The organism is Pelotalea chapellei, from assembly GCF_018531195.1.
In the GTDB taxonomy this organism is placed as follows: Bacteria; Desulfobacterota; Desulfuromonadia; order Geobacterales; family Pseudopelobacteraceae; genus Pelotalea; species Pelotalea chapellei.
Genome location: NZ_JAHDYS010000001.1, coordinates 172,469 through 230,139, shown reverse-complemented (window position 1 = coordinate 230,139; position 57,671 = coordinate 172,469). Strand labels below are relative to the sequence as shown.

The window sequence follows — 57,671 nt, the reverse complement described above, 5'->3', positions numbered from 1 at the left end:
TTAGAACTTTTGGCTATTCGTGGTCAACTGTAAGATGTGATGAGTGTATTGCAGTCGGATTACATCCTCAACAAAAATAATAAAGGGTTACGGTAAAACGTAGCCTTTTTTTGTGCTTAATTTTCTTTTTGCTCAATCTTATTTTGTTACACATATCCTTTGAATGCTAACTTCCATCAGAGAGCTGGAACCAGCTATTGGTTTGCGCTCTCACTTGTTACTGCGCCGATAATCTGTTGCCAAAGTATGCGCATAATGACCTTAAGCAAGCTGTCTAATCATTTAGAAGAAGACTCAGGAAAAGCCGGTAAGGGCAGCTTGTAGATGCAACCGCTCCGCAACTGGGAAGGGCAGCGCCAGAGTGTTCAGTTCCTAAAATGGGGCCGGAGGAAACAGATCAAATAATCATAGAATGTGGTCATGTGATGCATATGAGGCTTTAGAGGAAAGTAGGTATGTCACGTAATACAACTCTGCCTAGAGGAGTCATTGCACTCGGCCTGGTAAGTTTTTGCATGGATCTTTCCTCTGAGATGATCCACAGTCTGCTGCCACTGTTCATGGTAACAGTCCTGGGCGCAAATGCATTTTCTGTAGGAGTTATTGAAGGGATTGCTGAGGCGACAGCATCAATTATCAAAATTTTTTCCGGTGTGATTTCAGACTGGATTGGACGGAGAAAATTCCTCGTGCTGCTTGGATATGGCCTTGCGGCCATGACCAAGCCACTCTTCCCACTGGCTGGCGGTATCGGTGCTGTTCTTATTGCCCGTTTTTTAGATCGCGTCGGCAAAGGAATTCGCGGGGCGCCACGCGATGCGCTGATTGCCGATATCACACCGCCCGAGAGTCGCGGAGCAGCCTATGGTTTGCGCCAGTCTATGGATACTGTCGGTGCCTTTGCTGGGCCACTGCTGGCCATGGGGCTGATGTCGATCACCCACGATAATTTCCGAGTGGTATTTTGGGTTGCGGTATTACCTGCTATATTCTGTGTGCTACTGATCGTTTTTGGCGTGAAAGAACCGGGGACAGCTAGTCAAGCCACTTCTCCAGGGAAGTTTCCAATCAGCAAAACAAATCTTCAGCGACTGCCTGATCGATTCTGGTGGGTTGTAGCTTTTTCTGCAATATTGACCTTGGCACGCTTTTCAGAAGCTTTCCTGTTGCTGCGCGCCAAAGATATGGGACTTTCAGTAGCATTAGTACCTTCAGTTCTGATTTTGATGAATGTCGTATATGCTGTCAGTGCCTATCCTTTTGGCAAACTTTCAGACAATTGCAATCGGCGCAGCCTGCTTGTCTGGGGAATTGGTTTTCTTATAGTGGCCGACATTCTGCTTGCTGTTGCCGGTAGTATATGGATGGTATTTGTGGGAGTGGCAGCTTGGGGACTTCACATGGGAGCGACCCAGGGCTTACTATCTGCTCTGGTCTCTGATTCTGCTCCGTCGGAAATGCGTGGGACAGCTTTCGGTGTTTTTAATCTAGTAGGTGGCCTTGCTTTGTTTGGTGCAAGTATTATGGCCGGCGGCATTTGGACAGCTGCAGGCCCTGCAATGACATTTTGTGTCGGCGCCTGCTTTTCATGTGTTGCATTGGCAGTTCTTATTAGGCTTGGTGCGGAAAATTAAAATTTGGGGATTTATGCAACAAGATAGTCGATTACAGTTGCAGTAACGGTGAAGAATTACAAGGCCTGTTTAGGGTTCGCTTTGGCTTAATGGAGTCTTAATCTTAAATTCAGCGCCCCCCTCCACATTATGTGCTGTTATTGTTCCTTCCATGTTTTGTTCAATAATCATTTTTGACATGTAGAGCCCAATGCCGGTACCCATTGATTTTGTGGAAAAATAAGGTTCGAAAATTCGGTCCAGAAGGTCAGTGCGAATACCTCCACCATTGTCACGTAGTGTTACCACCCCTTGTCCTTCCTCGGCGCTAATATTGATGACAACCTCGCCCCTGGCAACGCCGTGTGCCAGAATAGCTTCTTTAGCATTGGAAAGCAGGTTGAGCAGCACTTGTGAAAATTCATTAGGAAATCCGTAAAGTACTACTTTTGGGTCTGAATCTACGCGAATGCTGATATTGGAATTGTTGAAGCTTGAACTCATTAAGTCAATGGCACTGGTAACCTGTTTGATGGCTGGAAATGAGACACGTTCTTTATCCGGACGGAAAAAATTGCGAAAATCGGTGATTGTTGCAGACATCTTCTGCACTAGACGATTGCCGTCGGCTGTGGCCTGCTCCATATAAGCAGCGTCCAATTCGTTGTACGTATATGCATCTTTAATGTTTGCCAATAGTAATGACAGCGCATTGAGGGGTTGTCGCCATTGGTGAGCGATATTGCCGATCATTTCACCCATGGCAGCTTGTCTTCCTTGTGTGATCATCATCTGATCCTTTTGGCGTAACTCTTCAATAGTCTTTTTGACTCGCTCTTCCAGAGATTGATTTATTTCTTCCAGTTCGAGCTGTTTTAAAGCCAGATTTTTCTGAGCCGCCTGGCGTTCAGCCACTTCTTTCTCCAGCTGTAGAGTTTTTTGCAGTACAAGTTTTTCAGCAATTTTAAGGTCTGTTATGTCACGGTTGCTGGCACGCTGTCCCATAAACGTCCCGTCGGGTCCATAGATGGCTCGGCAGACCTGCGAAATCCAACGTTCTTGTCCTTCATGGGTAATGATGCGAAAGACGAGTGGCTCAGTGCTTTCATTATGAAATATACGCTGCATGTGTTCTTTGAACAGAGTCAGGTCTTCCGGATGAATTATTCTCGCTAACAGATCTGAATCATTATAAAATTGATCTCTGGTGTAACCGCTCACCTCCTCGCAGGAGGGAGAGACATAGCGAAATGAGCCGTCAGTCGATAACCAATATTCCCAATCCATAGTAAAGTCAGCAACAGTGCGATAAAGCTCCTCGCTTTCCGGTAACCAATGTAAAGAATTTTTCAATTCATTCCTCCTGGTCCGATGCACACGTCAGACCATGTATCCCGCTGTTGTATTACAGTGTTTTAAAAGCGAGAAATTCTACCATAATTTACGCGACAATACATTCGGAATCTGGCAGTGACCACTTTTTTCGCTATCCAGTGCTGTGGTTTAAATATTTTTTTATTAAAACATAAGAGGCAACCTGGAAGAGTGGAACAAAAAACAAACCTTTCCATTGACAAAAAAAATCTCCCCGTTAAACTCACCTTCCTCTGTTGATATCTAAATTTCTAATGGGAACCCCATACTCATTAATCGTAAAAAGAGGAAAGAATGATTACAAAAAACGCCGCCGCTGTTCCCAATACTTCATTAGTCGGTATCCTCACCGGGAGCCCTAATGATCTACCGATTGTCGGAAAAGTTCGTGATACATTGGCCGAACTTGGCATTCCATGTGAAATAGTAATAGCTTCGGCCCACCGTACTCCGGATAAAGTGCTGGCCTACCTGGAGCGCGCTCACAGAGAGGGGGTGCAGGTCTTTATTGGCTGTGCCGGATTGGCGGCTCATCTGGCGGGAGTTGTTGCTGGTCACACGCGCCTGCCAGTAATCGGCCTTCCACTTGGAAATGGTCCTCTCACTGGTCTTGACAGTTTGCTATCAACAGTTCAAATGCCCCCTGGCGTGCCGGTCGCTACCGTCGCTATTGACGGAGCTCGTAATGCTGCCATGTTGGCCGCGAGGATTCTTGCCCTCAAATATCCTGCCATAGATAAGGCCCTGGAGATGGCTGCTCAACAAGAACGTGCACGTTATGATCAAACTGCCGATGAAGCTCTGGTAGCCCTGCAGTAGGCACATTATCACACATTTAGAGGCACCTACGGCACATGGCTCTACCATCAACAATTTACAAAGCCTCTATCCAGCTTTCTGATATTGATCGAGAAATATACCAAACCCTGCAGATAACAGTTGCCCGGCATCCCTCGGAAACTGAAGAAAGGCTGATCCTACGTATACTTGCCTATCTTATCTTTCATGAAGAAGGTTTGGTTTTTACAAAAGGAATCAGCGCTGCTGACGAACCTGATTTGTGGGTTAAAGGACCTGATGGAAGAGTACAATTATGGGTAGAGGTAGGACTTCCAGAATCGGATCGTATTATCAAGGCCAGCAGGCATTCTGAAAAAACTGCAATTTTATGCAGCGGCAAAACCCTTGCGAAATGGGATCAGCAGCACCTCTTAAAGCTGAACAGGTTGCCAAACCTACTTATTAAAGGTCTTGACTATTATTTCATAACTAAATTGGTATCTCGCCTTGAGCGTTTTATATCCTGGTCCGTTACGATAACTGAAGGAATTCTTTATTTGACTGTCGCCGATGAAACCATTCAGACACCGATTGCTGATCCAGTTGACAGCCTGAATTAATGGCCTATACAGTATATTCGTGCCAATCCGCGAGGAGTAAAAGAGAAGAGAAATTTTTTGAGGGTCAGGTGGTTGTAGATGAATGATGTTTTATTTCTTCTTGACAGTGAAAAAATATTATCATAGATTGTTTGTCTATTTTGTGACTCGCAGCGCTTTCCCCAATGTGGATTAGGCGCAAAAAAATAGGTAATAGCAACAATTGTATTAAAACGGTGCGTAGCGCAGCCTGGTAGCGCACTAGACTGGGGGTCTAGTGGTCGCTGGTTCGAATCCAGTCGCACCGACCATTAAATAGTCCGGAATGGTCCGGACGAGTTCAAAAGCCCTTGAGAAATCAAGGGCTTTTTCTTTTTTATTGTACTGAGCTGTTCAGCATGGTATGCACAGGTCCAATTGTTTTAGGGGCATTTTTGAGAGTTAAATGCCCCCATGAATATTTGGATGCCCCCAAGAGGAGGTAAGTCATGCCTAAACGGATTGCTCCGCTTACCGAGATGAAGGTCAGGAACGCAAAACCTGCATTGAAAGAATATAAACTCTACGATGGCGGAGGATTGCATTTGCTCGTCACTCCATCCGGAGGCAAGCTATGGCGTTTCAAATATCGTTTCGATGAAAAAGAAAAACGTCTTTCATTCGGTGCGTACCCTGCTCTGTCGCTAATGGATGCACGACAACGTCGTGATGATGCAAAAAAGTTGTTAGTTAAGGGTGTTGACCCTGATGCCGTTAAAAAGGCTCAAAAAGCTTCAAAAATACTCACTGATGAAAATAGTTTTGAAGTTATTGCACGTGAATGGCATAGAAAGTTTCTAACTGATAAATCTGATAGTTACCGTATAAAGATGCTGGCAAATTTTGAGCGAGATGTTTTTCCTTGGATAGGAGCTAGGCCGATAAATGTCTTGACTGCTCCTGAACTCCTTATGATGTTGCGCAGGATTGAATCTCGTGGTTCTCTCGAGACAGCTCATCGTACAAGATCGGCGTGTAGCCAAGTCTTTCGTTACGCAATCGCTACTGGGAGGGTGGAACGTGATTGTGCTGCTGATCTCAAAGGGGCTTTGCCTCCATATAAAAAAGGTCATCATGCCGCTATTACAGAACCAAAGCAGGTTGCAACTCTACTGAGGGCAATAGATGATTATGAGGGATCTTTTGTCGTCAAATGTGCTCTTAAAGTCGCTCCATATGTTTTTGTCAGACCGGGTGAATTGCGAGCAGCAGAATGGACCGAGATCGACCTTGCCACAGGGGAATGGAATATCCCATCAAAAAAAATGAAAATGAAACACCCTCACCTTGTACCCCTCGCCATACCAGTAATTGAAATCCTGAAAGAACTTCAACCATTGACCGGTCATAGTAAATATGTATTCCCCTGCAATCGTTCACCATTACGGTGCATGAGTGAAAACTCTCTCAGAGTGGCACTTCGACGTATGGGCTATAGTAATGATGAAATGACCCCACACGGCTTTCGAGCTATGGCTCGCACAATTCTTGATGAAGTATTGCAGATTCGGCCCGATTACATTGAGCACCAGCTTGCCCACGCTGTAAGAGATCCTAATGGTAGGGCTTACAATCGTACCGCTCATCTTGCTGAACGCAGAAAGATGATGCAGCTGTGGGCTGACTACCTCGATGGATTAAAACGTGGGACACAGGTTATACCGTTGAGACGTGTGGTTGAGTAGGCGAGGGGACCGCGAGCCGCGTGAGCTGTTATGTTGTCAATACCATTGGGTGGCTATTTCATGTTCAATATTTAGATATTGAAATATGCCCCCCGCAAGAAGCAGCACAAGCAAGCACTAAGCCATGAATTGCTGTGGCCTTGGTCATTAAGGTGTTCTCTGCTACGGATGCTATGAATTCTGCCGCCGGTCCACTCTCATTAAGCTGCGGGTGTCAACGTTCAGCAATCAAAAATGGACTCTTAATAAGCTCACAATGGTTGCAATGGGAGCGCATTTTCCATGATACAGCACCAGTGCGAGTAATCTTCCATGGTGGAGTCAGGATATTGCCTTTTCCCTCGAGAAGTGAACGAACATTTTCAAGCCCTCTTCCCTTATATGGACCGGTCATTGTACCTCCCAACCACAACTCCTCAGGAGCAGCGGTTGTAGACCATGAAAACGGATCAGCGAACAGGAATGATGAACTTTTAAGATTGGCAATGCGATTCATCTCAAATAGGTGGGCAAGTGGATAGCTGACCCGGTCTAGAAGATTTAATGAAGCAATTTGCTGAAAGGTGTTACGAGCAAAAGGCATTTTAAGGGCATCAGCCACCACAAATTCCAGTTTATCTGTGGGCCAGGCATCAGGTAATTGAATACGAAAAGATTCCCGCAGGTTCCCTTCCAAAGGAAGTGAAAAAATCAAGTGACGGTCCCGAGCCAAGCGACGGGCCATCTTGATAAAGTTGAATGAAAGATCACATCCCACCGCCCAACCGCCTCTGGCAGCCATTTCGAAAGTAACCCTTCCAACAGAGCAACCCGCATCGACTGCAGAAATGGTTTGAGTTGCCAGACAGCTTGCCCATGCTTTATTGGCCTCGGCGTTTTCCTGATCACCAGCCAAATCTGCAAAATGACTCCACAGGTAACGGTCAATAGTGTCTGATTCCTCGTAACGCCATTGACCACCGGAAGGGCCGCCGTCAGGGTGTTGAAGCAGGTATGCAATTCCGTCACGAATTGGAAAATTACATTTACATCTAGTGCAGGTTAAGTTCCCTGTAATGATGTCACCATCTTTTTCAGCCTTAATAGAATGAACAAGCTGGCATTCTTTAGGAAGGCAGGCAGGGCAGATGAGGTGCGGCAATAGGAAGGTTTTCATGATGGCAAAAATCATACTGTCTGTTCTTGACTTAGTCATCTTTTTTCTGTTTGAAAATATCTGTCAGACACCTTTGGAAGCTTCTACTTAATCCCACCAACTGCTCGTTGAGCCGGGTACGCCGTGCCGGGTAGCCCCGAATCAAGCTCAAACCCTATTCGTTGTTTTTTGTAAAAGTCTATTTCGGCCGGCGCCATGCCTCAGCTTCTATAAAAACTTTCTTTACCTCTGGTACCCGATTTCTGATAGCGGTTTCAAGCTCGACGACGGTACGCTCCACTTCCCCGGCAGGCACATGATCGGCAAAATCAAGACTCACAGTAGTCACGACGAAATCCGGCCCCATATGCAGGGTAAGTACTTCGTTGACGTGGTCCACATATTTGCCATCGATGAGAATCTTCCTGATCGCCCGCACCGTCTCGACGTCGGCTGCTTCTCCTATAAGCAGTCCCTTGGTCTCACGCGCCAGAAGCATGGCCGTCACGCCAAGAATGAGACCTATCACCACCGAAGCAGTGCCATCGAAGAGGGGACTTCCGGTAAGCTGGGTCAGGGAGATTCCCGCCAGCGCCACCAGGAGGCCTAGCATCGCAGCCGAGTCTTCCATTACAACCAGAAACAGGGAAGGGTCCTTCCCTTTGCGGATCGCCTGCAGAAAGCCCATTCTCGATTTTTCTTGCCGCCTGAATTCTCGTATCGAGATGACCCAGGAAACACCTTCGAAAACAAGTGCAGCGGTGATTATGATGTAAATGATAAATGGATTTTCAAGCGGGCTTGGATGCAGCAGGTGCAGGATCCCTTCGTAAAGCGAAATGCCAGCGCCCAGTGCAAAGATGAGGATAGCGACGACGAAACTCCAGAAGTATATTTCCTTGCCGTGGCCGAACGGAAACTGCTCGTCCGGGGGACGCTCCGCCCGGTGCAGTCCATAAAGGAGGAGTACCTGGTTACCGGTGTCAACGAGGGAATGGACGCCCTCGGAGAGGATGGCCGAACTACCGGTCGACCAGGCGGCACAAAACTTTGTACCGGCTATGAGTAAATTCGCCGTCATTGCGGCAAAAATCACCTTTTTTGTACTTGGTTTCATGGCAGCCTTTGAAGGGATTTACAGCAGAGGCAGCAGGATCTTGACCTCTATTGGAATGTCATCGGGGCTCTGCTGCTGATCAAAAATTTTAACTCTGAATACTCTTTTATCAATCCAACTCCTCCAAGGGCAAGGGGGCGCTTGACACAACTCCGGAAGGGGTGAGAATTGAAACTAAAGGTTTTTTGACTCCAACAGCCGTTGTTTACAGATTTGCCTCTTCTAGATACCGAGACTCTCTCCGAAAGTGGAGGAATTATGGCGGAATCAAAGGGAAAAATGGGAGGCAGAGGTGTTGCTCGGCCGGAGATGAAGAAGCCGGGGAATAATAACGAGATGCAGGACATGATGTCCCCGGAGCACCGCATGGAGATGCTCCGCATGCATCACCAGAAGACCCTTTGGATCTACTGGATGATCGTCATGCTCGGCATCTGGATGGCAGTGGCACCCGTAACCTTCGGCTTCGGCACGGCCATTACCACTCCGCACGATCGAACGGTGTGGCTTGATGTTATGCAGCGGGTGAATATCCTGCAGTGGAGCGACTTTTTATGCGGAGTCCTGCTCGTTATTTTTGGTTGGCGTTCCCTTTCCCCCGACCGTCCCTTCAGCCTTTGGGGGGCCTGCTTTGTCGGCGTATGGCTCAATTTTGCTCCGCTTCTCTTCTGGGCGCCCAACCCGCTTACCTATCTGAACGACAGCCTCGTCGGCGTATTGGTAATAGCCCTTACTATCCTTATCCCAGGCATGCCGAACATGATCAAGTTCATGCAGATGGGGCCGGACACTCCCCCCGGATGGTCGTTCAATCCCTCGTCCTGGCCGCAGCGCTGGATCATGATCGTCCTTGGCTTCGCCGGATGGCTCGTGTCCCGCTATCTTGCAGCATTTCAGCTGGGATACATTCCGGACGTCGCCGATCCCTTTTTCGGTAATGCGACCCGTCAGGTGCTGACCTCGAATATGTCCAAATCACTGCCGATCTCCGACGCCGGGCTCGGTGCCTTTGCCTACACGTTCGAGTTTCTGATGGGATTCATGGGGAGCCAGGCGCGCTGGCGCACCATGCCCTGGATGGTTACCTTTTTTGGAATTCTCGTGATCCCACTTGGGCTTGTCCATATCTTCCTTGTTGCATCGCAGCCGATCGTGGTCGGCCAGTGGTGCACCTTTTGCCTGCTAGCGGCTGGGATTATGCTGCCGATGATTCCCCTCGAAGCGGACGAGGTGGTAGCGATGTGTCAGTTCGTGGCGGCGAAGAAGCGACAGGGGGAATCTTTCTGGAAAGTATTCTGGCTGGGGGGGACGGTAGAGGGAGGGGGCAAGGACGAGCGGACCCCACCGTTGCACGAGCTTTCGTCGCAGCCGCTAGCTTTGGGAAAGGCAATGTTTTGGGGAATGACTTTTCCCTGGACGCTGGCTATTGCCGCCGTTGTCGGAGTGTGGCTGATGGCGGCGCCCGCCGTACTGCAGCAGACAAAAACCGGCGCCAATCTCTGCCATATCACTGGGGCTTTGATTGTCACTGTTTCGGTGATCGCCATGGGGGAACCGGTCCGGCTTCTCAGGTATCTTAACTTGATTACGGGTGCAGTGCTTGTAGTCGGTAGCTTCGTCATTGGAGGCGGGACCGTTGCAATTGTAAATGGTATCCTTTCCGGGGTTGTGATAGCTGGATTGAGTATACCCAGGGGGAAAATCATGGAGTCATTTGGCACCTGGGACCGGTTTGTTCGCTAAGACTGCGGCAATAGGGAAAAAGAAGGCATGATGGCATGTGCGGCTCGATTGTTTGCTGTGGCGTTTCGGTTGCAGTAGTTCCTGTGTGGTGTTGCAATTGAGAGGCGTTGCCGGCACATCTGCTCTCAGCCCTGGCAAAAACTGTCAGCTTTGCCGGGTGGATACCCCACTAAACCGATTCATAATGGCACACGATCCAGAAAGTAGAGGAGGTTAGCCCTTCTTCATCAGGGGTAAAAACGTAGTGTGCCTAACCTTGTTTTTTGATCAGGATCAGTGTATTTAATAGCGAATGACTGATAGCAGCGTGCATCAAAGACATGTTTCTATTTTCGTTACGGCCATTATTGCATTTTGTTTGGTGCTTGGTGGAATGCGTGTGCCTGATCTTTCGCGTCCTCATCGGCCCAAGCCGAGTCGAAAGGCCGTCATTGAGATTCAGGTCAAAACATCGCAGCAGACTGTTAATAAATTCATCGATTTTCTTGCCGTCATGGCAGCCCCCACCCAACTTCGGACTGTACTTCCCTACCGAACGAAGTCATTGCTTGCTGCTCACTTTACTGAATTTACTCTTCTGTTTTTTAACTCATCTCGCGCCCCTCCGTTAATCATCTCCTGATAATAATTAAATACTATCTTGTTACGCACTTATCTATTTCCTTGTACTTTTGTACTTGGGTGAATATTTGCGCCTTTATCTAACGTTTCTAATAATAGGAGAAATACAATGGAGAGATCTATCAATCGGCTTCTGCCGGTTGTTTTTGCGGGGATGTTCATGTTTGCAGGTTGTGCTACACAGGACGTCGTTAAAAAAGAAGAACCAATTGTACCGGTAGCAATATCCACGAAGCCTGATGATGGTGCGTTAAAATCAAAAACACCGGATAAGCCAACTATTGCAACAACGGCGGTGAATTCATCCGATGTTAAAGCCGTCGATCAAAAGAAGTCTCAGCAAGATTCCAAAGAGGCGTCAACCGCTGATCTGCAGCAATCGCTTGAGAATATTTATTTTGATTTTGATGCTTCAACGTTGAGTGATACAGCCCGTCAAACGCTTTCCAAGAACTTTGAATTATTGATGAAAAATCCTCGCGCAACAATTCGAATAGAAGGGAACTGTGATGAGCGTGGTTCTAGCGAATACAATCTTGCACTTGGGGAGCGGAGAGCGAAAGCAGCTGTTAGTTATCTGACAACTATGGGCATTCCATCTGGCCGATTGTCAACTATCAGTTATGGTGAGGAAAAACCGGCTGATCCCGGCCATAATGAAGCTGCCCTGGCCAAAAACCGTCGAGACGAGTTTGTTGTTATCAAATAAATCATCATACCAAAGGCCGCTACAGCGGCCTTTGGTATATAGAGGGACCCATGCACAGATGCATATATGGCTTAATACTAATCTTATTCACTTTTTTATTGTGTGGTTTTACTTGGGGATTCGGTAAAGGAGATCGCTGTAGTGAGGCAACTAAGGCCGTTGAGGGTGTTACCAATGAAACACCACCTGCAGAAAGAACCAAGATCGAAAAACAGATTTCTGCTCTTTGCCCCAATGGGGGAGCGGCTCATTACCTGAAAGGATTGGCTTTGGGGGCGAGTAATAAGTCAGAACAGGCCATAAGTGAGTATCGTAACGCTATTTCTAAAGAACCGTTGCTCGCTGATGCCTACGGCCAACTCGGGCTGCTAATGTTAAAGAAAGGAGTCCCGGATGAAGCATCCGTTAACCTTTACAGTTCTCTGAAGCTAAAAAACTCTCCAATTTACGCCAAGGCATTGGCTGACCTTTATCTTGAAGGCGAGTTCTATGGTCTTGCCTTGCTTAATTACGAACAGACCATGCCTACATTCGCTAATGATGTGTCTGTGCAAATCGGTATGGGTCAATGTTATTTGGGACAGGGGAATTTTGTAAAGGCTCGGGAAAAGTTCCAGGCAGTGTTGAATTTACAGCCTGCTAACGAAATCTCCCATTTGAAGCTTGCCGAAATATATCAAAAAGAAAAACAGTATGATCAGGCTATCGCCGAAATAAGGCTATCCCTTGCAGCCAATCCAGAGAACAGAGACAGTCACTACCGGTTGGCACAACTGCTCGAAATGATAGGTAATTCCATCGAAGCAGGTAATGAGTATCGCCTGGCTGGAGTTGAACGGAGCGTAAGCCCTACTGATCATATGCAAAGGGCTGCATCTTTTGCAGCAGCCGGGGCATATGATAAGGCGGCAAATGAATACAGTGCTCTGCTTCTGGAAAAGCCTGAAACTGCAGGAGTTCGTGAAAAGCTCGGAGATGCTCAAATGGCGGCCGGTCACGATCTGGAGGCTATCGCCGCATACGAACAGGCAGTTCGCCGCAAAGAGGGGAATGGACGAATCAGCTATAATCTTGGCGCTCTTTATGAACGCAAAGGCGCTTTAGATGAAAGTATCAGCCAGTACAAGGAGGCAATCAGGCTGGATGAAGATAACGGCGATGCAAGGCGACGTCTTGCCGAAATCCATGTGTTACGGGGAGAATTTACTGAGGCAATACAGGAGTATCGAGAGTTGATCAGCCGACACGGCGACAACCCGTTAAGCTACTACAAGTTGGCCCGTCTATTGGAAAAGAAACGGGACTATCAGGCAGCTACAAACGCTTATACAAAAGCCGTTGAACTTGATGCCGAGAACATTGAAGCGCATCGGGGGGTGGCACAGCTTTATATGAAACGAAAGATGCCGGATGAAGCAAAAAAACATCTACTGGAAATACTCCGTCTTATCCCCACCGATGTCGAGGCAAGGAATGCTCTCATAGCAATTTATGTAAAGAAAAAACAGTATGACGAAACGACAGCTCTCCTGGAAGAAGACGTTAATCTGAATCCCAACAGTGCCGATAGTCATTACCGCCTGGGAATAATGTATGCGTACCGGCATAACCATGATGGTGCTCTTGCACAGTTCCAAAAGGCGGTGGAAATAAAACCGGATCATGCACGAGCTTTAAATGGTATCGGAAAGGTTTACCTGAAAACTGGAGACAAGGAGAAGGCAAGGGAATCCTTTAATGCGGCACGGCAGGCCGATCCGCGATTACTGGAACCGGTGGAACTGTTAAGCCGGCTTGCTCCGGAGCAGGTTAAAAAAGTGTCCGTAAAAAGCAAGAAAAGAACTTCGAAAAAAATAAAAGTAAAACCTGCAAAAAAGGTAAAGAAAAAGAGAATCACTGGACGCTGATCCTCTATTTAAACAGTGTCAAAATCTCATGAAAGAAAGCTTTGGGAACCTGATGAAGCCGATAGACTACGGCAAGTTCTGGTCTGATTTGATCCCGAACAAGAAATATAGCTATGGCCAATCCAAGCTGCCTTCCCTGGAGAGACCTTTACCCGCTGCGCAAGGTGCTATAATAAAAAGAAGTATCTATATTTTAAAAAATTTGAGATCGACATGATTAAACGGCACATAATATTTGCCGCTTCGTTTGTTACTACGATAATCATCGGGTACTCCGACTATTTGAGCGGCGTTCATGTCTCGATGATGCTTCTTTACGCGGTGCCAGTCCTTCTTTCTGCCTGGTATTGTGGAAAAGTGGAGGGAATCTTTGTTGCTGTTGGAGCAACTGTGAGTTGGTTTTTAGTCAATGCAAATAATAACCCGTCTGGAGAGAGCGAAGCAGTTATGTCCTGGAATGCCTTCACACGGTTCGGCATTTTTGTTCTAATTGCATATACCGTATCACTGCAGGCGCAATTGCGCAGGGCGCTTGAACGCGAGAGGCTGCGTTCTGAAACTGACCGGCTCACGGGCCTGCTGAACAAAGGGGCCTTCCGTGACCGTGTCGAGGAAGAAATGGACCGCGCACGGCGATATAAACATTCGCTTTCACTTGCTTTCATAGATCTTGATAATTTCAAGCGGGTAAACGATACGCAGGGCCATGCCCGTGGCGACAGGTTGCTCCAGCAGGTCAGCGAAACCATACTACATGCGATTCGCAGAACCGATATTGCCGGTCGTATCGGTGGTGACGAGTTTGCCGTTTGTTTTGCCGAAACAGGCGAAGAAGAAGCGCGCAAGGCAATCAACCATCTCTTAAAGACGCTCCAGATTATGACCAGCCAATCAGGATGGCAGGTTACAGCCAGCATTGGTGTTGTGACCTGCCGTGAACTGTGCGACACCTATGATGCACTGCTGGGGAAGGCTGACAAGCAAATGTACCTCGCAAAAGAGAAGGGAAAAAACACAGCCGAGTTTGTTGCAATCTGACTTCAAATATGGTGATTCAGAAAAAATTCTCCCTCTCCGTTGGCTAAATCAAATCCTTTCTGGCATGTGTATCGCACGATATAGCTCCATCTCGACTTATAGTGAATATAATAATGCTCATGCCACCCAATCAGGAGTTGCCGACAGGTACCAGAAGAGTGGCATGAGCAGGATTTCGACAGTTAGCAGAAAATGGCAGTCGTTTAAAAAATCTTTTTCATTTCTGCCTTAAGCTTCTGCCAGACGGTGGCCTTCTGCTCTTTGGTACAGACTTCGGTAACGACCGGAACGATGCGGTCTATCTTTTCGATATCAATTACTTCATTCCCAGACTTCCCACCGCGTGCATGTGCTACACCATAATAAATTATTTTAGGTTTGATCGTCTCGTCCAGAGCAATAAACTCCTCACATTTCATGGTGGTTACGTTGGGCTTGTTCTTGCTGCCAGTGTCTTTTTTGCTGTGGCTATCGGCAGCCAGCGCCGTACTACAGGCAATTTGAACTACAGCTACCAGTATTGCTAACTTCAAGTTCATTTTATCCTCCCTTACTCGTTCTTGATTTTAAAACTTCACACAATAAAATCGTAATGCATCACTTAGAGTTGTCAAATTCATGCAGTTGATCAAGTTTCGGATATAATGTAGGTGGATTCTTAAGTTTCGTTTTCATTCTATGCCGACCAGAGGAGACTCCAATGTATTTAAAATTATCCTCAAGGCTACCACTTGTTCTGTCTTTGTTTCTTCTTTTAATCCTGACTCCATCACAAGATAGGTCTGCTGCGGCGGCTGAAAAGACCCACGCACCCTCAATTGCTGGTTTACCAAAAGTTCTCCCAAAGGTTACAAAAAATGCCGTAGGGATCTATCAGCTCGCAAAAGAGGGGCAATGGGAAAAAACACTGCTGGCTGTTGAGGAGATAAAAAACGTTATTCCGCAATTCAGTGTCGAAGGCTATGAACCCAGTAAAATCTATGCACCACAGCTTGGAAAGGTAGCAGGCGATCTGGCCGAGGCAGCTTCTGCGAAGGACAGGCACACAACGATGATGCTGGCAAACCGGATCACCCTTTTCTCATCAGGAATGGCTGCACCGCTCCGGCTGGTCATTCCGACCCCCGTTGAACTGTTGATGTTTTACGGGCGCGAACTGGAAATATGGAGTGACGCCAACGACACGACAAAGCTGGCCGACACGGTTGCCGGCATTGATAAGACATGGAGTGATCTGCAGCCGATGCTGGAAGCCCGAGGGGGAACTAAGGAGGCAAGCATGGTCCGACCTATCCTGCTCGGATTAAAGGCTTCGAAAAGCGCACAGGATTATGCCCAGTTCTCCAAACCCTTGCTGCATGCTGCAGAGAAGATTGAAATGATTTTTCGCCAAAATAGTGGGAATGGATCCAGGTAAATGTAAATTCCAGATTATGACAAGAACTAGTCCCGCTGCATGGCAAAGACTTGTCGGGCTGAAATAAAGGGAGAAATCAAAAATGAAAATTCTCATCGCAACAGTCACGGTCGTCATGTTATCTGCCGGAAACATTTTCGCTGAGGATGTCATCGTATTACCTGCCAAAAATGGCAATGTTGAATTCCATCACAAAAAACATCAGGAAATGCTGAAAACATGCATGCCTTGTCACGAAAAAAAACCGGGCAAAATCGAGGTTTTCGGCAAAGACTTCGCCCACAAAACATGCAAGGGATGTCATGAGGAAAGAAAAGCCGGACCAACCAAGTGTCCTGATTGTCACAAAAAATAATCCATGGATTGCGTTACCAGTCGACTACCTTCTGTTTAATTCGTCGTCCCTGAAAAATCCAAAATTTTGCCTCAGACTGGTTGGAATTGTTGTTCCTATAGCCGAGTCAGGGGTATCCAGCCGGTTATGAGTTGCCTGAACCGCTCTTTGAAAAGCCACAAAAGGATCGCTCGGAGGAGCTTCCTGATATTGAAACCGCATCCGGCCAGGATGGCGTTGATTTTGTCGCCTTCTTCGCCCTTCAGATAGTTGCGGTCCATCCGGTGATCTGACTTTGCGTGACCGATGATCGGTTCAATAGCACTGCGCCTTTTGAACCAATCCCATTCCCGGGGTTTCATGCTCTTCTTTTTCCGGTTAGCCAAGTGAATGGCGGTTTGCTTGATGACCTTGGCCTCGCCTTTGTAGCCTTTGTCGCAGTAGGCGTTTCCCGGACGCCAGCCGGTCAGGTCTTCCGTCTGCCTGAGAGCATCTTTCAAGGTGTGCCCGTCATACGGATTGCCATGAAGTGCCTGGACGCCGACGATCCAGTTGTCCTTGGATGTGCTGACCAGTGACACTTTGCAGCCGAATTCGTATTTCTTGTGGGCTTTCCCTTTGGCAATGCATTCCACCTCGGGTGCCTGCATGCTGTAGAGTTTGTTCTTGTCGTCACGCTTCTGGGTGAAGATCCGTTTGGCCCGTTGCAGCATGGTGGTAAGCAGCGGACCTGGTTCCTGGCATTTGCGCTCAATGTCACGAACAACCCGGCCAAGGTAGAGCCGGAGCCTCTTCTGCTCGCGTCTGGCCCGCTTCGCCTGACGGGCATGGCTGTAACGGCCCTGCATGATGAGCGCTCTCTTGCCCAACCGCTCGTAGCTTTGGCGAAGGTCGATGCCGTTTCTCTTTGCCAGGCGAACCAGAATGCGACGGGCTTTGTGGTACAGACGGGCGTCGGTCGGATAGGCAATGGCCTTCTCCTGCACGGTGGTATCGACATTGACCCGCTCCAGGTGTTCCTCAGTCACGTACTTCTTGGCCTTAGCGGTTTCGATGGTGGCTTTGAGAAGCTTCTCCATCCCTTTGTCCCCAATACGCTGACGCCACTTGACCAGACTGGTCGGGTCGAGCGGAAACTCGTGTTGGAAGTAATCGAAACCGCAGAAGTACTGCCAGTAGCCGTTCTCAATAAACTGGGCAACCACGGCCTCGTCGCTGACATTGAATGCGTGCTTGAGGTAGTGGAGAGCGACCATCAACCGGATCGGCAGACCGGGGCGCCCCACATTCACGACGTACAGGGAGCCAAACTCTCTTTCAAAGACCGACCAGTCGATGGAGTTCGCCAGTTTGAACAGAGGATGCTGGCGGTTAAGGAACTGATCCAGCCGCGAACGGAATAGATCACCTTGGTCAGAACTGCGTTGTTTTGGTTGCATGAAATCACCGGGAAATGATGGTGTAAGTCCAATTTCCGGCGATTTTATCATACAGTAATCGCTAATAAAACAAACAATATTAGCTAGTTAAAATATTTCAGGGACGACTAATTCCGTTCAATAAACCGTCCGTTGTGACAGTTTATCAATCTGGATGGACGCGGTGACCCTTGCCGCGCCCATGCTTGATCAGGATGCGCTCCAGGTTCGGGCTACATTCCTGTCTCTGTGGGGATGTGACGAGGATCTACAATGCCCTGCATGAACGGGCGATTGGTGCCAGGTACGATAAAAACGTGAACCGGAGAAGATTTGAATGGACGTTGTGGATTGGCTGATAAAATTCGTATCACTATCCCTTGAAGTTTCCGGCATTCTGGTGATTGCTCTGGGAGCGGTCTTTTCCACCGTGATTGCGGCTAACCGGCATTACAAGGATGATTCGTCGGTAGATATTTATGCCGCATATCGAAGGCAGCTCAGCCGTGCGATTTTGTTGGGACTTGAGTTTCTTGTGGCAGCCGATATCATACGAACCGTTGCTATTGAACCGACATTTACGAGTGTCGGCATATTGGCAGCAATTGTGATCATCAGGACATTTCTCAGTTTTACCCTCGAAGTAGAAATCACTGGAAAATGGCCATGGTCTCAGTGTAACCGCAATAATTGATTTTTTCTCTCAAATTTGCCGGACAGAAGTTTCCTTTGGCCCAGTGCTTTTATCACCTCATAAGTACCTGATTATCACTCCTGCAAAAAGCCACTTCTTCTTGCAACCTTTTAGGAAAGCAAATTTTCAAATAATTATCAATAGCCAGGTACCGGCTGAAGAGACTTGAAAATGCTTTGTCAGTCCTTCTCGCATTTCAATAAAAACGGGGAATTGTTCTCACAAAACGTGGTGGCATCACTGACACCCATCGATTAGCTGGATCGCCGATGAGGCCGATCGACTGTGGCAAGTTCTGGGTTTTATTCGACTAGAAACGAGACAGATATATAGCTATGCCCAGCCCAATAATGACAAGCACACCTGCGATAAAAAAGGCAAAGCTGGAGCTGAACGCGGACCTGAACTCACCGCGATCAAGTGCTCGGATGTGACGATGATGACGCAATGCTGCACATGAATTAACCAGTATTCCCAACAGGATCAGGCATATACCCAGTGGAAGAGAAACGCCAGCCCGTTCAGGTAAAAGTCTCCCATATGCCAGCTCTTCGCGGAGGAATAGCCCGAATCTGGCAACGATAAATCCGAAACCCATCAGGGCAAGTCCGGTCCTTATCCAGGCCAGAAATGTCCTCTCTTCAGCCAGATATATGCGTGGGTCAGATGGCTCCATCTTGATCCCTTTCAAGGAGGTCAAGCGCCTCAGTGCCGGCTAAAGCTGAGGCACTTGAATAAGAAAATGTATTATACATCGCTTATTTAAGCATGCTTTTGGATTTCATGGTTTCGCAGGGATTCCTCTTCATCACGGGTGGCGTGATCCCTCTTTCTTTGGCCCGCTCTTCCATCTGTTTGTGATGTTCATCTATATACTCTTTGCAGGCACCAAAATCTTTAAAGCTGCGCAATTTATTCTGGTGTTCTGTCCGTTCTTCCGGGGTCATCAGCTGCCATCCGTAAGTATTTTGTTGATTCCCCTGCCAACGCCATGATTTTCCGTAGGAAACGGAGACGGTGGCAAAGACGGCGCAGATCACTACAGCTGTGAACATTCGTTTCATGGTTTCCTCCCCTGTTACAGTTTTACCCTGGTATTTGTACGAGCCGGCCTTTTCAGTATAAAGCAGCCAAAAGACTTCGCACCCACTTCAATGGATTTGTGGATATTAATATTGTTTTGTGCATATGCACATTATAAATGGGAGGTACAGTATAAAAGTGAGTTTTACAGTGTTAGAGAATCAGGGATTGGAGAACTAGGAGTAATAGGTATTTCAGCTTTGTGGTGATATTTGCCGTGGTGGATATGATTACCTCCGAGTTATTGACGATCGAAAACAGCGATAAAATACACCAGCATGCCGGATATGCCAGGCTTGAGTTGAATCTGTCTTAGCCACTTTAAAGGAAGGAGATGTGCTATGAGAAATTCTAGTCTTTTAGCTATTACCGTAACGCTGCTGGTGACATCGGTGGCATCAGGGGCTGCCGAGGACAATTCAAAACAGCCTGTCGCAGCTAAAGCGATCGGCCAACTGGGCCATGAGATGCGTAAAAAGCTGACCGAAAGCCTGCACAAAAATGGTCCTGCTGGTGCGATTGATGTCTGCGCAAAAGATGCCCCGGCTATCTCAAACCGTATAGAGAACGAGCTGGGTGTAACGATCAAACGCACCTCACTGCAGGTGCGAAATCCTCAAAATTCTCCTGATGCAGCAGAGCTACAGCTGCTGGGGGTTTTGGCTGCTGCGCACAGCGCCGGTGAGAAACTTCCCCAGGGCGTTACCGTGTTCCCACACAATACCCGTCGTTTCTACAAGGTGATTATGATGGAACAGACCTGTCTTAAATGTCACGGTGATTCAACGACGATGAGCGAAGTTGTTCGCAAGGAACTGGCCACGTTATACCCGGAAGACAAGGCTGTGGGCTATAAGGAAGGCGATTTCCGTGGGATTATCAGTGCTACAGTAAAATAGCGCTAGGGGTTATCGAGCGGCTCAGTGCCCGCATTGAGAAAGGTGGTGTGACACTATGGACTCATCTAAAGAGCAGCAAGCTATGGCGTCTGCAAAGACCGGTATTCATAATTGACAATGGTGGGGGCAGTTCATCTATTTGAGCATTCGTTCCTCTGGTTCATACACCACAACGATCACTCCAAGTTTTTTGTTAAACCCATGATCGGCGATGCAGACATCAACGATCCGCGGCATGGTTCGCCAGCGGCTCCTGCCACCGATAATGCCGGTCACCGCATCAAGCAGATGCCTGCGGCACCCAGTGCCGCATCAGGTATCGGCAGCAGATGAGATATGGATGAAGTCAGAATTCTGCGACTGCCGCTGCCGAATAAAGGTTCCCATATGCTGGAAATGATATTCATCTGAAACAGGGAAAGATATCCGGCAATGGCAAAACCTGCCAGCGCCAGTAGTACTATTGGTACGCGCTGCTGCAATGATTAAGGGTTTTAGTCCCATCCGTCCGGTATTCCGCCCATGATCAGTCACCTGCGATATATTTGGGTCCCGCGGCAGATACTTTTAAAGCAGAGGCAACAGTACTTTGTACAGTTTGTACGGCAGAATCCGCCGGTCGTTGCCCTCGTTGAACCGCGGCATCTTGTTGATCTGTGAATCGGTGAAATAGAGCAGGTTGCCGGGAGAGATGCTCATGCTGTCAGGCCACTGGAGCCGTTCATCCTTCACGATCGTGGCCAGTCTCCCGTCTTTGCCGAGACGCTTGATCGCCTTCTCCTCCGGAAGTGTCAGGTACAGGTCGCCATTTTCGGCGATCAGCATGCCATCCACCAAGCCGGTTTCAGCAACTTTTTCTACCTTGCGGGACACCTCTTCCGGAGTATGAATAGGATCTCTCAGATAAACGGTCTCGATCCGGTAGAGGCTCCGAGCGGTTAGGGCATGGTAGTACAGATAATTGTTATCAGGACTGAGCGCGATACCATCGGCATGAATTTGTGGCGGTTGTCCATTTTCTCCCAGCAGGTTGCGGCCGTCAATCACCGGAACATATCCCGCTTCGGCCCTGGTGGAAGGATGGCCATCGAGAATACGCCTGCTGGTACCGTCTGAAAGGTCGGTAACTATAATGGCTCCAGTTCCTGAATCGCTTATGTATGCTAACTGCCTGATCGTATCGATGCGCACATCATTGAGGTAACTTTCCGGCCGGATGATGGGGGTATCAAAATGAATCACCTGTTCCACCCTGTCTCCGGCCAGGTTGACCTTGATGAGTTTGGCTCCCCCCTTAACCACCCCTTTAAAAGAAGGAGATGCAGGGTCCAGAATCCATAGATTGTCCCTGTCATCAACAAAAACGCTCTGGACGCAGATGAAATGTTTGCCGGATTGAGAATCGACCTGATTTCCAGCACTGTTCCAGGCAAGGTCGGGGTATGGACGAAGCGAGCCATCAGGCAACACTTCAACAACCGAGTGAAGAGGTCTTTTACCCCACTGTGGAAAAGAGACGAAAAGCCGGGCTTGGGAAGAAACTGCAATTCCGGTGGGTTGATCCTTGAAACTGGCGTGCACAAGCAGAAAATCACGAACTGTCGGCAAGGAAACACCATTGCTGGGTGGCGGCGTATAACAACCGGACAACACACAAAATGCCAAGATTGAAAGTACCAGCCTTAGACCAAGGATTGTAGTTTTGACAGCCATTTTCACCTCTATCTGCAACCTTGCAACCTGTTTATGAGACATTGCGGCATTTGTGTGTCGAGACACTAAAAGCCTATATCAGCGGTTATTGAAGTCAAGGCCGGCATGGTGCGCAGTCATTTGGTTTTCAGGCCGGGTTTATGAGCAATTTGTGGTTATCCTGTGATGTGGGATACTTAAGAGTGGATACAGATTCATCTTCTTACAAAGGAGACGGAAATGACACGCTATAGATTTAACGCAATCAAGGGGAATACTCTGCGGGCTGTGGATGGAGAAATAGGGAATGTATGGGACCTGCTCTTCGAGGATGCGGCTTGGAAAATCCAATATATGGTGGCTGACACCGGAAACTGGCTGCCAGGGCGAAGAGTTCTGCTTCTCCCCTCTGTGCTTAAAAAACCGGATTGGAAAACAGGTGACCTTCCGGTAGATCTGACCCGTGAACAGATCAAAAACAGCCCTGACATCAATACTGATAAACCTGTTTCTCTCCAGATGCAGGAGAAACTGGTGGACTACTATGGATGGCCGTCGCTGCAACTCTATCCGTACTGGCCGTTGGCGGGTGAATATGTCTCCCCTCCTACGCTTAATCCGGCGATTCCTCTGCCAACGGAACCTCCGCCCGGTGAACCGCTGCTGCGGAGCTGCCGAGAGATCCTCCGGTATTCGATAGAGGGGAGGGACGGCGAAATCGGCAGTGTAGACGATATTATCATCAACACAGTGGACTGGAAGGTGTCGTTGGTTGTGGTGGAAACCGGAGGTTGGCTCACTGGCCGGAAAATTCTTTTTTCGCCATCGGAAATACGCAAAATCAGCTGGAGCGACAGATCGTTGCTGGTACATCTTTTCCGCGAGCAGGTACAGGGCAGTCCTGAATATGTCGCTGATGACCCCATTGATGCGGAGTTCGAAAAGAGGCTTCAGGAATATCACGGCCTACCACCACGCGGGCCATGAAATAGGTCGGGGCAGCGGGTACATTGACGGCAGTCCTACAAGCCTTGAAGCCTTTATGGCTTGAGCTGGGCCTGTGAAATAGTGAGAGCATATGGTAAGCGGGGCTTTCGCGTCGAAAGTTTCTGATGTAAAAAAACATTAGTGCGCCCCAAAGAAAACCTGGCTGCTTCTGAATCCTGTTATTCTATTTTCAGTTTATTGATTACGAGAGTTGCACCGCCATTCAATGCGTCTTTTGCCGCTGCTTCTTTTGCATATTTCGAATCTACCGTTCCAGTGAGAGTGACTGTTCCTTTGTCAACCGATACTTTAATCTGGTCTGCATCGAGAAATGGATTCCAGAGAAGTTGTTTTTTGACTTTTTGAAGAAGAAGTATTTCATTGTTCCAGTTACCTTTTTGTGATGTTTGATCCCCTAAGAGATAAATATAATTACTGTCTACATAAGGATCATAAAGATAGGGAGTCGTGTCTAAAACAACGAGGCCGTTTTTTACATCAACAACACCTCTTATGTGGGATGCCATTAATTCGGCTTCGTTTTTCTCAAAATGGTTGTCAACAGCTCCAGACAGATAGGCAATGCCTCCCACAACGCCGACGGCAATTTTATATCTGGCGAGCCTGGAATTTTTGGACAAGGCATCTCGAATGTAATCTGCGATCCTGGCATCCTGGATTTCCTGATTCGGATTGACTTTCAACCGGTTTTGAACTGCCCTGACACCATAGGTATTCCGGCTGTCTTCTTCCGCTGCTCTTTTGGAGGCCAGTGTTTCTACGACACCTCGCAAGATAACGATCCGTTCCTTGACCTCGACGCTTACTCTGAATTGATTGGTGCGAAGATCCACAAGCAGTGCCATTTCCACGGCTTTTCTTATTTGTTCATCAGTTACAACGACATCTTTACGCTGATCGCCAGGTTTGGGCACCGTCACATCGAGTTTGGCAGCATCGATGTCCTTTACACCTCTTACCCGGGCAAGATTCGATGCCCTTGCTTTTTCAGCGGCACTGCCGACCGAACCGCTTAATGACACCCGTCCATTCTCTACATTCACCGCGATCCTGTCACGGGCCACCAGCGCATCCCATCTGAGTGCCTCCACTACATCATACATAATATCCTTGTCAGAGCGAGATTCGGGGAATCGTATCATCAGCTTGTCCCTGACCTCCTTGACGCCATTTACCGATTTTGCAAGTTTTATTGCAATATCCCGCTCCGGCCACGACTGAACATCCCCGGAAACTTCCACGATGGCATTATTAGTTTCCACCGTCAGACGTCGTGCGGCAAGCGCGGGATTTCGACTGATCAACATACTGACATCGTTCTGGATTTCTGCATCGGTGCGCCGGACTGGTGTAACCCTGATAGTATTGATCACCGACTTGACCCCCCTGACAGTCTGGGCCAAACGGAGGGCACGCTCTTTTTCCACAATAGTGTTAACCGTTCCAGTCAGTGTGACTATGCCAGAAAGGGTTTTGATATTGATTCGGCTCAAAGGCACGAACCGGTCCACTGCGATTTTGTCTTCGACAGCGTCCGTTAAGCTCTGATCTGCAGGTTCCTGAGCCGCAGAGAGGCAACAGGGGGTATTCAGCATGCTCGATAACAGGAGGGTGGAAAGCACGAGCAGAATGAGACTTGTTTTTGGGAAAGCAGCCATTGCGCTTCTCCTTTACTGAATTCGATTAGGATTTTCCTTGTTTAGCCGTGAAGATTGAATCCTCTTTTAAACCTGCCGAACAGAAGTATCCTTTTGCGCCAGTGCTTTCTATCGTTGCAAAACATTTGGATCGGATTCCCGCAAAAGCCTCCTCTTCCTTCAAACCCTTGGAGGCTGTTTTAAGTATCAACTCGGCATGATGCTGCAAAACCTGCAGGTCTTCCTCCCGGCCTACATGACTGGCGACGGCTCCTATTGTATCCAGAAGACTGTTCAGAACCGCAGCGTTCGACCTGCCATAATGCCGAATCTGATCAAAAGAGCTATCTACCAGTTCTGAAAAGGTCACCGGAAAGGCTATCACTCGAAGCGCACCCTTTTTATCGTAACGAAAAGGTGAAGGTATGGACCGGTCGGCAACGCGGCGAAGCCCCTGACCGAGGTGATCGATGCAGATTATTGCGGTGAAGGGATCATTGATTCCGGGAGACAATGATCTGACTGCTACTTCGACAATCTGGCTGAAGACGAACTCTACATCCTGGGTTGTTGTTCGTTGTGGCCCCAGCAACAGAGATTCGTTAATTGCGCTTTCCACCTCCTCATTGACAGATCCACCTGGTTGTACAAAAGCAATTTCATCTCCTTTACCCACAAATTTGCCCGGCCTCTTCAGCATTTGAACGACAAGCCCATTCTCTTGTGCCGTACGGAGCAGCAGATCATTGTCCACTGCTTTTATGTACCCGTATTCCACTGAGCGAACAGGTGCGTTATCCGCATTTTCAACAAATTTATTCCAGTGCGTGTCGGGTTCGGTCTCATTGACTGTGCCGAGTCGTTCGGGAAAAATCCGGTCAACCGCCTGCTCAAGATCCTGGCTGACGGCAAAAATCATATTGGAAGCCTGAATGAAGGCTGAAACATGGTGGATAAAATAGATCAGGACCCCGAGGCTGCACATTGCGAGAATACATGCCATGGAAACGGAAAGATGAGGCACGAACGTGGTTCTGTCTGTGCCGCGAATCGTCCTGAGGGTGAGCAGGCAGAAGATGAACGTTGAGATGAAGGTGCCGAGAACAACCTGGTTGCCGGTATCGCGCATGAAGTTGCGGAGCACGAAAGGACCAAACTGCTGAGAAGCGAGGGTGAGAGCAACAATGGTAATCGAAAAGGTGACACCAGCTATGGTGATCATGGACCCTGCAACAACTGCCAGTACTTCTCGCGCCCCATCCGGTCCCCCGGTGAAGACCCAACCGAGTTTGTAAACGAGTTTTTTATCGAGATTGGTATCGAGGGTCTGCAGGGCCGCATAAAGCGCTGTCGAGGCAATTGCCATTATTGTTGGGACAAACCAATAGCTTGTACGGAGGGTGTCCCACAGATCGCTTAATTTTACCAGACCCGGAACTTTCATCGTGGCTCTCGCGGGTGCGCTGCATTCTCGTCCTTGGGTCTGAACAGGGTGGTTTCCCGAATGGTTCGAGCCAGGCCGGAGGGGCGAGGAGCAGGTTCCATTCCCACCGGCCAACCCTCACGCTGTCGCTGCCTGTCTCCATCCGTTTCCTCCGTCTGGTCATGGAAAAGGATCTGCTGTGTCGGAAAGGGAGTGTCCACCCCATGTTCCTTGAGTTTCTTCTTTATGGTCGAAAGCACGGCATCACGCGCATCCAGCGCATCAGCGCGGCGCGGAGGTGAAATCCACCATCGTGCGCGTATCGTAAGGCTGGAAGGCGCAAATTCCATGACGAGAACGTCAGGAGCAGGCTCTTTCAGCACCCCGTCTGTTTCATGCATTGCCTCAAGCATCAGGCGCTTTGCCAACTCCACATCGTCTCCATACCCGATACCAATATCGTATTCAATCCGCCGTTCGTCAAATGCCGTATTCACAACTACTTTTTCGGTGAAGAGGTTGGAGTTGGGAATGACCACCCGTCTTCCGTCGTAGGTTCTGATGAATGTGGCGCGGGTCTGGATGTCTTCAACGGTTCCCTCATAGTTGCTGGTTACAATCTGGTCTCCTATCCGGTAGGGATGAGTAAGCAGTATCAGTATTCCGGCGAGGAAGTTCTGGAGAATGTCGCGGAAAGCAAAGCCGATAGCCACACTCCCGATGCCGAGCAGCTCAATGACATCACCCGGTTTGAAGGTCGGCAATGCGACTGAAAGTGCGATAAGAGTGCCCACAAGCAATACCAGTCCCTGGGCGATGCGTCCCATGGCGATGCCCGCACCCCGCATGTGGCTGCGCCGTTCGGTGGCTCTCTTGACAAGGGATTTAGTCATTTTACCGATCATGTAAAAAATGACGAAGGTAACAAGAGACAGAGCAATGGAGGGGAGGGCGGCGGCAAACCCTTTGGCTATTTCCTGGAGTCGCTCCAATGCTATCGTGAGAGCCTTTCCCATTTCTATCCCCTCTTTCGTCTGTTCATTGGACCGTCTGGTGCCATTGTCACTGTTCGATAAAAAGTGTAAGCCACGCACCGGAAATATCAATGCTTCCCTCTATTCTGCCGCTTAAATTGACAGCTCCTCCCCACCATTTAAACTTGATGCAGCAAATCTAGTTCAGGCGCAAAAGGAGATAGCATGGCAACGACTAGCGATTATCTAGTACAGCGCCTCCATGAGTGGAGTGAAACAGGACAGGGACTGGCACTGCGGGAGGATGCTGCGCAGCAATACGAGGTGTGAAGGAGCACGGTCGGGAGGAGGCATGTCAAAAACCACTGAAAGTGCGAAGTTGGTCAATACCACCCTGAACCCCGGAGCGCTGGAAGCTGAACTTCGATCTGCAATCGACGGAGAGGTTCGTTTCGATGCCGGTAGTCGGGCTCTCTACTCAACAGATGCTTCCAATTACCGGCAGATCCCGATTGGCGTTGTCATCCCGAAAACTATCGAGGCCGTGGTCAAGACCCTCGAGACCTGCCACAAGCACGGCGCTCCCGTAGTGTCCCGGGGAGGAGGCACCGCACTCTGCGGACAAACCTGCAATGTTGCCGTTGTGATCGATCATTCCAAATACCTGAACCAGATTCTCGAAATCGACTCGGACCGAAAGATCGCCCGGGTGCAAGCGGGGGTGATTCTCGACCAGCTGCGCGAGCAGACCGAAAAGCACCATCTCACCTACGGCCCCGATCCGGCCACTCACACCCACAATACATTCGGCGGCATGATCGGTAACAACTCGTGCGGTATCCATTCCGTAATGGCCGGCAGGACTGCAGATAACATTCTTGAGATGGAGATCATCACTTACGACGGCATCCGCATGACCGTCGGTCCTACCAGCGATGAGGAACTGAAACGAATCATCGCTGCCGGAGGCAGACGCGGCGAGATCTTCGCCGGGCTTCGGGATATCCGTGACCGCTATGCGGAGCAGATTCGCCGGCGTTATCCGAGCATTCCTCGTCGCGTGTCGGGATACAACCTAGACGACCTGCTGCCTGAAAACGGATTCAACGTTGCAAGAGCGCTGGTCGGAAGCGAAGGGACCTGCATAACCGTTCTTGAGGCGACGGTACGTCTGGTACACAGCCCGCCGGTACGCTCGCTGCTGGTGCTGGGCTATCCGGATGTATTCTGCGCCGGAGACGACGTACCCGCCATCATGGAATTCGGCCCTGTGGGTCTCGAGGGGCTGGATGACCTGCTCGTGGATTTCATGAAGAAAAAGCACCTTCATCCCCAGGACATTCAGCTTCTGCCCGACGGCCAGGGCTGGCTGCTGGTGGAATTTGGCGGAGACAGCAAAGAGGAATCGGACGGCATCGCCCGTCAAGCGATGGAGAAGCTGCGTCAGCGTGAGAAGCCCCCCTCCATGAAGCTTTTCACCGACGAACAAGAAGAGAAGAAGGTGTGGGAGGTGCGTGAATCAGGTCTGGGAGCCACGGCAAACGTACCTGGCATGCCGCTGGCCTGGCCGGGATGGGAGGACGCGGCCATACCTCCGGACAATGTGGGTGAGTACCTGCGCGAGTTCCGCAAGTTGCTCGACAGCCATGGGCTGATCGCTTCGCTGTATGGTCATTTCGGCCAGGGCTGCATCCATTGCCGCATCTCCTTCGATCTCTTCACTCACAAGGGTATCCAGAATTACCTGTCGTTCATCGACAAGGCCTCCGACCTGGTCGTCAGCTACGGCGGCTCGATTTCCGGCGAGCATGGGGATGGGCAATCCAAGGCTGTTCTTCTGAAAAAAATGTATGGCGATGACCTGGTAGATTGCTTTCAGCAGTTCAAATCGTTGTGGGATCCGGAGTGGAAGATGAATCCGGGCAAGGTCGTCGAGCCGTACCGCCCCGATGAGAATCTGCGGCTCGGTACCGACTACAATCCCTGGCAACCGGAAACTCGCTTTCAGTTTCCAAAGGATAGGGGAAACTTCCCCCGGGCCACTCTGCGTTGCGTGGGGGTCGGCAAATGCCGCCGCACCCATGATGCTTTCATGTGTCCCAGCTTTCTGGCCACCCGGGAAGAAAAACACACTACTCGCGGTCGGGCTCACCTGCTGTTCGAAATGTTCAGGGGTGATTTCATTTCCGATGGCTGGCACAGCAAGGAGGTGAAGGATTCACTGGAGTACTGCCTCTCCTGCAAGGGCTGTAAGACTGACTGCCCGGTTGACGTGGACATGGCCACCTACAAGGCTGAATTTCTGTATCACCATTACCGGCATCGCCTGCGTCCGCTTCCAGCCTACTCCATGGGACTGATCGGCATCTGGGGGGCACTCGGAGCGAAGGTGCCGGAGCTGGCGAATTTTATGGGGCATGCCCCGATCGTCAGCCGGATCACTAAGGCGCTGGGTGGCATTGCCCACCAGCGCCAGATGCCGCGATTCGCCGAACAGACCTTCACCCACTGGTATCACACGCACTACCGTGCAGTTGGCACAACCAAGGTGGTGCTCTATCCCGATCCCTTCAACAACTATTTTTTTCCCGAAACGCTCCGGGCCGCATTGAACGTTCTAGGCCACTACGGCTATCAGGTCCTGATCCCCGAGTATGTTCCACCAGCTGTGCGTCCCCCCTTGGATTACGGCATGCTCGACTATGCCCGCCGCCAGATAATCGAGGCGGTGGAACTGCTCGAGCCGTTCGTCCGGGAAGATATCCCGGTGGTGATTCTGGAACCAAGTACCGCGGCAATCTTCCGCGACGAACTGCCCGAAATGTTCCCTCAGCACGAGGATGGACGACGGGTCACCCAGCTGACAATGCTGCTCTCGGAATTCATGGTGCGGGAAAAACTGCCGTTACCGCAATGGCCAGGCAGGGTGATTTATCATGGGCATTGCCATCAGAAAGCGGTGCTCGATCCCCAAGCGGCGCACCAGATTCTTCAGGAAATGGGGATGCAGGTCGAGGAGCCACAGAAGGGCTGCTGCGGCATGGCAGGCTCTTTCGGATTTGAAAAGGGCAAGTACGATATTTCCATGGCGATCGGAGAGATGAAGCTGCTTCCGGCGGTAAGAGAGGCTTCGTCCGAGACATATATTGTCGCTGACGGTTTCAGCTGTCGAACTCAGATCATGGAAGGGACCGGGAAAAAGGTGCTGCACCTGTCGGAACTGTTGCAGCAGGCAATGAAAATAACTTCAAGGAGCACCTCCATGTCATCAAAAGATAGCAGGGTAGTCGTCATAACCGGTTCATCCGCTGGCCTTGGTCGCGCCACTGCCCATGCCTTTGCACGGGAAGGGGCACGCATCGGCCTTATATCCCGCAATCGCGAACGGCTTGAGGCTGCACGGGCGGAAGTTGAAGCTTTGGGAGGTTCGGCGATGATTCTCGTTGCGGACGTCGCAGACGCAGAACAGCTGGAACTGGCCGCATCACAGGTAGAGCAGGAATTCGGACCCATTGATGTCTGGGTCAATAACGCGATGACCTCCGTGTTTTCCCCTTTTTCGGCAGTGACTGCCGATGAATTCCGGCGTGTTACCGAAGTAACCTATCTCGGCGTCGTCTACGGTACCATGGCGGCGCTGCGTCGCATGCTGCCGCGCAAGCAGGGAATAATCGTGCAGGTGGGATCGGCACTGGCCGAGCGCAGCATACCGCTGCAAGCTGCCTATTGTGGCGCCAAGCACGGTATCCGCGGTTTTACCGACTCTATCCGCTGTGAACTGCTGCATGAGAAAAGCCCTGTGCATATCACGATGGTGCAGCTTCCTGCCATGAACACACCGCAATTCAACTGGGTTAAGTCCCGGTTGCCCAACAAGCCTCAACCTGTGCCCCCGATCTTCCAACCGGAAGTGGCTGCCGACGCAATCGTATGGGCATCCAGAAACCGGCGACGTGAGATCTATGTAGGAATTCCGACGGTAAAGGCGATGTGGGGCAACAAGTTCTTTGCCGGGTTGCTCGACTGGTACCTGGCAAAAACGGGCTATAAATCACAGCAGACCGACCAGCCGGAACAGCCTGACCGTCCTTCCAACCTGTGGGAAACGGTGCCGGGTGATTTCAATGCCCATGGTGATTTCGATGCGATATCGAAATCATGCAGTCCGGGTATGTGGTTTGTAAAAAACAAGTGGCTGATCGGCGGAATAGCAGCTGGATGTGCTCTTACCGCTGCTCTGGCAATTAGCAGCAGGCCCAAGCGAGGATTCAGCAGGTTGGGAATCTGTCGAACTTAGGAAGTCGTAGCAGTTGATAGACCTTTTCTCGCGCAAAGCCGCAAAGACGCCAAGAGAATCACCGGCACCTTTCTAGACTCACTACCAGTCTCATAAGGTCGAGAGCGATGTACAAAAAAATCAGCGACTATGGAATCATCGGTAATCTGCATTCAGTCGCTCTGGTTGGCAGAGACGGCTCGATCGATTGGATGTGCCTGCCGCATATCGACTCGCCGAGTATATTCGGGGCCATTCTCGACGCCGACGACGGCGGATATTTTTCCATATCCCCGGATGGTGAATGGGACTCGGTGCTGTCGTACCTGGAAGATTCGAATGTATTATTTGGTAAATTCCGAACCAGGACCGGTTTCTATACGTTGACTGATTTCATGACCGTGCCTGCCGATGAAGGCCGGACCTGTGAACAGGGGGGATGTGTGCTGGTGCGTCTCCTTCATGTGCAGCGCGGAAACGTACGGGTGCGCGTGAGATTCGAGCCGCGTTTTGACTACGGGCGCATAATTCCGCAGGTGACCATCTTTCCTGGCCACGGAGTCGTGGCTGCCGGAAATGGGGAGTATGTCGCCCTTTCGACCACAATGAATCTGGAAGTACAGGAAGCAGCAGCAGAGGGCATCTGGGAGCTAAATGAAGGGGACCGGGTGGCTTTGCAATTGCGATATGGAGCCAGGGAGCCGGATCAACTCTCAGAGAAACAGGCCGAGGAGCTTCTGCTGGACACGCTCACGTTCTGGCGCACCTGGTTGAACAGGAGCGGTCCCGGGTTTTTCAATGATCTGGGAGCTCATCGGAAGCAAGTGGTCCGCTCGCTACTGGTGCTGAAGCTTCTGTATTACCGGCCCCACGGGACCATGGCAGCTGCAGCCACCACATCTCTTCCCGAAGTTATCGGTGGGGTGCGCAACTGGGATTATCGCTTTTCCTGGGTACGCGACACCTCCATGGCGCTTACGGCCCTTTTTCAGGTTGGGCATGTCAAAGAAACGGAAGGATACCTTGGCTGGCTCAACGAGATCATTCTCAAGAGCAAAAGAAATAGTCTACAAGTGATGTACCGCCTTGATGGTTCGGAAAATATTACGGAAGAGATCCTGCCCCATCTGGAGGGGTTCCGCGGCTCGCACCCGGTGCGAACAGGCAACAATGCTGTGTCGCAGAAGCAGTTTAGCATCTACGGCCATGTACTGATTGCGGCGCACCTGCTCGTAGAGCGGAACAGGACCATTGATGCAGAGATGTGGCATGGCCTGCGGCTGATGTGCGGTTTCGTCATGAGTCACTGGCGCGAACCTGACTGGAGCATCTGGGAGATGCGGAGCAACCCCCGGCACTTTGTACATTCCAAGGTGATGTGCTGGGTTACATTAGACAGATGCATCCGGATTGCCGAAATCACCGGTGCAGCAGGTGACCTGGAACAGTGGGAAAAAGCACGTGATGAAATCGGACGGGAGGTAATGTCCAGGGGATGGGACAGCAAGCGACAGGCATTCGTACTGCACTACGATTCGGATGCGCTGGATGGCAGTAGCTTTCTGATGTCGATGAGCGGCTTCATTTCCTTCAATGATCCTCGAATGCTGGCAACGGTGGAGGCGGTACGGGTAGATCTTGCAGAAAAAGGCTTCATATACCGCTATCTGGCCGACGATGGCTTGCCGGGGAGTGAGGGCACTTTTATGGCATGTACCCTCTGGCTGATCACTAATCTTGCCCGACAGGGGGAGATCGAGGAGGCAGAATTGCTGCTGGCCAGAGTGGACGAGGTTGGCTGGCCTCTGCACCTTCTGGCCGAGGAGTACGATCCGACATGGCAGGAGCAGCTGGGCAACTATCCGCAGGCCTTCAGCCATGAAGCTTATATTACCGCAGCCATGGCCATTGCCGATGCCAAGGGTGAACTGCGGATCAAGCGGCCATTACAGGAGAACGTGATTCTGCCGGGTGAAGGTGAGGAACATGGTGTTCCTTCACCTCCTCTGCCGGATGAAGTGGCGGATATTCTGGATCAGGCGATCATAAGCCTAAATGAATTTCAGGCTGATGCAGCGCGTGCCACAACTCCTCTGGTCGAGCGCCTGGGAAGCCTGCTGCGGAAAATGCATTCCTTTGATCCTGCCGGGCTGGAAGAGAGGGAGGAGAAAATTAGTTTCTGGAGCAACCTGTTCAATATCCTGGTACTCCACAACATCTTGGCCCTCAACGTACGCGAATCGGTAAAGGAGATTCCCTGGTTCTACAAGCGGATCAGCTGCCGGGTCGGCAGCCAGTTCTTCAGTGCCGACTGTATTCTTAACGGCATTCTGCGAGGCAACCGGCCCGGCCCCGGGAGACTGGACCTGCCGCTTCCCTCCGGGGACCCGCGACTTTCCCAATCGATACGGCCATGCGACCCACGCTTGCTCTTTGCCCTCTCGACCGGGGCGTTATCCTCTCCGCCGATTACCGTGCTGCGGCCTGCAACGCTGCACGCCGATCTTCAGGCAGCTGCGGAGAGTTTTATTGCCAATCACGCGGAAATTGATGAACAGCACAAAAAGATTGTACTGCCGAGATTATTCAAGTGGTACGACGACTTCGGCAAAACTGCCCATGATAAAGCTGTTTTCGTTGCCCAATTCCTGGAAAAGGACCTAGCCAGAAGTATCTCCGAACATCCCGAATCGTTTAAGCTGGAATATATGGATTACGATTGGAGGGTCAGGTTTCGTGAGCCACATGCTACGCGATAGGCTTTTTTCCCTTCCGGCATGGTCAGAACCACTGTCGTAAGAGTTTCCTTTGCAGCCATCAGGCTTAATCTCTTAGCGTCATTTGTGGCTTTGCGTAAGGAAAGGCCTTTTAACCGCTCTCTCGCTCGCTTCGCTTAAGGCGCCAAGGCGCGGAGAAAAATGACCTCCAAGTGGCAGTTTCATCACCACAAGAATCACTCGTATTTTCCCGATTGAATCTGGCGCCTCAGCGCTGATCCGGTTTAACCTCCCGGCAGGTCGGGGAGACCGTTATGCGGTCGACCACATCAATCACCCCTTGCACCCTGAATGCGGTTAATGCAGCTTCGGCTCGTTCAGCTTCGCTGTTTACCGTTCCGCTTAGCAGAGCAATGCCGTCGTTTACAATCACGGTGATGATCCGGCCGCGCAGTGACTGGTTTGTAGTCAGGGCACGCCGGATCTTTTCCGCAAGTTCGGAATCCTCTCTGATACTTTTCGCGTCCTGCCTCGGTTCCTTTGCCTGCAGGGCGCCGGCACCCTCTGCAATCCACAGGCACATGCAGAACAGGACCAGGCACAGCTGGCGGATTCTCCTGGAATGTGATGCGATATTTTCTGTCATTGCAACCTCATGCCTGTGCCTGCCGCGGCTATGGCACAGCCCCTCCATCCCGACCGGAAGAGAGGCATTACTCACTCACCCACGTCTTTGCTTCCGGCAGTTTCTGATTTTCAAACACCTTGACCGGGCAGGGGATGATGAAAGAGAAAAACCTGACTGCGTTAATGAACCAGTGCACGTCGGAAACTACGGCAATTTTATCGAATGAGGTCCAGTGCTTTGCACCAACTCTGGCGTCATCCCACACAGCTTCGGCCGTAAGACCGGAAAAGGCCGGTCCGGCTACGTACAGCAGGCGAATTTTCTTATGATGTTTCAGCTTGTTCTCCACCAGCGGGATCAGTATGTTGTCATAATCTTCTCCCGTTACGGTGCCTTGAGCGTCCACTGCCACTACATTTTCCGGTAATCCTTCAATAACTTTTAACATAGATCACGGCTCCCATCTGAACCCGCCTCTTCCAGGCGGACTCCCTTGTTGGTGGTAGATCATTTTTTCATGCCACGCTGCCGATATCTGAAGCAAGGATACGACAGACGTTGAAAGGAATCTCATTTCTAACTACGCCCATGTTTTAAATCCAACCGCTTCTCTGCCACGCAGCAAGATGTTTCAAGGTGGTACCCTGCACGAGAATTGAGAAGGCCACGACAGCGTAGGTGGCGAAAAGCAGAGTGCCACGTTCAGGCACATCCGGCAGGGATAGTGCCAAGGCAATTGGAATTCCTCCTCGCAGCCCGCTCCAGGTCATGATTGGTACGGTCCCGGGTACCAGTTCTCCCCGGCAGCGCAGAAAGAAGCTGATCGCCCCGACGGAAAGCAGTCGTGCCAGCAGGACCAGCGGCACTGCGATGGCAGCTGCAATGACATCAACCTTGTTGAGCCGGGTGACGATTGCCAGGATCTCCAGCCCGATCAGAGTGAACAGGATGGAATTCAGCAGCTCTTCGACGAACCCCCAGAACCGGTCCAGACTTTCCCGGGTCCGCTCCGACATGGCCAGTCTGCGGCCGGGTCCGCCGATCAACAGACCTGCCATTACCATTGCCAGCGGTCCGGAAACCTCTATGTTTTTTGCCAGGGAATAGCCGCCGCTGACCATGGCCAGTGTGATAATTATCTCCAGCTGGTAGTTGTCGATGCTCTTCATCATCAGGTACCCAAGCCACCCGAGCAGTGCGCCAAACACCAGCCCGCCTCCTGTTTCGCGCAGGAACAGCAGCAGTATTTCTCCCGCATGGACATCTCTGGCTTCGATCAGGGAGAAGAGCGACAGGAACAGCACGATTCCAATGCCGTCGTTGAAGAGTGCTTCTCCTGCGATCTGTGCATTGAGGCGGTCCGGAATGCCGTGGTGGCGCAAGATTGGCAGTACTGCCACCGGGTCAGTGGGAGAAATCAGTGCACCGAAAAGAAAGCAGTAGATGGGGCGAATGTGCAGGTCGAGCAGATTTGAGCCCCACAAAAACAGGCCGCCGATAACGCCCATGGAGATCATCACGCCGGCTGTGGCATATACTGCTATGTCCAACTTCACATTCAGCAGTTCCTCATTCTTGACGAACAGTGCGCCGGCGAAAATGAGGAAGCTGAGGATGCCTTGCAGCATCAGCACGTTGAAATCGATATTGGACAGCAGCAGTTGCGCCGGCTTGATAGTGTCGATGCCGAATACCAGCAGCAGCATCAGGGTTACAGAGAAAGTCAGGCTTTGCAGCATCAGCGAGATGGTCAACTGCAGGTGCAGGACGTGGTAGTTGATGAAGGCAAAAGCCGCTGTCAACGTGGTCAGGATTCCGATCATATCGAGGATATGCACAGGTACCTCCTGTCGCTGATTGAGCCCTGAATACCTTCCCGCTGACTGATGGATACAGTTTCTTATTTTACCTTCAATTCATTAACGACGACGGATGCACCTCCATCAAAAGCATTTTTTGCCGCCATTTCCTTTTCGTAATTTGAATCGACGGTTCCTGTCAGAGTAACCACCCCGTCCTTGACAGTTACCTTAACCTGATCGGCGTCAACAAAAGGGCTCCAGTAAAACTGGTCGCGGATGTCCTGGCGAAGTTGCGCCTCATTCTTTTTTGCCCGCTCGGATGCTGGACCACTCAGATCATAGAAGATGAAATAGTCGACAAAAGGATCATAGACAGAGGGAGCAGCGGGATTCCTCACGGCAAGTCCGTTTACCACGTCAATAACACCTGTCACTGTAGATGCGGCGAATTCCGCCTCTGTTTTCTGATAGGAAGCATCAACAGTGCCCGAAAGATAGGCAACATTACCTATGACACTGACTCCGATCTGATAGCTTTCTACCAGCGGATCGGCAGCCAAAGCCTCTCGGACCCTCTTGGCTACGCTCGCATCATCCAGTTCAAGGGTCGGTTGGACTTTCAGCCTGTTTTTTACGGCAATAATTCCACGCGTGTTCATGGCATCCTGTTTCGCGGCCCGCTTTGCCTCCAGTGTTTCCACCGTACCGCGCAGGGTAGCTACCCGCCCGGTCACATCGACGGAAATTTTGTAGGTGCTGGTGCGCGGATCAACCTGCAGAGCATTCACAACAGCCTGTTGTATCTGAGCATCAGTAACCATCGGCTCTTCCGGTTGCTTGCCAGCAGGAGACGTTACTTCGAGTTCCGAAGCATCAACTTTCTTGACGCCGGCTACGGAGGCAACCCTCTTTGCGCGGGATTTCTGGGCTGCGCTCACGACGGAGCCGGTCAGTTTCACCGTTCCGTCGGTAACCTTGGCAGTAATCCGGGAATGTTTCAGAAGTGCATCCCATTTCAGGGCCTGAACAACATCGTCCAGTATTTCAGGATCGGAACGCTGTCCGGCAAACCTGATACTGATAGCATCCTTTACATCCCTGACGCCTTTGACTGCCTCCGCCATTTTCAGCGCCAGGTCTCTCTCGGTCCAGGATTGAACGTCTCCCGAGATGGTCACGACTCCATTTCTCACATCGGGGCTCAGATTACGTGCCTTGATGGCAGGATTTCGGAGAAAGGCCTTCTCGATATCCTTCCTGATCTCGACATCGTCCCGGTTGATGGTCTTTACCTGGATCAGATTGACAACCGATTTCACTCCCCTGAGAGATTCAGCCAGACGGAGCGCCCGCTCCTTGGCCAGCAGGGTGGGAACGGTTCCCGACAGGGTGACCACCCCTGCCTCGGTCGTAACCTGCAGCCGACTTACCGGCACCGCGCCATCGGCCTGGATCTTGTCCTCGACAGCATCGGCAATTTCCTGGTCCGAGAGAGGTTGGGCTGCCTGAAGCGGTGGCGAAATCAACATGCCCCCCAGAATCATCCAAAATATCAGCATCATGATCATGGTGCTCGTACTACGAGTATTCATGGTTCGTCTCCTTTCATCCTGATGATCTGATCTTCATCCTTGTGCCGCGCTTCGTTTCAAACCCTCTTTGAAAAAGCCTATAACGAAATCAGGTGATGTCAAAAGCGATGCCGGTTCCTTTCAGTTAGCCTGCAACATCAGCCCCTTTGACTTCATCATGGTTCCAGCTACCATTGATAATGACTCCTGCTCGTGGGTAGAGGTGAGTATGAAGACGTTGAAAGTGGCTGGAATAGCGATATTGCTGGTCATCCTTCTGGCTCTTGCGTTTGCCGCCTTCATTTTGCCCGGGATGATGCGCGATCGCGCTGTGGCTCGAATTCAGGAAATGACGGGACGTCCTGTTTCGATTTCCGGAGTGACGATAAATCCGCTGACTCTCACCATGCAGATAGGCAAATTCGAACTCAAGGAAAAGGGTGGCTCTGCCACTTTCGCTTCTTTCTCCAGCGCCACAGTTTCAGCGAGTGCCGGTTCCATCCTCAAGGGAAGGGCGATCATGGACGGTGTTCGCCTCGTCGCGCCTTATCTGCATGTGGTCCGTACCGACAAAGGAACCTATAATTTCAGCGATATCATCGAACGACTGAAGGAAGAGGCAAAACAGCCTGCACAAAAAAAGGAAAAGATGCGTTTTTCAGCATCTGATATTTCACTGGTCAATGGTGCCGTTGACTTTATCGATCATGGCGCCCCGAGAGGCACGGTCAACCACACCATCCGCAGCATTGACCTTTCCATTCCCTTTATCAGTAATGCCGGCAAAGAATCCGGACCTGCGGCCACTCTCAAGGCAAACGCCATTATAAACGGCTCTCCACTCAAGGTGACCGGTACAGGCAGGCCCTTCGCTGACGCGCCGTCCGCTTCGCTGCACGCTACGCTCGATGGTGTCAACGTCCCCTTTTATCGTGAATATATCTCTCCTGATATGCCGGTAGTGCTTACCTCCGGCAATCTCTCTCTTAATTGTGATATTGCCTATACCGGCCACACGGCCAGCAGACCCTTGATCAACATCAGCGGCAGTTTAACGCTGAAAGATCTTGTACTGAAAGATTGGCAACAGCAACGAATGCTCGTTCTCCAGCGGCTCGTCGGTGATCTCGGCTCTACGGATCTGGGGGCGCGCATCGTCAATTTCGATCTATTGGCCATGAATTCGCTGAAATTGTATGTTTCACGTACCCGGCAGGGAGATTGGAGTTTCCGCAGACTGGCGGATGTAATAGGTGCCATGAAAAGCTCCGGCACCATCGTGCGAGCGGCTCGGGTCCGGATACGGGATGGATCCATTCATTTTCAGGACCGTTCTGTCTCCCCTGCGTTTAAGGCAGACCTTGAGAATGTCGCGCTCAAGGCGGAAGAATATTCCACTGAACCGGGCAGCATGAGTCCAATCCGGGTTTCATTCCGTACGGGAAAAGAAGAACATGCGATGGTATCCGGTACGGCCTCCTTAAAGCCGCTGTTCTTCAATGGCAAGTTCTCTGCAAGCGGTATCAGTCTTGCCGATTACTATCCGTATCTTTCCGACTATCTGACCGCTCCCATTAAGGGAACAGTTGAATCTTCGGCAGGGGTCCTTTTCGACAAGAAACAGGAAAAACTGCAGGTAAAGAATGCGGATGTTACGCTTACCGACCTCTATGCCCCTTTTGGTGATGGGGATTTTGCCCGTATCAACAAGGTCGGCATCCGGGATGGATCCTTCAGCCAAAGCGAAAATAGCGCCGAGTTGAGCGGTGTCACTTTTTCAGGCGGCACGGTCAAGGTTTCACGCAAGCGGGATGGAACTCTGACAGTAATGAATCTTCTCAAGGATCAGCAAAGCCGCCGGGGACCACAGGCTGACAAGGGACGCAAGCAGAACCAACTGCACTATCTGGTTAAAAATGTCAGTGTCAACAATCTGGACCTCGCGTTCCGGGACAGAGCTCTTCCCTCCGTGCATCCGGCAGAATTCAGATTCAACAACATCTCGGCGGGTGTTTCCAATGTCTCCGACTTTAATTCGAAGAAGATGCCCTATCGCTTTTCAACGCGCTACGGTTCGGACGGGAGCATCAGATTTTCAGGCACTGTCAGGCCTCAGCCATTTGAGCTGAAAACCCGTGCAGAGGTGAAAAATCTTGTTCTGACTGATTTTGTACCCTATGCCGCCAACAAGCTGAACGTGACTATGAAAGACGGAAAATTGGGTGCTGACATCACGGCCGATATTTTCAAAAAAGGAAAACAATTCGACGGTTCCTATGCGGGAAGCCTCCAGCTGAGCTCCCTTCGATTGCAGGATCCTGTCGACCGCAGCAACCTGTTGTTATGGGAGATGCTGCGTCTCGATGATGTGCAGGGGACGCTACAGCCGCTGACGGTGAATGCTGATCGGGTGCTGTTGAGTGAATATTACGCAAACGTTGTGATCAACCAGGATGGCAGCATTAACTTCCGCCGTCTTTTGCAGAAAACACCGCACGATACGGAAGAACAGACATCTGCAAAGCCGGAGACGAAACCGGGACCCGCTGTCAGCATCGGTGCGGTTACGCTGCAGAACGGAGTGCTCGACTTCAAGGACTATTCCCTTGATCCCCGGCATTATGCCACCAGATTCGTGCGGCTGGGGGGAAGGGTCAGCGGGTTGTCGTCAAACCCGGTTACCCGGGCCGATGTTGACCTGCGGGGCGCTCTCGAAAATGAATCCCCTTTGAGAATCTGGGGGAAGATGAATCCTCTGGCAGATCCCCTTTATGTTGATTTGAGGGTTGATTTCGACAACATCGCGCTTCCGCGCCTTTCCCCTTACTCAGCCAGATATCTCGGTTATCGTATCGAGCAGGGAAAATTGCGGGCAACGCTTGATTACAAGATCGAAGACAAGCAGGTGCAGGCCAGTAATCGAATTCTTATCGACCAGCTCTTTTTTGGGCCAAAGGTGGAGAGTGGGCAGGCAGTGAAACTCCCCGGGCCGGTTTCGGTGCCTGCGGCAGTGGGACTGCTGAAAGGCCCCAAGGGACAGATCGAACTGGATGTGCCGGTGGCGGGGAGTACGGAAAACCCGGATGTATCAATGGGCGATGTGGTCTGGAAAGCTGTTAAAAATGCCTTCAGTGGTCTTTTCAGAAAGATATTTTCCCGGCCATTTTCCTTTTTGTTCGGCAGCAGGGGCGAAGAGTTCAGGATTATTTATTTTGATTACGGCAGTTTGGCACTTTCCGGCGAGCAGCAGCAGAAACTGACCGGACTGGCACAAAAAATGGCAGAGCGGCCGGAGTTGAAGCTGGATGTCACCGGTTATGCCGACCGCATCATGGACGCGGAAGGGTACCGGCGCTATCTGCTGCATGAACGGATGCGGATGGCCAAGTTTCTCGACCAAATGAAAGGACCCAAAAAGGTGCCTGAGTCGGGACATGTTCCGGATAATATCCAGATCACTCCTGAAGACAGGCATGAATATCTGAAAAAGGTGTATGAACGGGCCGATTTCGCACGGCCGAGAGACGCTTCAGGAAGCCTGAAGGAACTGCCCGATGAGGAAATGCGCAAACTGTTGTTGGCTTACATAGCGGTCGGCGACCAGCAGCTTGAAAAACTGTCACGACTACGCTCGCAAACGGTGCGGGATTTCCTTTCGGGCTCCGGGAAGGTGAACCCTGCCCGGCTCTTTCTGAGAATTGGAGACCCGTTCAAAAAACCGGATGAGCAGGTGAAAAGCAACGCCCGGGTGGAATTCAGTCCGGCCGCTAAAAAATGAATTGACTGACGCAGCAATACCACGGAATCGGTACTGGGCATGGAAGAAAAAAACACCAGTCTTTCAGGGCACCATGAACCTGTTTCTGCAAGGAAATATTTTGTGTGGAAGGGGAGGGGAGGGCTTCACCATTAGCATCCTGACGCTGGCGCTCAAAATCATCGGCTCTTGGTACAGGTAATTACGTCACATAAGCATCACGAGTGTGGCCGATCGACAGATTCCTTGGCCGGATGATTTTTATTGGTGATTTGTCTGCGTTTGCCGGGCAGGTTTATCTCTGACGAAAGGATTAGCTGAGGGGGAATCTCTTGCGCCCCCAGAATCTCCACCAACTGATTGAGTCCTTTAGATATGTTTTCGAGTTTATCATTGGATAAGGATTCCAATCCAGAGACTAAAAGTCCTTGTGCTACTTCCGGCGATTGAGCCACCATCTCCCTTCCCTGATCGGTCAATGCAATATCAACCACTCGCCTGTCTTTGGTTGACCTGGTACGTTCAACAAGCCCCCTCTTCTCGAGGCGGTCGAGGATTCCCACAACAGTAGCTGGATGCAGATACATTTTTCGAGCAACGTCGGAAACCTTTATCGGCGAAAATTCCGCCACCACCTTTATTGCCCACAGTTGAGGTCCCGTTAATCCCGTTTCATGCTCGGCTTTTTTTGACTGCTCATTCACGACTTGGAATACACGTCGCAGATTATCGATTATACCCGCAACCAATCCAGGTGTTTTCATAATTATCCTTCCAGGAATATTCCTCTGTCTTAAACCCAGGCAATCTCAACGGTTTCATCTCAATACCACATCAATACATTTAATTCCAGCTTATACCGGCTCTGATGCTTGCAGGTCATCCATGAAAACCAGTGAACTCTCAAACGGTAACTTGAAATTTATCTAAGATAACTAATGGTATTTCAAGGCAAACCGGCCTTTGAAAAAATTTTAAAATTACGGCTTGCGCAGCAAATAAAAAATTGTTATACAAATACCATTGGTATGCAAATTATTTTTGCTAGAAATATTTATCAACTAAATGATTGTTGTTCCAAAGTGAGGTGTTACATGAAAAATAATGAAGCAAGCAGCCTTTATACGGTCCAGGCGGTGTCAAAGACGATAGAAATGCTGGAGATTTTGTCAGATCAAGCAGCTCCTGCAGATCTGCCTTTGTTGGCATCAAAAGTTGCCATGACCCGCAACAAGACGTTTCGATTGCTCACAACGCTCTGCGAGAAAGGGCTTGTTGAACGCGACACCAAGAGTGGAACCTATCAGCTGAGTTTTAACTCTGTTTCGCTTGCCCATAAAATGCTCCGTCAATCGCCTGTGATTAATCTGGCACACCCAATCATGGAAGAGCTGGCAAAAAAACATCATGAAGCTGTTTACATGACTGTAGCCCGCGGTGACGAAATTCTTTTTCTGGACATGGTTGATTGCGAACAACAGATCAAGGCAACCCCTCTCGTTGGCAGGAGATTCCCGTCCTTCAGCACCGCTGCCGGTAAGGTGATAAAGGCACTTGAAACAAGGGAGCTGGCAGACTGGCTTTTGAACAAGAAGCCCGGAAAGAAAAGTGGCGGCGTCGATTCGCAGCAACTTGCATCAGAACTGCTGGAAATCCGTTCAAACGGAGGAGTTTCAATAGATTGTGGTGGTCTCGGTGAAGGGATCAGCAGCGTAGCGGTTGCGGTGAGAGATTATGGCGGCGCTGTTATCGGGGCAATTACTCTCCTTGGGCCATCTTTCAGAATGGTGAAAGAGCGCATTGAAAACGAAATTGTACCGTCATTGATTGAAGGCGCAGCATTGATATCGGAAAAATTCGGATACACAACAACGGAAAAGTTAGTTTTTAACTGAACGAAAGGAGGTTTGAGAGGTTTCCCACTACCGTGTCGCATAAAAACGAAAGGAGCACATCATGGCAGAAAGACAGTATGATTGGAAAGCAATAGCCAAGAACCCGAAGTTTATTGAGCTTCACCATAAAAAAGCCGTCTTCCTTTTTGGTTGGTGGATTTTTTCCAGTGTCTATTATTTCCTGCTTCCCCTCGGAGCAGCTTATGCACCCGGTCTGTTCAAGATCAAGGTAATAGGTGCAATCAACTTCGGCTACCTCTTTGCTCTCTCCCAGTTCTTTGTCTCATGGGCACTAGCGCTGTACTATGCTCACGTTGCAAACAAGGATTTCGACCGTCTGACCAGGGAACTGGTCGAAGAACTTCATCTCTAGGTAAAGGAGGATACGACATGACATTTAAGAAAATCATCATCGCCGCAACCCTGACCCTCTCAGTTGCCGCAGCCGCCTTTGCTGAAGAGCCCAACAAAGCCCCGTCCGCATCCGCCGCCGTTACTGCGACTGCCGCTGGTGCACCGGCAGTCGCTGCTCCAGGAATGACGACTCCGGCCCCTGCAACTGCTCCTGCAACTGCCACACCAGTCAAAAAGAAAGAACTCAAGGCCAACAAGGTTATCACCCTGTCGATGTTTGCTGTTATTATCGGCATCACTCTGTGTGTCGTCATTTGGGCTGCCAAACAGACCAAGACTGCCTCCGATTTTTACGCAGCCGGTGGAGGAATCACCGGCACCCAAAATGGCTGGGCGATCGCCGGCGACTATATGTCGGCTGCTTCTTTCCTTGGTATTTCAGGTTTGATTTCGCTGTATGGTTATGACGGGTTCATGTATTCGGTCGGGTGGCTGGTAGCCTATATCACCGTGCTGTTGATTGTTGCAGAGCCCTGCCGCAACGCTGGCAAGTACACGCTGGGAGATATCCTTTCCTTTCGAACTAATCCCAAACCGGTTCGCGCAGTCGCCGCCATCTCGACCGTAGCTGTCTCCACGTTCTATCTGACCGCCCAGATGGTCGGCGCCGGCAAGCTGATGGCATTGCTGGTGGGAGTACCTTACAGGACGGCCATTATTGGTGTTGGAATTCTGATGGTCGGTTACGTCGTTTTTGGTGGCATGACCGCCACTACCTGGGTCCAGATCATCAAGGCCGGTCTCCTCATGAGCGGAGCATTCCTGCTCTCCTTCCTGGTCATGATGAAGTCTGGCTTCAGTCCGTTCGGATTTTTCAACGACATCGTCAATAGCCCTGCAATCCAGGATCATGTTTCCAAACTGGTATTGAAAGATGGTGTGACATTATCCGGAATCGATGCAGGTCAGCGTTTTCTTGAGCCGGGACTATTCCTCAAGAACCCGCTGGACCAGATCTCGCTCGGTATGGCTCTGGTTCTTGGTACGGCAGGAATGCCGCACATCCTGATGCGCTTTTTCACTGTTCCAACCGCTCAGGCCGCACGCAAGTCGGTCATCATAGCAATGTTTATCATCGGTGGTTTCTACGTCCTTACCACACTCCTTGGATTCGGAGCAGCTATTAATCTGACTCCGCAAGGCATTATCTCTGTTGACAAGGGAGGCAACATGGCGACCTTGTTGCTGGCCCAGCAATTGGGAGCAGATATTGCTCCTGTCGTCGGCGATCTTTTCCTCGCCTTCCTTTGTTCGGTCGCCTTTGCGACAATCCTGGCTGTTGTTTCAGGTCTGGTTTTGGCAGCCTCGGCAGCTATTGCCCATGACATCTACGTTAACGTGATTAAAGACGGTCACGCAGATCAGCACGAACAGGTAATGGCGGCCCGTGTCACCTCGCTGGTGGTTGGAGCAATCGGCATATTTATCGGTCTGTTGGCCGAAAAAGCCAACGTTGCTCACCTTGTGGCTCTGGCCTTTGCCGTGGCCGCCTCCGGAAATCTGCCGGTCGTAGTGCTTTCCCTGTTCTGGCGCAAGTTTAATACCGCCGGCGTCATCTCTGGTCTAGTGGTAGGTACAATTGCGTCGATTGGACTGGTTATGGTTTCCCCTAATATGACTTATCCTAAAGTTGTTGCTGCCGGCGCACAGAAGGTGATTGCCGCCATGGAGAAGAAACAGGCAGCCCTGCCTCCGGGTGCCCAGCTTGAAGAAAATGATGCCAAGGCTCTGGTTACAGCCAAAGCGGACTACGAGAAGAACAAGGATGGTACGTCGATGATGGGCCTTGAAAAGCCAATCATGAAATTGAAAAATCCAGGAATTTTCTCTATTCCGCTTGGTTTCTTCGCAGCGATTCTGGGCACTTTATTGTTCCCCAGTAGGCGTTCCGAAGAGATGTTCGACGAGCTTTATGTCCGCCAGAATACCGGCTTAGGCATGGCCAAAGCTGTTGACCACTGAGTTTCCTGCAGTTTAACCAGAAATGTTTGTTATTAGGGGAAGGCGTCGGCCTTCCCCTTTTTTTGATTATGTTTTGAGAGTTGATATTGCAGGGTGAGCAGGCGGAATACTGCATGAGGATATTAAACATTGCCCCTAAAGCAGTTCAATTGATACATGCCAGTCCTCCTGTCTGTTTTTACTACTAGCCCGAACGAAACTGCTCATCTTGCAGTCTTTGAAATATGATATTATTTGACTATAAATCTTTTGTGTTATAAATGATCATAGGTTGTTCAAAACTCTAATGTCACAAACGCAAAGAAGGAGTAAATCAATGCAAGTAATTAAAAAGCTTATGAAAATGCTCTGTTGTATGGGGATTATGATTGCCGCGACAGCATGTGCAAACAAGGAAGTGGTAAAAAAGGACGAACCTTTAGGAACGACACACACCGCCGCATCCATGCCGGCTATTCCTTTTGCAGAAAAAACAATCAAGCCGCCTCAACAGGAGAACAAAATCGACAAACCAGCCGCGGCACCCGTAGAATCAGCACGTCAAGCTCCACAAGCTGTCAAAGTCGCTGCAGCGACCTCTGATCTTGAAAAGATTTTTTTTGATTTGGACAGCTCCAACCTGAGCAATGATGCACGGCAGGTACTGGTCAAGGATGCGGAGACAATGATGCAGCTTAATAATCTAAAGGTTACCATTGAGGGGCATTGTGACGAGCGCGGCTCTGCCGAGTATAATCTTGCACTGGGCGAACGTCGGGCAAGAGCTGCCATGCAATATTTGATCACTCTGGGAGTGCCGGCAGCAAAACTTTCTGTTGTCAGCTATGGCAAGGAAAAACCTGCTGTTGTCGGTAATACTGAATCAGCCTGGACAAAGAACAGGAGAGATGAATTTGTAGTGCAAAGGTAACGGCAGTAATGAAACCGCATCTATCTGAACACGTTACTCTTTTTTCCAGCATCGTCAAATGGACAATATTTGCATCGGTCGTCGGTATGCTGGCTGGTCTTGGCACAGCTTTTTTCCTGAAGGTTCTGTCACTTGCGACAGGCTTGTATGGTCAGAACCTGCATTTCCAGATGTTTCTGCCGGCGTCTCTGTTGGTCAGCAGCGCTCTCACCAGGTTTCTTGCTCCTGATGCGGCAGGCCACGGCACTGAAAAAGTCATTGAAGCAGTACATCAGAGAGCTGGGCATATCTCTTTCCGGATAGTGCCAGTCAAACTGGCAGCGACCATAATTACACTTGCCAGCGGTGGTTCCGCCGGCAAAGAGGGGCCCTGTGCCCAAATAGCGGCCGCGCTTGCTTCATCTGTGGCAAGCGTGGCTCGTCTGCCCGCCGCTGATAAAAAGAAGCTTGTGATCTGCGGCATCAGTGCCGGTTTTGCCACAGTGTTTGGGACAGAAATCGCTGGTGCGCTCTTTGGTATCGAGGTGCTGGTTCTGGGGCAAATGATGTACGATGTGCTTTTCCCTTCATTTGTAGCTGCAATTGTCGGATATCATGTCGCCACCTCGCTCGGTGTCACCTATCCCTACGAAGCTGTCTCAATAACAGCTCATCTTTCTGGTTGGAGCTTTGTTGAAATGCTGCTGCTAGGTGTTTGGTGCGGTATCATTGCTTTGTTTTTCATTCAACTGTTGCACCTTGCGAGAAAACTGCTGGAGCGCTTTTCGTGGCACTGGAGTGACCGGGCATTGATTGGTGGAGCGCTATTGGTGTTGATCGGCACATTCGTCTCCCGCGACTACCTTGGTCTGGGGCTATCTTCGATCGAAACAGCTCTGCATGGTGGCCGACTACCACTGGCAGCATTCTTCTGGAAAACCGTTACCACTTCGATTACTCTTGGGTGCGGCGGCAGTGGAGGTGTGCTCACCCCAATCTTTTTCATCGGCAGTTCTGCCGGAAATCTCTTTGCTTCTCTTTTCCACGAATCAAACCTTGCAGCTTTCTCCGCCATTGGGATGGTTGCCGTTCTGGCTGCAGCAGCCAATACGCCAATAGCAGCCTCTGTGATGGCGATGGAAATGTTTGGTTCAGCGATCGGGCCACATGCTGCCGTCGCCTGCATGACTAGCTTTCTGATTGTCGGATATCATAGTGTCTACCCGAGTCAGCTTCTGGGAATCCAGAAGAGCGCGTCTTTATCGGCGCCTGAAGGTTCGGAACTGGGAGTCACCCGCGCAAAAGTTACTCCACGAGAGAAATCTCTTCTTGCCCTTTTGCTGATGATGAAAAGCAAGGCTCGACCTGCTCGTGACCACACCAAGCCCCCTGAAAACTGAGATGTCCATATGCTGTGATAGGAAGAAGCACTGGAGTTTCAGAGTACCGGTTTCGGTTCATGTTTAACGAGTAGCACCGAACAGGGCATTTTACGGATGATCTTGTCATTTTCTCCACCGAACAGCAGATGTTCCAGACCTCCTTCCTCATGAGCCAGAGCAACAATAAGATCGATATGTTCCTCCGCAACCAGCCGAAGGATCTCGGCTACCGGTTCCTTATCCGTTAGATGTTTTTTGATTCTTATCCCATCCTTCTCAACCTGCTGGATGGCTTTTTCTAGTTCTTCCTTGTACTGCTCTCTCACCGACATGTAATTTTTATATTCCTCTCCTTTGATGAAAAGCCCGGGGGCATTGACCGCCTCCATATCCACCGCCACCGGATTGGAATAAATACGAAGCAGGCTGAGATCAGCGCCAAAAGTCTTTGCAAGCCGTATCCCTTCATGGAGTGCTACAGTGGTGTTTGCCATTAGTCGGTTAATTACGAGGATGTGTGTGAATTGGCGCATGCTCATCTCCTTTCAAAAGGTTAATTTCTAAAAAAGGTACTCGCACTACACGTCGTCATGCTGTATTGCCGCTCTCCCCAAGAAGATCTTCTATATAAAGCATTTTTACCGCTACCAGAATCGTCGCAGCGATCGGAGCCGCGAGAATGATGCCCATCCCCCCTAGAAGGATTCCGAACAGGACTTGGGCAGATAGTAGAACCGCTGCCGGAAGCGACACTGCATACTGCTGTATAAGCGGATTCAGCAGATAGCCTTCCACCAGATGAATGCCAAAATACAGAGCAGCTACGTACAGAGCATGCTCCGGTCCCAAGGCCAAGGCGACCAGCATTGCCGGGATTGCCGAGATAATGGCGCCAAGATAGGGAATGAAAGCGAGCAGGCCAGCCAACAGCCCCAATGCCAGGGCAAAGGGGATGCCCATCAACCAGAGTCCGAGACCGCTCAATATGCCAATTATGGACATCGCGGTCAGTATCCCGAGAAGCCACCATTGCAGGGTACTCCCAATCTGTTCAAGCACCTGCCTCGCTCGCTGTCGGCCGGAAATCGGCACCAATTTGATGATGCCATTGATGTAGGTTTCCGGTTGAGCGGCCAGATACAGCCCTAGAAACAAAATGATGATGATATCGGCAAAGATCCCGAAAACGCTGGAGAGAGCACCGGTCATTTTTCCGAGGAGGTTGATGCGGGGTGACTTCCAGTCAAGCGACTCTACCCGTCCCACGACCCAGTCTCCCCATGTGTAGTGGTGCAACTGTTTCAGTGCGGAGTCAGCCATATCCGGCAGCATATTTGTCAGAGTACTGAATTGCTCAAGCACCGGCGTGGCGACCAGCCAGGCAGCAATGCCAAGCAGAAGAGCTAAGGCGAGAATCACCACCAGCAGAGACCATCCGGCTGAGAAGGGCGAATGCCGGGCCAGCCAGTTTGCAGGAGCGCGGAGCAGCACGGCCAGTAACACACCGGCAAACCCAAGCAGCAACATGTCGACTGCGTACCAGAGAAGTGCCAGAAAAGCGACCATGCCCACGGCAAAGCTGACAGCTACCGCTACCCGAATGAAATAATCGGTCCACTGTCCGTTTCTGGCGCTCACATCATTTCTCATATATTCCCTTTAAGATGCTTTGCCCAGTTACCTCTCAAATTCTACTTCTTACGACTTTTCCTTGATCCCTTCCTTCAAGAGTCATCAATCAGGAAACCAGGCTCTCATAGGAGATTCCGGATGAAGATTACTTACAGTTTGCGTGGCTCCAATGGTATGTCAAACAGACCATGTAATTTCAATGGTGTGCTCCCTTAGCTATTTTAACAGAATCTCATAATACTTCCTCAGGTTGCCACCCTCCAAATATCAACTAAACTTTTAATTATTTCCCATTCTGAAACGAGAGGAGGCCTCGATGACATGAATCTCGAAGAGAACCTGCTGACGGAACTGGAGGATGCCTATCTCATCAAGTTCAGGAGCAGGGAATTCCAGGGCGTGCTTCGCTACACCGAGGAGGGATACGGCGCAAGCCGCGTGCTGTACCAGCCGATCTTTGAGTTCGGCATCCTGCCCATTACACAATTTAACGTGTCGGGCACGTTCTACAGCGGCAATGCGGATCGCAAAGGGAGCGGCGATGTCAGTAGCGAGTTGCTCTACAACTTCAATACAGAATCGATCCGGTTTCCGGCTACTGCCGTTGCGGTCAAGGGTGAATTTCCGACAGGAGAGGATTCTCATGGTGTGGACGTGACGACCAAGCTTATCCTTTCCAAGATGCCTTTCTTGAGGACCACATTCCTGCATCGGATGCACGTCGACCCTATCTGGACCTACAATGCCGGCAGGGACAGGGGAAAAGAACTAAGCGACGCAGCTGCGTAGAAGTTTGCCGACAGCTCATTTCCTCGCTCGCATCACACTGATTTCTCCCTCCGGGGCTTTTGTCCCGGGGACTTATTTTAGTACCCTAGGACTAAACCACAGGAAAGGACCTATCATGAGTATTACAAAATATACAATCGCAGTGGCCATCACCATGATGATGGCCTGTTCCGTATTTGCCGCCGACAAGATGAAGGGGATGCAGGGACACGGAATGCAGGGGGACAAGAAAGACGGGGCGATGCAGGCGATGATGTCGAACCCTCACCACAAGCTCGGCATGGCGTACAAGAAAAACCTCCAGAACTTTGCGAAGGCCCTGAAATCGGAAGTGACCGCCACAGGGAAGGTGGACAAGGATTTCGCCATCATCGCGGTGAACGAGATGCGGCAGAGTCTGAAGCAAATGGAAAATCACCATAAGGAGATGCAGGACTCCATGTCCCCGGAGATGCAGGAGAGGATGACGGACCTTGCCACAATGATGGATAGCCGCCTTAACACGACCAATCAGCACCTCGACTTGCTGGAGAAGGAAGTGAAGGCGGACAACCCTGATTCGGAAAAGATAGTGGCGGAGGTTGATCAGATTATGAAGCAGTGCGAGATGATGAAGATGAAGGGAACGAATCAGAAGAAAAAATGACGGAGATGCCAGTGCGGAAAACGAAAGAGCAGGATCCTGTTTGCGGCATGGACGTATCTCCTGATAATGCGGCCGGCAGCGCTGACCGCGGGGGGCAGGTCTACTTCTTCTGTAGTACCGGCTGCCTGGGCAAGTTTAGTTCTGACCCCGAGAGGTACCTGAACAAAGATCAAGCAGTGCAGGTTTCTGCGCCGGCCGGTGTTGAATACATCTGCCCGATGCACCCGGAGATCGTCCGCCCCGGCCCCGACTCTTGTCCAATCTGTGGCATGGCGCTGGAGCCAAAAACAGTGGCAGCAGCGGATGAGCCCAACCCGGAACTCAAAGAAATGAGTCGGCGGTTCTGGATAACACTCGCACTTTCCATCCCGGTGTTTGTTATCGCAATGGGTGAGATGGCCTTTGCCAGAACCCTTGACCCGGCAGTTTATGGTCGCATGGCAGTAATCGCCCAATTTGGCCTTGCGACCCCTGCCGTCATCTGGGGAGGATTGCCACTATTCCAAAAAGGATGGCGGTCCCTGATGACCTTTCGCCTCAACATGTTCACGCTTATCGCGATGGGGATCGGCACCGCCTACGTGTACAGTGTTACCGCGGTCTTTTTCCCGCAGTACTTCCCTGCCGCTTTCCGTGGACACGGAGGCCATATTGCCGTGTATTTTGAAGCAGCAGCCATGATCACCGTCCTGGTGCTCCTGGGCCAGGTGCTCGAGTTGCGGGCGAGAAGCAAGACAGGCAGTGCCATAAAGGCGCTTCTTGATCTCGCACCGAAAACTGCCTTGAAAATCACCGATGGCCGGGACGAAGAGGTGCCGCTTGCAGATGTCAAGCAGGGCGATCGTCTGCGGGTCCGCCCGGGAGAAAAGGTTCCGGTGGATGGTGTTGTCATCGATGGTTTCAGTTCCGTTGATGAATCAATGATCACCGGTGAGCCTGTTCCGGTAGAAAAACCCCAGGGGACGAAAATTGTGGGAGGAACGATTAACGGCTCTGGCAGCTTCATCATGCAAGCCGAGCAGGTCGGAAATGAAACCATCCTGGCCCGTATCGTTCGTATGGTGGGCGAAGCCCAGCGCAGTCGTGCCCCGATTCAGCGGCTAGCCGATGTGGTGGCTTCCTGGTTCGTACCTGCCGTCATCCTGAGTGCCATTGTCACCTTTGCCATCTGGAGCCTCCTCGGGCCCGAGCCGGCGATGGCCCATGCACTGGTCAATGCTGTTGCGGTCCTCATTATCGCCTGTCCCTGTGCCCTTGGTTTGGCCACACCCATGTCGATCATGGTGGGTACGGGGCGTGGCGCCCTCGCAGGGATTCTCATCAAAAATGCAGAAGCCCTGGAAAGGCTTGAAAAGGTCGATACGCTCGTCATTGATAAGACCGGCACAATTACTGAAGGAAAACCCAGACTGGTCTCTGTGGCCGTCGGACCCACTCATGATGAGAACGAGGTGTTACGCCAGGTCGCCAGTCTCGAGCGGGGAAGCGAACATCCATTGGCGGCAGCAATTGTAAAGGGCGCCGAGGAAAGAAGGCTCGATCTCGCGGAGGCGGAAGATTTTGAGGCGGTTCCTGGCAAAGGAGTTACCGGGACCGTGGCTGGACACCGTATTGCCTTCGGTAATCAGGAGTTGCTCAGAGTCAAAGAGATAGATCCAACTCCTCTGTTAGATCAAGCGGAAGAGTTGCGGCGGGCCGGGCAGACGGTAATGCTGGTGGCGGTTGATGGTCAGGTCGCAGGTACCATAGGTGTCGCAGATGAACTGAAACCTTCTGCCGGGGAAGCGATCCGACACCTCCATGAGGAAGGAATTCGCGTCATCATGTTGACCGGTGACAGCCGGCTGACAGCTGAGGCTGTGGCCAGGAAAGTCGGAATCGATCACGTCGAAGCCGAGGTTCTGCCTGAGCGAAAGAGCGAGGTGGTGAAGGAACTGCAACAGAGGGGACTGCATGTGGCAATGGCAGGTGATGGCATCAATGACGCCCCAGCTTTGGCACAGGCCGAAGTTGGAATAGCCATGGGAACCGGCGCCGATGTTGCAATCGAGAGTGCTGGCGTGACTCTGGTAAAAGGGGATCTGGCTGGAATCGCCCGTGCCAGGAAACTCAGTTCCGCTACCATGCGTAACATCCGGCAGAACCTGTTCTTTGCCTTCATCTACAATGTTCTCGGTGTGCCCATAGCGGCAGGAATGCTGTATCCCATGTTCGGCATCCTTCTCAGTCCTATGATTGCCAGTGCAGCCATGACATTCAGCTCCGTATCGGTGATAACCAATGCGCTCCGGCTGCGTCGGCTCAATCTGGAGGCAAGCTCATGATGATGGACGGCACCATGATGGGCTAAATGTTCCTCTGGTCCCTCGTCCGACTGCTTCTTGTCGTTTGCTTGTGTTGGTTATCGCGAAGTTTCTTGAAAAATAGGTGCTGCCTCTTATTCGGAATCCGCTCTGCAATCTGCGTGGCCTCGACTCATTCGACGGCCTCTTTTAAGTGAACCGGAGGATCCATGTCTGAGCCAAACATCATCCACCGCAAGCTTGGAGGAGGCATCAAATCCCCCTTGTCTGAAGGATTCATCTATCACTTCGCACGCCTCAGACGACACCAGAACCCCGGCTCCGATCGCCATGGTAAAGGCAATCATTCGTTTGGAGGCGGGAAGAAATAGCCCGACGACCGCTCCCCGCCTACGAATTCCCAGAATCCTGCCGCAAGCGCTCCGTTATCCATAAAATTCTCCTTCGCTACCCCTTGAAATGCACTTATTAAAAAGAATATCAGGTAGGATCGCAATTGCAGAAAAGGCCTGGAAATTTCAGGCTGCTTTCACCGTAAGGGGACGTGGAATAATTAGAATGCTTGATTTAAACCACACTATTTATTTAAATAGCATCGCTAATTATTAGTAATGCTATTTAAATTACACCGGGAGCAGCCATGGAGAAAAGAGCGAAGGAAACCCAAGAGGTCATTAATAACCTGCGGCGAGTCTTCCAGGCGATAGAGGAATACTCTAAAGCTGCCGAACAGACGACCAACCTCACCGGCCCTCAGCTATGGGGACTGAAAATACTAAGGGAGGCCCCCCTCCGGATTTCTGAACTTGCACACCAGATGTATCTGCGTCCAGCAACAGTGGTTGGGATAATCAACAGGCTTGAAGCTAAAGGACTTGTTACCCGCACCCAATCGAAAAAAGATCGCAGGGCAGTTGACCTAGAACTGAGCAGTTCTGGCAAGGAGGTTGTTTCCAAGGCTCCAGAGATCGCACAAACTCTGCTTCTGAAGGGGTTACAGGAACTATCTAATGAACAGCTCTCTTCGGTGGTGATGGGTATGCGACTCGTCACTCGATTATTGGGGGCCGAAGATCTGACGCCCAAACCGCTGGCTTAGGTATAGGCGACTAATCTTAATCATCCTTCTGTGTGCCTTGAGCAGATCCAGCACGATGTCGGCGGTTTTGGGAATGTGGCGTTCACCCATGCCTTCACATGGTTGGCCTGACCAAGCCGCCATCAGATTGATCACGCGCTTGGACAGCGCTTTTTAGGAGATCCCGATGGCATCTTTGCGATCATTGCATCTTTCTCTCCGATTCGTCATCCCGCTGGCACTTGCCCTGAGCTTGTTGGCCTATGCGGTAGTGCCGCTGGTGGACGGTCTGAATCTCCGCTGGTCAGTACGGGATATGGACATTCGTTCTCGCCTGGTGGGAAATACGCTTCAGGAGCCATTGGTGGAACTGCTGCAAAAAAAGGAGCGTTCCAGGGTAAATGCCCTCCTGCAGCGAGCAACCCAGGATGAACGGCTCCTGGCCTTGGGAGTATGCAACGAAGAAGGGAAGCTTATCCACCGCACATCCGCCTTCCCGGCGTCGCTTTCCTGCACCATGCCTGAAAAGGTCGGCAAGGATCCAGCCCATTTGATCCGTCTGCCCCAGGGACCGGTGCATGTGGCGGTTGCTCCCCTGTCCTTTGAGGGAGCCGTCATCGGATCGTTGGTGCTGGTACATGATATGAGCTACATGGAGCGGCGCAGCGCAGATACACGCACATATGTCATCTCCCTCTTCGGGATTCTGGGGGTGGTGATTTCCCTGATTACGGTGTTCGTAGCGCATCTGAGCTGGCGAGGATGGATGGAAGGCGTTCGGGCGATGTTGCGCGGGGAGGGGATCATTCGTCCATTCGGCCAGCAGGTCCCGAAGGCGGAACTTCAGCCCCTGGTTGGAGATCTTCGCGCCCTGCTGAGGACATTGGATGCGGAAAGACGTTTTGCCGACGATGCTACCATCAGTTGGAGTCCAGAGACGCTGCGGACGCTGCTGCACAAACAGTTGGCAGGGGAACGCATCCTGGTGGTTTCAAATCGGGAACCGTACATCCATAGCAGGAAAGACGGAGAGATAGGGGTGCACCGTCCCGCCAGTGGTCTGGTGACCGCAGTCGAGCCGGTCATGCGAGCCTGTTCCGGAACCTGGATCGCCCATGGTAGCGGCAATGCCGATCGCGAAACGGTTGACCGTCACGACCGGGTGAGGGTTCCTCCCGACCATCCTGAGTACAACCTGCGGAGGATCTGGCTCACCCCCGAAGAGGAGGAGGGCTATTATTACGGGTTCGCCAACGAGGGACTCTGGCCCCTCTGCCACATTGCCCATGTGCGTCCCGTGTTCCGCACGAGCGACTGGCACGAGTATGTCAAAATCAATCAGCGGTTCGCCGATGCAGTGGTCAAAGAGGCGGACGGCGATGATCCGGTCGTGCTGGTGCAGGATTACCATTTTGCCCTCCTGCCTGGCATGATCCGAAAAGCATTGCCAAAGGCCACCATCATCACCTTCTGGCATATCCCCTGGCCTAATCCTGAATCCTTCGGCATTTGCCCATGGCGGGAGGAACTGCTCCAGGGAATGTTGGGCAGCACCATCCTCGGTTTTCACACCACGTTCCATTGCAAGAATTTCCTGGAGACCGTGGACCGGTATCTTGAAACCCGCATCGGCCACGATGCATCCACCATCTCATGCCGAGGACAGTTGACCATGGTTGAAAGCTACCCGATTTCGATCCAGTGGCCGCCGCCATGGCAGGGGAGTCTACCGCCGGTACACCAGACAAAAGGGGAAATCCTGGCAACACTGGGGCTTCCTGCTGATCACCTGTTGGGAATCGGTGTGGACCGGATGGATTACACCAAAGGGATCCTGGAACGTTTTGCGGCGGTGGAACGGATGTTCGAACTGCACCCCGAATTGGCCGGCCGGTTTAGTTTCGTCCAGATCGCTGCCCCCAGCAGGTCGGCTCTGGAAGAGTATCGCAGGTTTCAGGAACGTGTTCATGCCCTTGCAGAGCAGATCAATGGGCGATTCACCCGAAACGGTTGTCCGGCGATCTTTCTTAAGGCCGAGCATCACGAGCCGGACGACATCAACCGCTACTATCGTGCCGCTGACGTCTGTATGGTTACCAGCCTTCACGACGGCATGAATCTTGTTGCAAAAGAGTACATCGCGGCCCGGGATGATGAACAAGGAGCTCTGGTGCTGAGTCAGTTCACGGGAGCGGCCCACGAACTGCACGAGGCATTGATTGTAAATCCCTACCATGTAGAGCAAACGGCCGAGGCCCTATATCAGGGGCTGACCATGCCGGAACACGAGCAGCGGGAACGGATGCGCAGCATGCGTGACCTCGTGCGGGATTTTAACGTCTATCGCTGGGCTGGGCGCATGCTCCTCGATGCGGCAAGGGTGCGCCAGAGGGAAAAATTGGCAGCACGTATCGGGAGGAAACCGTGAGGCCTGACGAGAAGGCGGTAACTCTCCTGAGCCCTGCTATACGAAAAGATCTGCGCAGTTTCATTGACCAGAGAACTCTTTTCGCTTTTGACCTTGATGGAACGCTGGCACCAATCACATCGGACCCCTCCAATATCGTGATTGCCCCTGAGATCAGCGTCAGGATGTCCCGTCTTTGCAATCTTGCCCGTATCGCCGTCTTAACCGGTCGTGGCCTCGAAGACGCCCGTTCCCATCTCACCTTCAACCCTCATTATCTGATCGGCAATCATGGCGCGGAGGGTCTTCCCGAGCTTGATGGTAAAAGGGAGGTTTTTCTGAATCTGTGCCATGATTGGGAACACCATGTCAGGCAGTTGGTGGTTAATTCGCTATCCGGTATCACTGTCGAAAATAAAGGCGAAACACTCTCCATCCATTACAGAAACCATCCTGATCATCAAACGGCTTCCTCACTGATTCTTCGCGCCGCCAGCAGTTTACGCCCAAGTCCACGGATTATTCATGGCAAATGCGTGGTAAACCTTGTTCCAGCAGGGGCACCGAACAAAGGGGATGCGCTG

Annotated in this window: 48 protein-coding genes and 1 tRNA gene (2 of these 49 running past the window's edge); 30 read left to right on the top strand and 19 right to left on the bottom strand. The window is 50.9% G+C overall.

All coding sequences use genetic code 11. The features are described from left to right. Both KJB30_RS01070 and KJB30_RS01065 read left to right on the top strand, forming a co-directional pair. On the top strand, window positions 1-33 hold the end of the coding sequence (locus tag KJB30_RS01070) for a MerR family transcriptional regulator (protein ID WP_214296068.1). 318 nt of this gene lie to the left of the window's left edge; only the last 33 of its 351 coding nucleotides appear in the window; its start codon lies beyond the left edge, outside the window; the stop codon is at window positions 31-33. A gap of 422 nt (window positions 34-455) precedes the next feature. Continuing rightward, window positions 456-1,634, top strand: a complete 1,179-nt coding sequence (locus KJB30_RS01065; RefSeq protein WP_214296067.1) for an MFS transporter — start codon at window positions 456-458, stop codon at window positions 1,632-1,634. A gap of 69 nt (window positions 1,635-1,703) precedes the next feature. On the opposite strand, the gene KJB30_RS01060 is transcribed toward KJB30_RS01065, so the two are convergent. Next, the gene (locus tag KJB30_RS01060; RefSeq protein WP_214296066.1) at window positions 1,704-2,966 is read right to left on the bottom strand and encodes a sensor histidine kinase; all 1,263 of its coding nucleotides are present in this window, start codon (window positions 2,964-2,966) and stop codon (window positions 1,704-1,706) included. A 315-nt stretch (window positions 2,967-3,281) separates the two neighbouring features. Here KJB30_RS01060 and purE point away from each other — a divergent pair, with 315 nt between their 5' ends. From purE to KJB30_RS01040, 4 genes are all read left to right on the top strand, one after another. Next, the gene (gene purE / locus KJB30_RS01055; RefSeq protein WP_214296065.1) at window positions 3,282-3,806 is read left to right on the top strand and encodes a 5-(carboxyamino)imidazole ribonucleotide mutase; all 525 of its coding nucleotides are present in this window, start codon (window positions 3,282-3,284) and stop codon (window positions 3,804-3,806) included. Between the two features lie 35 nt (window positions 3,807-3,841). After that, complete coding sequence (locus KJB30_RS01050) at window positions 3,842-4,387, top strand: YaeQ family protein (protein WP_214296064.1); 546 nt, start codon at window positions 3,842-3,844, stop codon at window positions 4,385-4,387. 213 nt (window positions 4,388-4,600) lie between these two features. Beyond that, window positions 4,601-4,677, top strand: a tRNA-Pro gene (locus KJB30_RS01045). 177 nt (window positions 4,678-4,854) lie between these two features. After that, a complete protein-coding gene (locus KJB30_RS01040) occupies window positions 4,855-6,090 on the top strand; it encodes a tyrosine-type recombinase/integrase (RefSeq protein ID WP_214296063.1) in 1,236 nt (411 codons plus the stop codon). 214 nt (window positions 6,091-6,304) lie between these two features. Here the strand turns inward: KJB30_RS01040 and KJB30_RS01035 are convergent, their stop codons facing one another. Beyond that, entirely contained in the window at window positions 6,305-7,261 is a 957-nt protein-coding gene (locus KJB30_RS01035; RefSeq protein ID WP_246545408.1) for a class I SAM-dependent methyltransferase, read from the bottom strand. A gap of 163 nt (window positions 7,262-7,424) precedes the next feature. Further along, on the bottom strand, window positions 7,425-8,342 hold the full coding sequence (locus KJB30_RS01030; RefSeq protein WP_281415398.1) for a cation diffusion facilitator family transporter: 918 nt from the start codon (window positions 8,340-8,342) through the stop codon (window positions 7,425-7,427). A gap of 258 nt (window positions 8,343-8,600) precedes the next feature. On the opposite strand from KJB30_RS01030, the gene KJB30_RS01025 reads away from it, so the two are divergent. The 4 genes from KJB30_RS01025 (at window position 8,601) to KJB30_RS01010 (ending at window position 14,360) form a co-directional block, all read left to right on the top strand. After that, entirely contained in the window at window positions 8,601-10,085 is a 1,485-nt protein-coding gene (locus tag KJB30_RS01025; RefSeq protein WP_246545407.1) for a vitamin K epoxide reductase family protein, read from the top strand. A gap of 730 nt (window positions 10,086-10,815) precedes the next feature. Continuing rightward, the gene (gene pal, locus KJB30_RS01020) at window positions 10,816-11,415 is read left to right on the top strand and encodes a peptidoglycan-associated lipoprotein Pal (protein WP_214296061.1); all 600 of its coding nucleotides are present in this window, start codon (window positions 10,816-10,818) and stop codon (window positions 11,413-11,415) included. Window positions 11,416-11,465: 50 nt separating this feature from the next. Beyond that, the gene (locus KJB30_RS01015; RefSeq protein ID WP_214296060.1) at window positions 11,466-13,322 is read left to right on the top strand and encodes a tetratricopeptide repeat protein; all 1,857 of its coding nucleotides are present in this window, start codon (window positions 11,466-11,468) and stop codon (window positions 13,320-13,322) included. Between the two features lie 213 nt (window positions 13,323-13,535). Next, window positions 13,536-14,360, top strand: coding sequence for a diguanylate cyclase (locus KJB30_RS01010; protein ID WP_214296059.1), 825 nt, complete (start codon window positions 13,536-13,538; stop codon window positions 14,358-14,360). 203 nt (window positions 14,361-14,563) lie between these two features. On the opposite strand, the gene KJB30_RS01005 is transcribed toward KJB30_RS01010, so the two are convergent. Next, the gene (locus KJB30_RS01005) at window positions 14,564-14,899 is read right to left on the bottom strand and encodes an HdeA/HdeB family chaperone (RefSeq protein WP_214296058.1); all 336 of its coding nucleotides are present in this window, start codon (window positions 14,897-14,899) and stop codon (window positions 14,564-14,566) included. Between the two features lie 161 nt (window positions 14,900-15,060). On the opposite strand from KJB30_RS01005, the gene KJB30_RS01000 reads away from it, so the two are divergent. Together KJB30_RS01000 and KJB30_RS00995 are read left to right on the top strand one after the other, a co-directional pair. Continuing rightward, window positions 15,061-15,777 carry a hypothetical protein gene (locus tag KJB30_RS01000; RefSeq protein ID WP_214296057.1) on the top strand — a complete coding sequence of 239 codons (717 nt, stop codon included), beginning with the start codon at window positions 15,061-15,063 and terminating at the stop codon, window positions 15,775-15,777. Window positions 15,778-15,859: 82 nt separating this feature from the next. Further along, window positions 15,860-16,132 (top strand): cytochrome c7, encoded by a 273-nt coding sequence (locus tag KJB30_RS00995; protein ID WP_214296056.1) that lies wholly within the window; start codon window positions 15,860-15,862, stop codon window positions 16,130-16,132. A gap of 95 nt (window positions 16,133-16,227) precedes the next feature. Here KJB30_RS00995 and KJB30_RS00990 read toward each other — a convergent pair whose 3' ends face one another. Continuing rightward, window positions 16,228-17,550, bottom strand: a complete 1,323-nt coding sequence (locus KJB30_RS00990; protein ID WP_214296055.1) for an IS5 family transposase — start codon at window positions 17,548-17,550, stop codon at window positions 16,228-16,230. 316 nt (window positions 17,551-17,866) lie between these two features. Between KJB30_RS00990 and KJB30_RS00985 the strand changes: the two genes are divergently transcribed. After that, on the top strand, window positions 17,867-18,223 hold the full coding sequence (locus KJB30_RS00985; RefSeq protein ID WP_214296054.1) for a DUF1622 domain-containing protein: 357 nt from the start codon (window positions 17,867-17,869) through the stop codon (window positions 18,221-18,223). 310 nt (window positions 18,224-18,533) lie between these two features. Here KJB30_RS00985 and KJB30_RS00980 read toward each other — a convergent pair whose 3' ends face one another. Together KJB30_RS00980 and KJB30_RS00975 are read right to left on the bottom strand one after the other, a co-directional pair. Further along, window positions 18,534-18,899 carry a YidH family protein gene (locus KJB30_RS00980; protein WP_214296053.1) on the bottom strand — a complete coding sequence of 122 codons (366 nt, stop codon included), beginning with the start codon at window positions 18,897-18,899 and terminating at the stop codon, window positions 18,534-18,536. 82 nt (window positions 18,900-18,981) lie between these two features. Next, on the bottom strand, window positions 18,982-19,287 hold the full coding sequence (locus KJB30_RS00975) for a hypothetical protein (protein ID WP_214296052.1): 306 nt from the start codon (window positions 19,285-19,287) through the stop codon (window positions 18,982-18,984). Window positions 19,288-19,647: 360 nt separating this feature from the next. Between KJB30_RS00975 and KJB30_RS00970 the strand changes: the two genes are divergently transcribed. Beyond that, window positions 19,648-20,205 (top strand): Tll0287-like domain-containing protein, encoded by a 558-nt coding sequence (locus KJB30_RS00970; RefSeq protein WP_214296051.1) that lies wholly within the window; start codon window positions 19,648-19,650, stop codon window positions 20,203-20,205. Between the two features lie 272 nt (window positions 20,206-20,477). Here the strand turns inward: KJB30_RS00970 and KJB30_RS00965 are convergent, their stop codons facing one another. Beyond that, a complete protein-coding gene (locus KJB30_RS00965; RefSeq protein ID WP_214296050.1) occupies window positions 20,478-20,687 on the bottom strand; it encodes a hypothetical protein in 210 nt (69 codons plus the stop codon). An 85-nt stretch (window positions 20,688-20,772) separates the two neighbouring features. Then, window positions 20,773-21,918 (bottom strand): L-dopachrome tautomerase-related protein, encoded by a 1,146-nt coding sequence (locus KJB30_RS00960; RefSeq protein ID WP_214296049.1) that lies wholly within the window; start codon window positions 21,916-21,918, stop codon window positions 20,773-20,775. Between the two features lie 219 nt (window positions 21,919-22,137). On the opposite strand from KJB30_RS00960, the gene KJB30_RS00955 reads away from it, so the two are divergent. After that, window positions 22,138-22,884: a PRC-barrel domain-containing protein gene (locus KJB30_RS00955; protein WP_214296048.1), complete on the top strand. Its 747-nt coding sequence runs from the start codon at window positions 22,138-22,140 to the stop codon at window positions 22,882-22,884. 179 nt (window positions 22,885-23,063) lie between these two features. Here the strand turns inward: KJB30_RS00955 and KJB30_RS00950 are convergent, their stop codons facing one another. Genes KJB30_RS00950 through KJB30_RS00940 form a run of 3 tightly spaced genes read right to left on the bottom strand, consistent with a single transcriptional unit; the run spans window position 23,064 to window position 26,981 of the window. Continuing rightward, entirely contained in the window at window positions 23,064-24,563 is a 1,500-nt protein-coding gene (locus KJB30_RS00950) for a BON domain-containing protein (protein WP_214296047.1), read from the bottom strand. Between the two features lie 25 nt (window positions 24,564-24,588). Further along, window positions 24,589-25,986, bottom strand: a complete 1,398-nt coding sequence (locus KJB30_RS00945; protein ID WP_214296046.1) for a DUF2254 domain-containing protein — start codon at window positions 25,984-25,986, stop codon at window positions 24,589-24,591. Next, window positions 25,983-26,981 (bottom strand): mechanosensitive ion channel family protein, encoded by a 999-nt coding sequence (locus KJB30_RS00940; protein ID WP_214296045.1) that lies wholly within the window; start codon window positions 26,979-26,981, stop codon window positions 25,983-25,985. The genes KJB30_RS00945 and KJB30_RS00940 overlap by 4 nt, the downstream gene beginning before the upstream one ends. Window positions 26,982-27,291: 310 nt before the next feature. On the opposite strand from KJB30_RS00940, the gene KJB30_RS00935 reads away from it, so the two are divergent. Both KJB30_RS00935 and KJB30_RS00925 read left to right on the top strand, forming a co-directional pair. After that, window positions 27,292-31,236, top strand: a complete 3,945-nt coding sequence (locus KJB30_RS00935; protein ID WP_246545406.1) for an SDR family oxidoreductase — start codon at window positions 27,292-27,294, stop codon at window positions 31,234-31,236. A gap of 107 nt (window positions 31,237-31,343) precedes the next feature. Then, window positions 31,344-33,974: a glycoside hydrolase family 15 protein gene (locus tag KJB30_RS00925; RefSeq protein WP_214296044.1), complete on the top strand. Its 2,631-nt coding sequence runs from the start codon at window positions 31,344-31,346 to the stop codon at window positions 33,972-33,974. Between the two features lie 226 nt (window positions 33,975-34,200). Here KJB30_RS00925 and KJB30_RS00920 read toward each other — a convergent pair whose 3' ends face one another. The 4 genes from KJB30_RS00920 to KJB30_RS00905 all read right to left on the bottom strand — a co-directional run bounded on the left by KJB30_RS00920 (window position 34,201) and on the right by KJB30_RS00905 (window position 37,954). After that, window positions 34,201-34,578 (bottom strand): BON domain-containing protein, encoded by a 378-nt coding sequence (locus KJB30_RS00920; protein ID WP_214296043.1) that lies wholly within the window; start codon window positions 34,576-34,578, stop codon window positions 34,201-34,203. A 67-nt stretch (window positions 34,579-34,645) separates the two neighbouring features. After that, on the bottom strand, window positions 34,646-35,008 hold the full coding sequence (locus tag KJB30_RS00915; protein WP_214296042.1) for a SpoIIAA family protein: 363 nt from the start codon (window positions 35,006-35,008) through the stop codon (window positions 34,646-34,648). Window positions 35,009-35,153: 145 nt separating this feature from the next. Beyond that, the gene (locus KJB30_RS00910) at window positions 35,154-36,398 is read right to left on the bottom strand and encodes a cation:proton antiporter (RefSeq protein WP_214296041.1); all 1,245 of its coding nucleotides are present in this window, start codon (window positions 36,396-36,398) and stop codon (window positions 35,154-35,156) included. 62 nt (window positions 36,399-36,460) lie between these two features. Beyond that, window positions 36,461-37,954, bottom strand: coding sequence for a BON domain-containing protein (locus tag KJB30_RS00905; RefSeq protein ID WP_214296040.1), 1,494 nt, complete (start codon window positions 37,952-37,954; stop codon window positions 36,461-36,463). A 208-nt stretch (window positions 37,955-38,162) separates the two neighbouring features. Between KJB30_RS00905 and KJB30_RS00900 the strand changes: the two genes are divergently transcribed. Beyond that, a complete protein-coding gene (locus KJB30_RS00900) occupies window positions 38,163-41,711 on the top strand; it encodes a DUF748 domain-containing protein (RefSeq protein ID WP_214296039.1) in 3,549 nt (1,182 codons plus the stop codon). 197 nt (window positions 41,712-41,908) lie between these two features. Here the strand turns inward: KJB30_RS00900 and KJB30_RS00895 are convergent, their stop codons facing one another. Continuing rightward, complete coding sequence (locus KJB30_RS00895) at window positions 41,909-42,454, bottom strand: MarR family winged helix-turn-helix transcriptional regulator (RefSeq protein ID WP_214296038.1); 546 nt, start codon at window positions 42,452-42,454, stop codon at window positions 41,909-41,911. Window positions 42,455-42,628: 174 nt separating this feature from the next. On the opposite strand from KJB30_RS00895, the gene KJB30_RS00890 reads away from it, so the two are divergent. The 5 genes from KJB30_RS00890 to KJB30_RS00870 all read left to right on the top strand — a co-directional run bounded on the left by KJB30_RS00890 (window position 42,629) and on the right by KJB30_RS00870 (window position 48,250). Beyond that, entirely contained in the window at window positions 42,629-43,585 is a 957-nt protein-coding gene (locus tag KJB30_RS00890; protein WP_367618901.1) for an IclR family transcriptional regulator, read from the top strand. A gap of 61 nt (window positions 43,586-43,646) precedes the next feature. Beyond that, window positions 43,647-43,958: a DUF485 domain-containing protein gene (locus KJB30_RS00885; protein ID WP_214296037.1), complete on the top strand. Its 312-nt coding sequence runs from the start codon at window positions 43,647-43,649 to the stop codon at window positions 43,956-43,958. A gap of 17 nt (window positions 43,959-43,975) precedes the next feature. Further along, window positions 43,976-45,961 (top strand): solute symporter family protein, encoded by a 1,986-nt coding sequence (locus tag KJB30_RS00880; RefSeq protein ID WP_214296036.1) that lies wholly within the window; start codon window positions 43,976-43,978, stop codon window positions 45,959-45,961. 316 nt (window positions 45,962-46,277) lie between these two features. Beyond that, complete coding sequence (gene pal / locus KJB30_RS00875; RefSeq protein WP_246545405.1) at window positions 46,278-46,871, top strand: peptidoglycan-associated lipoprotein Pal; 594 nt, start codon at window positions 46,278-46,280, stop codon at window positions 46,869-46,871. Between the two features lie 8 nt (window positions 46,872-46,879). Then, window positions 46,880-48,250, top strand: coding sequence for a chloride channel protein (locus KJB30_RS00870; protein ID WP_214296035.1), 1,371 nt, complete (start codon window positions 46,880-46,882; stop codon window positions 48,248-48,250). Between the two features lie 38 nt (window positions 48,251-48,288). Here KJB30_RS00870 and KJB30_RS00865 read toward each other — a convergent pair whose 3' ends face one another. Both KJB30_RS00865 and KJB30_RS00860 read right to left on the bottom strand, forming a co-directional pair. Then, window positions 48,289-48,765 carry a universal stress protein gene (locus KJB30_RS00865; RefSeq protein ID WP_214296034.1) on the bottom strand — a complete coding sequence of 159 codons (477 nt, stop codon included), beginning with the start codon at window positions 48,763-48,765 and terminating at the stop codon, window positions 48,289-48,291. Window positions 48,766-48,820: 55 nt separating this feature from the next. Beyond that, complete coding sequence (locus tag KJB30_RS00860) at window positions 48,821-49,870, bottom strand: AI-2E family transporter (RefSeq protein ID WP_214296033.1); 1,050 nt, start codon at window positions 49,868-49,870, stop codon at window positions 48,821-48,823. 315 nt (window positions 49,871-50,185) lie between these two features. Here KJB30_RS00860 and KJB30_RS00855 point away from each other — a divergent pair, with 315 nt between their 5' ends. The 7 genes from KJB30_RS00855 to otsB form a co-directional block, all read left to right on the top strand. Next, entirely contained in the window at window positions 50,186-50,653 is a 468-nt protein-coding gene (locus tag KJB30_RS00855; protein WP_214296032.1) for a hypothetical protein, read from the top strand. Between the two features lie 115 nt (window positions 50,654-50,768). Continuing rightward, window positions 50,769-51,299, top strand: a complete 531-nt coding sequence (locus tag KJB30_RS00850) for a hypothetical protein (RefSeq protein WP_214296031.1) — start codon at window positions 50,769-50,771, stop codon at window positions 51,297-51,299. A gap of 11 nt (window positions 51,300-51,310) precedes the next feature. Beyond that, window positions 51,311-53,623 carry a heavy metal translocating P-type ATPase gene (locus KJB30_RS00845; protein WP_367618900.1) on the top strand — a complete coding sequence of 771 codons (2,313 nt, stop codon included), beginning with the start codon at window positions 51,311-51,313 and terminating at the stop codon, window positions 53,621-53,623. 188 nt (window positions 53,624-53,811) lie between these two features. Further along, window positions 53,812-53,973: a hypothetical protein gene (locus KJB30_RS00840; protein WP_214296030.1), complete on the top strand. Its 162-nt coding sequence runs from the start codon at window positions 53,812-53,814 to the stop codon at window positions 53,971-53,973. A gap of 269 nt (window positions 53,974-54,242) precedes the next feature. Further along, window positions 54,243-54,701, top strand: coding sequence for a MarR family winged helix-turn-helix transcriptional regulator (locus KJB30_RS00835; RefSeq protein WP_214296029.1), 459 nt, complete (start codon window positions 54,243-54,245; stop codon window positions 54,699-54,701). A gap of 166 nt (window positions 54,702-54,867) precedes the next feature. Beyond that, window positions 54,868-57,108 (top strand): alpha,alpha-trehalose-phosphate synthase (UDP-forming), encoded by a 2,241-nt coding sequence (locus KJB30_RS00830; protein ID WP_214296028.1) that lies wholly within the window; start codon window positions 54,868-54,870, stop codon window positions 57,106-57,108. Further along, a protein-coding gene (gene otsB, locus KJB30_RS00825) for a trehalose-phosphatase (protein ID WP_214296027.1) crosses the window boundary here: on the top strand, window positions 57,105-57,671 show its 5' portion. The gene runs 210 nt beyond the window's last position; the window shows 567 of its 777 coding nt (coding positions 1-567); it begins with the start codon at window positions 57,105-57,107; the stop codon falls past the right edge of the window. The genes KJB30_RS00830 and otsB overlap by 4 nt, the downstream gene beginning before the upstream one ends.

Coding starts and splice junctions, on each gene's coding strand:
- KJB30_RS01065 (WP_214296067.1), top strand. CDS start 456: ATGTCACGTAATACAACTCTGCCTAGAGGAGTCATTGCACTCGGCCTG.
- purE (WP_214296065.1), top strand. CDS start 3,282: ATGATTACAAAAAACGCCGCCGCTGTTCCCAATACTTCATTAGTCGGT.
- KJB30_RS01050 (WP_214296064.1), top strand. CDS start 3,842: ATGGCTCTACCATCAACAATTTACAAAGCCTCTATCCAGCTTTCTGAT.
- KJB30_RS01040 (WP_214296063.1), top strand. CDS start 4,855: ATGCCTAAACGGATTGCTCCGCTTACCGAGATGAAGGTCAGGAACGCA.
- KJB30_RS01035 (WP_246545408.1), bottom strand. CDS start 7,261: ATGATTTTTGCCATCATGAAAACCTTCCTATTGCCGCACCTCATCTGC.
- KJB30_RS01030 (WP_281415398.1), bottom strand. CDS start 8,342: ATGAAACCAAGTACAAAAAAGGTGATTTTTGCCGCAATGACGGCGAAT.
- KJB30_RS01025 (WP_246545407.1), top strand. CDS start 8,601: ATGGCGGAATCAAAGGGAAAAATGGGAGGCAGAGGTGTTGCTCGGCCG.
- pal (WP_214296061.1), top strand. CDS start 10,816: ATGGAGAGATCTATCAATCGGCTTCTGCCGGTTGTTTTTGCGGGGATG.
- KJB30_RS01015 (WP_214296060.1), top strand. CDS start 11,466: ATGCACAGATGCATATATGGCTTAATACTAATCTTATTCACTTTTTTA.
- KJB30_RS01010 (WP_214296059.1), top strand. CDS start 13,536: ATGATTAAACGGCACATAATATTTGCCGCTTCGTTTGTTACTACGATA.
- KJB30_RS01005 (WP_214296058.1), bottom strand. CDS start 14,899: ATGAACTTGAAGTTAGCAATACTGGTAGCTGTAGTTCAAATTGCCTGT.
- KJB30_RS01000 (WP_214296057.1), top strand. CDS start 15,061: ATGTATTTAAAATTATCCTCAAGGCTACCACTTGTTCTGTCTTTGTTT.
- KJB30_RS00995 (WP_214296056.1), top strand. CDS start 15,860: ATGAAAATTCTCATCGCAACAGTCACGGTCGTCATGTTATCTGCCGGA.
- KJB30_RS00990 (WP_214296055.1), bottom strand. CDS start 17,550: ATGCAACCAAAACAACGCAGTTCTGACCAAGGTGATCTATTCCGTTCG.
- KJB30_RS00985 (WP_214296054.1), top strand. CDS start 17,867: ATGGACGTTGTGGATTGGCTGATAAAATTCGTATCACTATCCCTTGAA.
- KJB30_RS00980 (WP_214296053.1), bottom strand. CDS start 18,899: ATGGAGCCATCTGACCCACGCATATATCTGGCTGAAGAGAGGACATTT.
- KJB30_RS00975 (WP_214296052.1), bottom strand. CDS start 19,287: ATGAAACGAATGTTCACAGCTGTAGTGATCTGCGCCGTCTTTGCCACC.
- KJB30_RS00970 (WP_214296051.1), top strand. CDS start 19,648: ATGAGAAATTCTAGTCTTTTAGCTATTACCGTAACGCTGCTGGTGACA.
- KJB30_RS00960 (WP_214296049.1), bottom strand. CDS start 21,918: ATGGCTGTCAAAACTACAATCCTTGGTCTAAGGCTGGTACTTTCAATC.
- KJB30_RS00955 (WP_214296048.1), top strand. CDS start 22,138: ATGACACGCTATAGATTTAACGCAATCAAGGGGAATACTCTGCGGGCT.
- KJB30_RS00950 (WP_214296047.1), bottom strand. CDS start 24,563: ATGGCTGCTTTCCCAAAAACAAGTCTCATTCTGCTCGTGCTTTCCACC.
- KJB30_RS00945 (WP_214296046.1), bottom strand. CDS start 25,986: ATGAAAGTTCCGGGTCTGGTAAAATTAAGCGATCTGTGGGACACCCTC.
- KJB30_RS00940 (WP_214296045.1), bottom strand. CDS start 26,981: ATGGGAAAGGCTCTCACGATAGCATTGGAGCGACTCCAGGAAATAGCC.
- KJB30_RS00935 (WP_246545406.1), top strand. CDS start 27,292: ATGTCAAAAACCACTGAAAGTGCGAAGTTGGTCAATACCACCCTGAAC.
- KJB30_RS00925 (WP_214296044.1), top strand. CDS start 31,344: ATGTACAAAAAAATCAGCGACTATGGAATCATCGGTAATCTGCATTCA.
- KJB30_RS00920 (WP_214296043.1), bottom strand. CDS start 34,578: ATGACAGAAAATATCGCATCACATTCCAGGAGAATCCGCCAGCTGTGC.
- KJB30_RS00915 (WP_214296042.1), bottom strand. CDS start 35,008: ATGTTAAAAGTTATTGAAGGATTACCGGAAAATGTAGTGGCAGTGGAC.
- KJB30_RS00905 (WP_214296040.1), bottom strand. CDS start 37,954: ATGAATACTCGTAGTACGAGCACCATGATCATGATGCTGATATTTTGG.
- KJB30_RS00900 (WP_214296039.1), top strand. CDS start 38,163: ATGAAGACGTTGAAAGTGGCTGGAATAGCGATATTGCTGGTCATCCTT.
- KJB30_RS00895 (WP_214296038.1), bottom strand. CDS start 42,454: ATGAAAACACCTGGATTGGTTGCGGGTATAATCGATAATCTGCGACGT.
- KJB30_RS00890 (WP_367618901.1), top strand. CDS start 42,629: ATGGTATTTCAAGGCAAACCGGCCTTTGAAAAAATTTTAAAATTACGG.
- KJB30_RS00885 (WP_214296037.1), top strand. CDS start 43,647: ATGGCAGAAAGACAGTATGATTGGAAAGCAATAGCCAAGAACCCGAAG.
- KJB30_RS00880 (WP_214296036.1), top strand. CDS start 43,976: ATGACATTTAAGAAAATCATCATCGCCGCAACCCTGACCCTCTCAGTT.
- pal (WP_246545405.1), top strand. CDS start 46,278: ATGCAAGTAATTAAAAAGCTTATGAAAATGCTCTGTTGTATGGGGATT.
- KJB30_RS00870 (WP_214296035.1), top strand. CDS start 46,880: ATGAAACCGCATCTATCTGAACACGTTACTCTTTTTTCCAGCATCGTC.
- KJB30_RS00865 (WP_214296034.1), bottom strand. CDS start 48,765: ATGCGCCAATTCACACACATCCTCGTAATTAACCGACTAATGGCAAAC.
- KJB30_RS00855 (WP_214296032.1), top strand. CDS start 50,186: ATGAATCTCGAAGAGAACCTGCTGACGGAACTGGAGGATGCCTATCTC.
- KJB30_RS00850 (WP_214296031.1), top strand. CDS start 50,769: ATGAGTATTACAAAATATACAATCGCAGTGGCCATCACCATGATGATG.
- KJB30_RS00840 (WP_214296030.1), top strand. CDS start 53,812: ATGTCTGAGCCAAACATCATCCACCGCAAGCTTGGAGGAGGCATCAAA.
- KJB30_RS00835 (WP_214296029.1), top strand. CDS start 54,243: ATGGAGAAAAGAGCGAAGGAAACCCAAGAGGTCATTAATAACCTGCGG.
- KJB30_RS00830 (WP_214296028.1), top strand. CDS start 54,868: ATGGCATCTTTGCGATCATTGCATCTTTCTCTCCGATTCGTCATCCCG.